42 protein-coding genes are annotated in these 53,441 nt (G+C 74.7%); 4 read left to right on the top strand and 38 right to left on the bottom strand.

Annotated features, from left to right (window positions below; genetic code table 11):
• The coding region (locus ACIQTP_RS32515) for a hypothetical protein (RefSeq protein WP_403406716.1) at positions 1-301 on the top strand (301 nt) is incomplete at its 5' end.
• A gap of 968 nt (positions 302-1,269) precedes the next feature.
• Here ACIQTP_RS32515 and ACIQTP_RS32510 read toward each other — a convergent pair.
• The 20 genes from ACIQTP_RS32510 to fabD form a co-directional block, all read right to left on the bottom strand.
• A complete protein-coding gene (locus tag ACIQTP_RS32510; protein ID WP_402050212.1) occupies positions 1,270-1,884 on the bottom strand; it encodes a dTDP-4-dehydrorhamnose 3,5-epimerase family protein in 615 nt (204 codons plus the stop codon).
• 96 nt (positions 1,885-1,980) lie between these two features.
• Complete coding sequence (locus tag ACIQTP_RS32505; RefSeq protein ID WP_402050215.1) at positions 1,981-3,444, bottom strand: DHA2 family efflux MFS transporter permease subunit; 1,464 nt, start codon at positions 3,442-3,444, stop codon at positions 1,981-1,983.
• A 277-nt stretch (positions 3,445-3,721) separates the two neighbouring features.
• Positions 3,722-4,192 carry a nuclear transport factor 2 family protein gene (locus ACIQTP_RS32500; RefSeq protein WP_075032262.1) on the bottom strand — a complete coding sequence of 157 codons (471 nt, stop codon included), beginning with the start codon at positions 4,190-4,192 and terminating at the stop codon, positions 3,722-3,724.
• A 107-nt stretch (positions 4,193-4,299) separates the two neighbouring features.
• Positions 4,300-4,869, bottom strand: coding sequence for a cupin domain-containing protein (locus tag ACIQTP_RS32495; protein ID WP_403406712.1), 570 nt, complete (start codon positions 4,867-4,869; stop codon positions 4,300-4,302).
• Positions 4,870-4,907: 38 nt separating this feature from the next.
• Positions 4,908-6,392, bottom strand: a complete 1,485-nt coding sequence (locus ACIQTP_RS32490; protein ID WP_403406709.1) for an MFS transporter — start codon at positions 6,390-6,392, stop codon at positions 4,908-4,910.
• A 95-nt stretch (positions 6,393-6,487) separates the two neighbouring features.
• Positions 6,488-7,396 (bottom strand): TauD/TfdA family dioxygenase, encoded by a 909-nt coding sequence (locus ACIQTP_RS32485; RefSeq protein WP_403406706.1) that lies wholly within the window; start codon positions 7,394-7,396, stop codon positions 6,488-6,490.
• 328 nt (positions 7,397-7,724) lie between these two features.
• A complete protein-coding gene (locus tag ACIQTP_RS32480) occupies positions 7,725-9,350 on the bottom strand; it encodes an AMP-binding protein (RefSeq protein WP_403406703.1) in 1,626 nt (541 codons plus the stop codon).
• On the bottom strand, positions 9,340-9,993 hold the full coding sequence (locus ACIQTP_RS32475; RefSeq protein ID WP_075032267.1) for a thermostable hemolysin: 654 nt from the start codon (positions 9,991-9,993) through the stop codon (positions 9,340-9,342). Before ACIQTP_RS32475 ends, ACIQTP_RS32480 begins: the two co-directional genes overlap by 11 nt.
• A 43-nt stretch (positions 9,994-10,036) precedes the next feature.
• Complete coding sequence (locus tag ACIQTP_RS32470) at positions 10,037-11,272, bottom strand: FAD-dependent oxidoreductase (protein ID WP_403407012.1); 1,236 nt, start codon at positions 11,270-11,272, stop codon at positions 10,037-10,039.
• Positions 11,269-12,261: an aldo/keto reductase gene (locus tag ACIQTP_RS32465; RefSeq protein ID WP_403406700.1), complete on the bottom strand. Its 993-nt coding sequence runs from the start codon at positions 12,259-12,261 to the stop codon at positions 11,269-11,271. The genes ACIQTP_RS32470 and ACIQTP_RS32465 overlap by 4 nt, the downstream gene beginning before the upstream one ends.
• Positions 12,262-12,388: 127 nt before the next feature.
• Positions 12,389-13,255: an ester cyclase gene (locus ACIQTP_RS32460; protein WP_403406697.1), complete on the bottom strand. Its 867-nt coding sequence runs from the start codon at positions 13,253-13,255 to the stop codon at positions 12,389-12,391.
• A gap of 96 nt (positions 13,256-13,351) precedes the next feature.
• The gene (locus ACIQTP_RS32455; RefSeq protein ID WP_403406694.1) at positions 13,352-14,485 is read right to left on the bottom strand and encodes a 3-oxoacyl-ACP synthase III family protein; all 1,134 of its coding nucleotides are present in this window, start codon (positions 14,483-14,485) and stop codon (positions 13,352-13,354) included.
• Positions 14,486-14,487: 2 nt separating this feature from the next.
• Positions 14,488-16,857, bottom strand: coding sequence for a beta-ketoacyl synthase N-terminal-like domain-containing protein (locus tag ACIQTP_RS32450; RefSeq protein ID WP_403406691.1), 2,370 nt, complete (start codon positions 16,855-16,857; stop codon positions 14,488-14,490).
• 44 nt (positions 16,858-16,901) lie between these two features.
• The gene (locus ACIQTP_RS32445) at positions 16,902-18,191 is read right to left on the bottom strand and encodes a beta-ketoacyl-[acyl-carrier-protein] synthase family protein (RefSeq protein ID WP_403406688.1); all 1,290 of its coding nucleotides are present in this window, start codon (positions 18,189-18,191) and stop codon (positions 16,902-16,904) included.
• Positions 18,188-18,739: a 3-hydroxyacyl-ACP dehydratase FabZ family protein gene (locus tag ACIQTP_RS32440; RefSeq protein WP_403406685.1), complete on the bottom strand. Its 552-nt coding sequence runs from the start codon at positions 18,737-18,739 to the stop codon at positions 18,188-18,190. Before ACIQTP_RS32440 ends, ACIQTP_RS32445 begins: the two co-directional genes overlap by 4 nt.
• Positions 18,736-20,013, bottom strand: coding sequence for a beta-ketoacyl-[acyl-carrier-protein] synthase family protein (locus ACIQTP_RS32435; RefSeq protein WP_403406682.1), 1,278 nt, complete (start codon positions 20,011-20,013; stop codon positions 18,736-18,738). Before ACIQTP_RS32435 ends, ACIQTP_RS32440 begins: the two co-directional genes overlap by 4 nt.
• Positions 20,010-20,462 (bottom strand): 3-hydroxylacyl-ACP dehydratase, encoded by a 453-nt coding sequence (locus ACIQTP_RS32430; RefSeq protein WP_075032274.1) that lies wholly within the window; start codon positions 20,460-20,462, stop codon positions 20,010-20,012. Before ACIQTP_RS32430 ends, ACIQTP_RS32435 begins: the two co-directional genes overlap by 4 nt.
• Before the next feature lie 33 nt (positions 20,463-20,495).
• A complete protein-coding gene (locus tag ACIQTP_RS32425; RefSeq protein WP_328508429.1) occupies positions 20,496-21,263 on the bottom strand; it encodes an SDR family oxidoreductase in 768 nt (255 codons plus the stop codon).
• 126 nt (positions 21,264-21,389) lie between these two features.
• Positions 21,390-21,812, bottom strand: coding sequence for an acyl carrier protein (locus tag ACIQTP_RS32420; protein ID WP_225900738.1), 423 nt, complete (start codon positions 21,810-21,812; stop codon positions 21,390-21,392).
• A gap of 289 nt (positions 21,813-22,101) precedes the next feature.
• Complete coding sequence (gene fabD / locus ACIQTP_RS32415; RefSeq protein ID WP_403406677.1) at positions 22,102-23,070, bottom strand: ACP S-malonyltransferase; 969 nt, start codon at positions 23,068-23,070, stop codon at positions 22,102-22,104.
• 260 nt (positions 23,071-23,330) lie between these two features.
• Between fabD and ACIQTP_RS32410 the strand changes: the two genes are divergently transcribed.
• Positions 23,331-23,927: a TetR/AcrR family transcriptional regulator gene (locus ACIQTP_RS32410; RefSeq protein WP_403406674.1), complete on the top strand. Its 597-nt coding sequence runs from the start codon at positions 23,331-23,333 to the stop codon at positions 23,925-23,927.
• Positions 23,928-24,363: 436 nt separating this feature from the next.
• Here ACIQTP_RS32410 and ACIQTP_RS32405 read toward each other — a convergent pair whose 3' ends face one another.
• Positions 24,364-25,575 (bottom strand): FAD-dependent monooxygenase, encoded by a 1,212-nt coding sequence (locus tag ACIQTP_RS32405; protein WP_403406671.1) that lies wholly within the window; start codon positions 25,573-25,575, stop codon positions 24,364-24,366.
• A 232-nt stretch (positions 25,576-25,807) separates the two neighbouring features.
• Here ACIQTP_RS32405 and ACIQTP_RS32400 point away from each other — a divergent pair, with 232 nt between their 5' ends.
• Positions 25,808-26,281 carry a DUF1772 domain-containing protein gene (locus ACIQTP_RS32400; protein ID WP_402050259.1) on the top strand — a complete coding sequence of 158 codons (474 nt, stop codon included), beginning with the start codon at positions 25,808-25,810 and terminating at the stop codon, positions 26,279-26,281.
• A 96-nt stretch (positions 26,282-26,377) separates the two neighbouring features.
• Here ACIQTP_RS32400 and ACIQTP_RS32395 read toward each other — a convergent pair whose 3' ends face one another.
• From ACIQTP_RS32395 to ACIQTP_RS32345, 11 genes are all read right to left on the bottom strand, one after another.
• A complete protein-coding gene (locus tag ACIQTP_RS32395; RefSeq protein ID WP_403406668.1) occupies positions 26,378-26,554 on the bottom strand; it encodes a hypothetical protein in 177 nt (58 codons plus the stop codon).
• Positions 26,555-27,500: 946 nt separating this feature from the next.
• The gene (locus ACIQTP_RS32390; RefSeq protein WP_403406665.1) at positions 27,501-28,718 is read right to left on the bottom strand and encodes a helix-turn-helix domain-containing protein; all 1,218 of its coding nucleotides are present in this window, start codon (positions 28,716-28,718) and stop codon (positions 27,501-27,503) included.
• A 652-nt stretch (positions 28,719-29,370) separates the two neighbouring features.
• Positions 29,371-30,147 (bottom strand): response regulator transcription factor, encoded by a 777-nt coding sequence (locus ACIQTP_RS32385; protein ID WP_403406662.1) that lies wholly within the window; start codon positions 30,145-30,147, stop codon positions 29,371-29,373.
• A 248-nt stretch (positions 30,148-30,395) separates the two neighbouring features.
• Positions 30,396-32,042: a class I adenylate-forming enzyme family protein gene (locus tag ACIQTP_RS32380; protein WP_403406659.1), complete on the bottom strand. Its 1,647-nt coding sequence runs from the start codon at positions 32,040-32,042 to the stop codon at positions 30,396-30,398.
• A gap of 316 nt (positions 32,043-32,358) precedes the next feature.
• Positions 32,359-32,481 carry a hypothetical protein gene (locus ACIQTP_RS32375; RefSeq protein ID WP_403407010.1) on the bottom strand — a complete coding sequence of 41 codons (123 nt, stop codon included), beginning with the start codon at positions 32,479-32,481 and terminating at the stop codon, positions 32,359-32,361.
• 454 nt (positions 32,482-32,935) lie between these two features.
• Positions 32,936-33,829 carry a 4'-phosphopantetheinyl transferase family protein gene (locus tag ACIQTP_RS32370; protein WP_403406656.1) on the bottom strand — a complete coding sequence of 298 codons (894 nt, stop codon included), beginning with the start codon at positions 33,827-33,829 and terminating at the stop codon, positions 32,936-32,938.
• Positions 33,826-35,877 carry a polyketide synthase gene (locus ACIQTP_RS32365; protein WP_403406651.1) on the bottom strand — a complete coding sequence of 684 codons (2,052 nt, stop codon included), beginning with the start codon at positions 35,875-35,877 and terminating at the stop codon, positions 33,826-33,828. Before ACIQTP_RS32365 ends, ACIQTP_RS32370 begins: the two co-directional genes overlap by 4 nt.
• A 31-nt stretch (positions 35,878-35,908) precedes the next feature.
• Positions 35,909-36,712, bottom strand: a complete 804-nt coding sequence (locus tag ACIQTP_RS32360; RefSeq protein WP_403406648.1) for a phosphopantetheine-binding protein — start codon at positions 36,710-36,712, stop codon at positions 35,909-35,911.
• Between the two features lie 379 nt (positions 36,713-37,091).
• A complete protein-coding gene (locus tag ACIQTP_RS32355; RefSeq protein ID WP_403406646.1) occupies positions 37,092-37,916 on the bottom strand; it encodes a BTAD domain-containing putative transcriptional regulator in 825 nt (274 codons plus the stop codon).
• A 292-nt stretch (positions 37,917-38,208) separates the two neighbouring features.
• Complete coding sequence (locus ACIQTP_RS32350; RefSeq protein ID WP_403406643.1) at positions 38,209-39,858, bottom strand: acyl-CoA carboxylase subunit beta; 1,650 nt, start codon at positions 39,856-39,858, stop codon at positions 38,209-38,211.
• A 146-nt stretch (positions 39,859-40,004) separates the two neighbouring features.
• Positions 40,005-40,199, bottom strand: a complete 195-nt coding sequence (locus ACIQTP_RS32345) for an acyl-CoA carboxylase subunit epsilon (RefSeq protein ID WP_101403443.1) — start codon at positions 40,197-40,199, stop codon at positions 40,005-40,007.
• Positions 40,200-40,759: 560 nt separating this feature from the next.
• Here ACIQTP_RS32345 and ACIQTP_RS32340 point away from each other — a divergent pair.
• Positions 40,760-41,581 carry an AfsR/SARP family transcriptional regulator gene (locus ACIQTP_RS32340; protein WP_054231258.1) on the top strand — a complete coding sequence of 274 codons (822 nt, stop codon included), beginning with the start codon at positions 40,760-40,762 and terminating at the stop codon, positions 41,579-41,581.
• 1,000 nt (positions 41,582-42,581) lie between these two features.
• On the opposite strand, the gene ACIQTP_RS32335 is transcribed toward ACIQTP_RS32340, so the two are convergent.
• The 6 genes from ACIQTP_RS32335 to ACIQTP_RS32310 form a co-directional block, all read right to left on the bottom strand.
• On the bottom strand, positions 42,582-44,819 hold the full coding sequence (locus tag ACIQTP_RS32335) for a condensation domain-containing protein (RefSeq protein WP_403406639.1): 2,238 nt from the start codon (positions 44,817-44,819) through the stop codon (positions 42,582-42,584).
• Positions 44,820-45,350: 531 nt separating this feature from the next.
• Positions 45,351-46,133 (bottom strand): 4'-phosphopantetheinyl transferase family protein, encoded by a 783-nt coding sequence (locus tag ACIQTP_RS32330; RefSeq protein ID WP_403406636.1) that lies wholly within the window; start codon positions 46,131-46,133, stop codon positions 45,351-45,353.
• A gap of 506 nt (positions 46,134-46,639) precedes the next feature.
• A complete protein-coding gene (locus tag ACIQTP_RS32325) occupies positions 46,640-48,337 on the bottom strand; it encodes a hypothetical protein (RefSeq protein ID WP_403406633.1) in 1,698 nt (565 codons plus the stop codon).
• 267 nt (positions 48,338-48,604) lie between these two features.
• Entirely contained in the window at positions 48,605-49,627 is a 1,023-nt protein-coding gene (locus ACIQTP_RS32320; protein WP_403406630.1) for an SRPBCC family protein, read from the bottom strand.
• 808 nt (positions 49,628-50,435) lie between these two features.
• A complete protein-coding gene (locus ACIQTP_RS32315) occupies positions 50,436-51,296 on the bottom strand; it encodes a BTAD domain-containing putative transcriptional regulator (RefSeq protein ID WP_403406628.1) in 861 nt (286 codons plus the stop codon).
• Positions 51,297-52,093: 797 nt separating this feature from the next.
• Positions 52,094-52,744 carry a ScbR family autoregulator-binding transcription factor gene (locus tag ACIQTP_RS32310; RefSeq protein WP_403406625.1) on the bottom strand — a complete coding sequence of 217 codons (651 nt, stop codon included), beginning with the start codon at positions 52,742-52,744 and terminating at the stop codon, positions 52,094-52,096.
• Positions 52,745-53,441 lie beyond the last annotated feature (697 nt).

The following is a 53,441-nucleotide window of genomic DNA, read 5'->3' as shown; positions in this document are numbered from 1 at the left end:
GATCTTCGACGGAGTCGGCTTCGGCGAGTACTTCCTGCTCTTCGACGGAGTCGGCTTCGGCGAGTACTTCCTGCTCTTCGACGGAGTCGGCTTCGGCTTCGGCGAGTACTTCCTGCTCTTCGACGGAGTCGGCTTCGGCGAATGCTTGGTGGTCTTCGACGGCGCCGACTTGGTGGTGGTCGTCGGCGACGGCTTGGTGGTGGTGGTGGTCATCGTCGGCGACGGCGCGGTGGTCGTCGTCTTCGACGTCTCCGACGCCGATGTCGAAGGTGTCGCTGCGGGTGCGGCCGGGTGCTGCTGAGATCCGGTGGCTGCTACCGCGATACCGCCCGCTGTTCCCCCGGACAGCAGGGCCGCTGTCAGGGTTCCCACGGCGAAGGTGCGCCCCCAGTGGCTGCGGAATGTGGCATTCACGATGTTCTCCCATCTTGAACAACTGCCCCATTGGTCACTGTCGGCCTCAACCGAGGTTAGGTCGGCGCCCCCCGTTCGGCGACCGGAGCACATCGGTTCGCACTTTCAACAGAAGTGGCAGATGCCCGTGCGCAGGAACAGATCACCGCGAGGTGCCGCCGGGTGAGGTGCCGGCCGGTTCCGCTCCTGCCTGCTTTGGCCCCCGGGCGGGCCGGAGTTGACGCCCCTTCCCGTCTCCCGCCTGCGGAACTGTGGCCTCCGCCACGGCGTGCGGGGTCCGCGCCTGATCGACAGCCTGGGGCGGCATCGGCCTCGCCTTTCTCGCCGTCGCGGCTCTGCGGATCCATCTCCTGCGCCGCGAGTGGAGATCCCGCCAGGCCGTGGGAGAAGCCGTGTGAAGCCCTGCGCCGGGCCGGCTCCAGCCTGCGGGCGTCGAGCGCCCGGACGGGCAGCGGGACTTCCTCGAGCCGGTGTTCTGCGCGGTCCGGGCCGGTGAACTCCGGGCCGGTGCGGTCCGCCTCGGATCATGACCGGATGCGGGCCAGGTAGAAATACTGGCGCTGGTGTGCGTCGGCCGGCACCTGCAGCGGGCCCGTGAGCTGCGGCTCGGCGCCGGTCTCTTCGCGTATCGCGGGACCTGGGCCGCGCGCGGGCGGGGCTCGTCCGGTTCGACGTGCCCGCCGGAAAAAACCCGGCAGGGCGCTGTGCCCGGCCAGGTGCGCCGGATCAGCAGCAGCCGGCCGGCGGCGTGCGCAGGACCGCCCGGACACGCTCGACCACCGCGCCTCCGGCTGCCGGCGCCACCCGTCAGGTCGTCGGATGAGCATGCGCGGGCCCGCGCGGCCGGTGGTCCGGTTACGGGTGACGGCCGGCGCCGGCGGCGGGGTGGTAGGAGGCGAGGGCCTGTTCGTAGGTGGGCAGCAGGCCGCGGGCGGCGGCCTGCTGGAGGCTGGGGGCGTGGGTGTCCTTGTCGGAGCGGATCAGTTGTCCGGTGGTGTTCCAGGGGATGCCGATGTCGGGGTCGAGGGCCTGGATGTCGACCATGGTGCCGGGCACGTACTCCTCGGAGCACAGGTAGTTCATGCAGGTGTCGTCGCTCAGGGCGAGGAAGGCGTGGCCGAGGCCGTCGGCGAGGTAGACGCCGATGCCGGAGCCGGCTTCCTGCAGGGTGGTGTCGAACATGCCGAATGTCGGGGAGCCGACGCGCAGGTCGACGACCACGTCCAGGGCGGCGCCGCGCACGCAGGTCACCAGTTTCGCCTGGCCCGGCGGCAGGGTGGTGCCGTGGATGCCGCGCAGCGTATTGCGCCGGGAGACGGAGAAGTTGACCTGGCGGACGGTGAACGGCTGGCCGCTGCTTCCGGTCAGCTCGCCCAGGCGCCAGGCCTCGAAGAACAGGCCCCGGTTGTCCGGCAGTTGCGACGGTGTGATCCGGAAGGCGTCGCGGACCTTCATCTCCTCAATGGCCATGCGTCCTCGGTTCGTCGGGGCGTCGGGGCGCCGGTTCGTGGGACGGCGCCGGGGCCGGCGCCACCCCGGGGGGGTGGTGCCGGCCCCGGCGCCAGGTCAGTGCAGGGGGGCCGGTGCGGTCTCCTGCGCGGGGGCGGCCTGCGCGACGGGGGCGCTCGCGGCGGCGCGCCGGCGGGAGGGGGCCAGCAGCATGGCGAGGGTGGCAAGGGCCACCGCGGTGGCGCCCACCCACATGGCGGGCACCAGGCCGTCGACGAAGTTGCGCGGTGAGGCGTAGCCGCCGTTGGCGCTGAAGATGGAGGCGAGCAGGGCCACGCCGAGGGCGGCGCCGACCTCGCGGGTGGCGGCGGTGACGCCGGAGGCGATGCCCTGTTCGTGTTCGGCGACCGAGCCCATGGTGAGGTTCATCAGCGGGGCGTAGAACAGGGCCATGCCGGCGCCGCAGATCATCAGGGAGGGCAGCTGGGCGGCGTAGGAGACGTCCGGCTTGAGGACGAAGGCCCAATAGACCATGCCGGCGGTCATCATGGCGAGGCCGAGGGTGACCACGGGTTTGCCGCCGATGCGGTCGGAGACCATGCCGCCGATGGGGGCGACCACCATCGGCATGGCGGTCCAGGCCAGCAGCCGTACGCCGGCCTGCATGGCGGTGTAGCCCTGGATGTTCTGCAGGAACTGGGTCATCAGGAAGATCGCGCCGAACATGCCGACCGACATGAGGGCGCCGGCCAGGTTGATCGCGGTGAACGCGCGGTTGCGGAACATGCGCATCGGCACCATCGGGTGTTCGGTGCGGTTCTCCCACACCACGAACAGGGCCATCACGGCGGTGCCGCCGATCAGTGCGCCCAGGACCTGCGGGGATGTCCAGCCGTCTCCGTGGCCCTTGATGAGGCCCAGCACGATGCCGAACAGGCCGAGGCTGGCCAGGGCGGTGCCGACGGCGTCCAGGCGGGAGTGGGCGATACGGCTCTCGGCGAGTTTGCGGAAGGACAGCGGGGCAAGGGCCAGGCCGATCGGCACGTTCAGCCAGAAGATCCACTGCCAGGACAGGTGCTCGACGATGGCGCCGCCCACCAGCGGGCCGGCGGCGATGGACAGTCCGTTGACGGCGCCCCAGATGCCCAGGGCCGCGCCGCGTTTCTCGGCGGGCACGGCGGCGGTCAGCAGGGTCACCGACAGCGGCATGATGATGGCCGCGCCGACGCCCTGGACGGCGCGGGCGGCGACGAGTTCGTTGATGCCGGGCGCGAGGGCGGCGGCCGCGGAGGCGCCGGTGAACAGCAGCAGGCCCAGGCTGAAGACCTTGCGGCGGCCGAAGCGGTCGCCGAGGGCGGCGCCGAACATCATCAGGACCGCGAAGGACAGGGTGTAGGCGTTGACCGTCCATTCCAGGTCGGTGAGGCTGCCGCCGAGTTTCTCCCGGATGGTGGGCAGCGCCGTGATGATGACGAGGTTGTCCAGTCCCGCCATGAACGAGGCGAGGCTGGTGGTGAGAATGGCCCAGAAGACCACCCTGCTGGTTCCACCGCCCGGGGATGGGGGGTTGACGGTGCTCATCCGAGCATCCTTTCTGGAGGCGGGTCGTGCGAGATGCTCATCGCCGTGACCGGTCCGGCCCGCGGCTGGCTGTGCCCGCGCCCGCGCGCGGGCCGGTACGGCGCCGTCGACGCTACGGACGCCTGCTCAAGTTCTCCTCGAGCCCCGCTCGGCACACGGGCGGGCGCGGGGGGGGGGGGGGGGGGGGGGGGGGGGGGGGGGGGCGGGGGGGGGGGGGCGCGCCCCCCGCCCCCCCCCCCCCCCCCCCCCCCCACGCCCGCGGAACAAGGGGGGAGGGTCAGGCGAGCTGGCGCTGGAAGGTGGCGATGTCGAAGTAGAGGGTCTCGTCGATCAGGACGTCGCCGTCGAAGTGGAAGAAGACGGCGACGGGGGCGTCGATGGACTTGCCGCGGTTGGGGATGCCGCGCCAGTCGGCCTCCTGCTTGCCGCGGGCCTGTGCCTCGAGGATCACGGCGGTGGGTGTGTGGTGCACGTGGTGCAGTTCGTGCTCGAGGTCGGGGAAGGCGGCCTTGAGGTCGGCGAAGTAGCCCTTCTTGATGGCTTCTTCGCCGATCAGCGGGCCCTCTTCGAAGGCCTGGATGCGGTAGACGCCGCCGCGCGGGAAGGTGGCCAGCACGCCGTCGATGTCCCAGGCGATCTCGGCGACCGTGTGCTGCAGGACGACCGCCTCGCGCTTCTTGCGCAGTTCGGCGTCGGGCTGCGGGAGATCCGCGCCGGGCAGGGTGAATTCGTGTGCTTCGGTGGCCATGACCATTCCTCCACGCATCGGCCGTATGTCGGTTGGGGCCGACGCTAGGGCGCGCGGCTCGCTGCGCCCTGGTGTCCGGCTCGAACTCCGGTCCCCTGGCGGTGTGTTCAGGCGGTGGGCTGGAGGGTGGCGGTGTTCTGGGGCGGGCGGTAGGTGGGGCGGTAGCCGCAGGCCAGGGAGAGCGGGGAGAGCAGCAGGCACAGGGCCGTGTCGAGGGGGTAGGGGCGGCCGGTGACGACGCGGTACTCGTCGCGGAAGGCGAGGGCGAGCAGCGGCATCTGCAGGCGGGGGGTGCCGTCGGGGCGCAGCCGGCCTTCGTTGGTCAGGCCCCAGAGGGTCTCGAAGACGGTTTCGGTCTGGTAGGCGGGGGTGGTGCGCCAGATGACCCGGGTGGGTTCGGGGCCGGGGTTCCACATGGAGTGGACGGCGCCCGGCGGGATGTAGAAGTCGGCGCCTTGTTCGTACTCGTGCAGGACGCCGTCGAGCTGGAGGCTGAGGCGGCCGCTCTCCAGGCGCATGTGTTCGGTCTGGCGGGGGTGGTAGTGCTGGGGCGGTTTGATGACGGCGGGGGCGTACTCGACTTCGACTTCGACGAAGGCGCCGTCGGTTTCGGCGGCGGTGGTCAGGAAGGTGAGCTTGTCGTTGCCGAGGTGGAGGGTGTCTCCGGGGCGTGCCATGGGCCTCTCCGTGTCCGTTGGGGGGTTGGGGGGGGTGGTCAGGCGGTGCGGGTGGCCGGGGCGGGGGCCCGGTGGTGGCGGGGCAGTCCGAAGTAGGCGGTGAGCAGGTTGAGGACGCCGATGCCGGTGGCGATCCAGAAGCCGAGGTGGAGGCCGTCCAGCCAGGCCAGGGCGGGGGCGGTGTGGTGGGTGAGTTCGTGGGTGGTGCGGGTCAGGGCGCTGGTGGCGACGGTGGCCACGCCGAGGGAGGCGCCGACCTGGAAGGCGGCGACCAGGACGCCGGAGGCGATGCCCTGCTGGCGGGCGGGGATGTCGGAGACGCCGTGCACGTTGACGGGGATGCCGCAGCACTGCATGGACGCGCCGAGGATGAGCAGGGCGGGCAGCAGGTGCAGCAGGTAGGTGCCGTGCTGCGGGGCCTGGGTGAGCAGGATCAGGCCGAGCACGGAGCCGGCGGCGCCGGCGAGGTAGACGGGGCGGGGGCCGGCCTTGTGCATGATGCGGGTGGCGGGGGCGGTGACGAGGATGGCGACGACGCCCAGCGGCAGGAACGCGAACCCGGACCTGAGGGTGGAGTAGCCCAGGGTGCGCTGCAGGTAGTAGCTGCACAGGAAGAGCACGGACGCCTGCACGCCGCTGGTCAGGACGCGGCCCAGGCCCGCGGTGGCCAGGGAGCGGGTGGCGAACAGGTGCAGCGGCATCAGCGGGTCGGGGGTGCGGCGTTCGATCAGGACGAACGCGGCCAGCAGGGCGAGGGCGGCGGCGGCCGGGGCCAGGACGTAGGGCGTGGAGGCGGCGCCGTGGTCCTGGATGTTGACGATGGCGTAGACGAGGGCGGCCAGGCCCGCGGTGACGGTGACGGCGCCGGCGATGTCGGGGCGTGAGCCGCGGATACGGGTTTCGGGGCGGCCCCGGGACAGCAGCAGGACGCCGGCGACGGCGACGATCCCGAAGGGCAGGTTGATGTAGAAGATCCAGCGCCAGCTGAGGCTGTCGGTGATCAGGCCGCCGGCGATGACGCCGAGGGTGCCGCCGAGGCCGGCCAGCGCGGCCCATACGGCGAGCGCGGTGGTGCGTTCGCGGCCCTTGGGGAAGGTGGTGGTGACCAGGGACATCGCGGCCGGTGAGAGGAAGGCGGCGCCGCAGCCCTGCAGGGCGCGGGCGGCGATCAGCAGGCCGGCGCCCTGGGCGAGCCCGCACAGCAGGGAGGCGGCGGTGAACAGCAGGGCGCCGAGCAGGAAGGTGCGCCGCCTGCCCCAGCGGTCGGCGGTGCGGCCGCCGAGCAGCATGAGGCCGCCGAAGCACAGGATGTAGGCGGTCAGCACCCATTCGACGGCGGTGGCGCCGGCCTTCAGGTCGGCCTGGATGGCGGGCAGGGCGAGGTTCACCACGGTGGTGTCGAGGAGGACCATGAACTGGGCGAGGGCGACGAAGACGAGCAGGCGCCAGCGGCGGGGATCCGCTGCGGCGCCGGCGGGTGCGGTGTCCGTCGGGCGGGGGGCGGCGGTGTGGTCGGTGGTCATGGCTCCCTCTCGGATGGATCTGCCTCCCGCCCCTGGGCCCCCTCCCCCTCCTTCTTCTTCCGCTGAGGGGGGCGGGGGTGGGAGGGGCGGCCCGGTCAGGCGGCGGGTGCCTCGATGTAGCTGAGGGCGTTGTAGATGGTGCGGTCGGGGTCGGTGATGGCGCGCCGGCCGTGCATGACGCGGGTGTTGTCGATGACGGCGGCGTCGCCGTCCTGCCAGTCGAGGTTCTCGGTGAGGCGGGCGGTCACCTCTTCGACCTCGGCCAGCAGCTGCGGGGACAGGGCGGTGCCGTCGGCGAAGGTGATGGTGGGCTTCTCGTAGTTGAAGGAGGGGCCCAGGATGCTGTTGGCGAAGGAGGGGCGCGGCCCGAACACGGTGGTGCCGGCCGCGGGAGTGGTGAAGGCGTAGCGCACCCCGCCGTCGGTCTGCGGCACGATCTCGGTGCCGGGCAACTGGCCGGCCAGCGCGAGGAGTTCTTCGACGCCGATCTCGTCGGCGGGTTTGGTGCGGCCCAGCAGGTGGTGGGCCATCGCCCGCCACTGCGGCTCGGCGACGTAGCGGCTGTAGACGATGTCCTGGGCCGCGAACGCGGTGCGGGCCTTAGGGCTGAGGGCGTCCCAGACGCGGTAGCCGTCGCAGACGGTGGTCTGGGAGCCGGAGGAGGCGGCCTTCTCGCAGAAGAACCAGGCGAGGTGGGAGCGGAAGGGGCTGTTGCCGTTCTCGGTGTGCAGGCCCACCTCGTCGAAGCCGGCGTCGACCTTCTGGGCGACCTCGGAGTAGAAGTCGCGGGCGGGGTCGAGGGTGGTGGAGGTGGAGGTGTGCTGCACCAGGGCGGTGAAGGCGTCCATGTCCGCGCCGAAGCCGCGCAGCAGCAGGAAGCCGGCCTGGGAGAGCAGGTCGCGCAGTTCCTTGGGGTCGATGCCGTCGAGGCCGCCGGGGCCTGCGGGTTCGACCAGCAGGCCGCTGCCGGTGCCGTAGGGGGTGATCTTCATAGCCGTGCTCATCTGGATTCCTCCGTGGATACCCCAGCCTTCGGGCTGGGGAGGAAACGGACTCCTGCGGAGCAGGGCAAGGGAAGACGATTCGCCGCCAGGGCGGATCGTCGTTCACCAGCAACTGCCCGCGGATGTAGCAGCGTTGCCACGCTCGGCCGGTGATATCCAAGCTGGCCGGGTCTACCGCCGGGCTGGCGGGATTTCAGGTCTGTGGAGCTGGCGTGTGACTGCTGGGCGTAGCGATGTCCCCCGCCGTTGATTCGGGGCAGCTGCTGTCTGAGAAGCAGAAAGCTCAACCCGCGAGGGAAGAATCCCCCTGCTTCAGCTGGGGGAGATGTCAAGCCTTCTCCTTGGTCTCGCCGCCGCGGGGGGCCGGGGTGCGGGGCTGTTCGAGGACGTACGCGCGCACGACGTCGCGGCGGGGGCGTCCGGTGACGGTGAAGCAGGTGGCGTAGGCGGGGTCGTTCTCGGACATGAGGTGGACGACGGCGGCGCGTTCGATGCCGGAGAGTTTCCGGCTGCCGAAGTCGGTGATCTCGCGGCGGGCGGTGGCGGGGTCGAGGCCGGCGTCGATGACGAACAGGCCGTGGACCTGGTCGAGGCCGTCGGCGACGACGGCGGCCTCGCGGACGAAGCCGAGTTCGCGGTAGCGGGCCTCGACCCATTCGGGGGCCACGTTGCGGCCGCCCGCGGTGATGACGAGGTTCTTCTTGCGTCCGGTGATCCGCAGATAGCCGTCGGCGTCGATCTCGGCGAGGTCGCCGGTGTGCAGGCGGCCCTGGTCGTCGACGACGACGCTGGAGGGGTCCTCGCGGGTGTAGCCGGCGAACAGGGAGGTGCTGCGGATGAGGAGTTCGCCGTCCTCGGCGAGTTCGGCGTGCACGTGGTCCAGGGGGCGGCCGACGGTGCCGAAGCGGACGGCGCCGGGGAAGTTCCAGGACACCACGGAGGAGTTCTCGCTCAGTCCGTAGCCCTCGTGGACGGTCAGCCCGTAGGCGTCGAGGCGCTGGAGGATCTCCGGGGGGACGGGGGCGCCGCCGCAGGCGACGAAGACCGGCCCGTCGTGTCCGAAGATCCGCCGGTGGCGCTCGTGCACGTGCTCGCCGGGCTGCTGGTCGCACAGGGCGAGGAAGAGGCCGGCGACGGTGGGCGGCACGACCAGGGCGGTGGGGCGGGCCGCTCGCAGCAGGGTGAGCATGCGGGGGGCGGCGTCGGCGGCGGTGCCGACCAGGGCGGTGCCCGGCGGCAGGAAGGACACCGAACCGCCCGCCAGGAAGGGCATGTAGAGGCCGGCGACCTGCTCGATGAGGAGGCTGAGCGGGACGATGGACAGATAGCGCTCGAAGATCTCCGGGCGGGTGCGGGCGCGCAGCGAGGTGAGGAGTTCGTCCAGGCCGTGCCGGCGGATCTGTACGCCTTTGGGGGCGGAGGTGGTGCCGGAGGTGTGGATGACCTTGACGATCTGGTCGTGTGCGGGGATCTGCGGGGGCGCGGCGGGGCGGGGGGCGCGGGTGAGGGCGGGCAGGTCGAGGGCGAGGGCGGGGCAGCCGTCGGGGAGGACGGGCTGGGGGGTGCCGGCGCGCCAGCGGGCCAGGGCGGCTTCGCCCGCGCTGTCGGTGAGGCACAGGTCGGCGCTCTGCAGGAGGGAGGCGGCCTGCTGTGCGGTGAAGGCGGTCGGGACGGGGATCTCGACGGCGCCGGCGAACAGGGCGGCCAGGTCGGCTACGACCCATTCGGGCGAGTTCTCCGCGAGCAGTCCCATCCGGGCCGGCCGGCCCAGCAGCCGGGCCTGTTCCTGGAGCCTGGCGGCCAGTGCGAGGGCGGCGCCGATCAGGTCGCGGTAGCTGAAGGTGGCGGGCCGGCTGCCGTCGGCGGCCAGCACGCGGACCATGACGGCGTCGCTGGCGGCCCGTTCCAGGAGTCCCTGGGCGAGGGACAGGCGGGTGGGGGTGTCAGGCGGCACGGGTGAGCACCCCCTGCTGCGGGCGGTTGCTCAGCAGCCGCATGTCGACCGAGGTGAAGCAGTAGCGGCCGATGGCGGCCAGCAGGAGGGTGGACTGTTCGGCGGCCTCGGCGTAGCCGACGACGGGCCGGGTGTCGTAGTAGGAGCCCCAGGCGGCCCGTTCGCCTTCGGGCAGGCGTTCCGCGCTGGCGTCGGCGAGGGGGTGGAAGACGCAGCCCAGGCGTTGCATGAGGGCGGCGAGCCGGCCGGTCATGGTCATCACCGCGTACGGGCGGCCCAGGCAGGCCATGATCAGCGGGATCGCCTTGATGATCTCGGCGCCGGCGGCGGCCCGTACCGAGGCGATGGAGCCGATCTGCAGGACCTGGGAGCGTTTGACGGGGGCGCCCACGGCCCGGGTGATGACGTCTTCGACGGGGGCGTCGAGGTAGCGCTCGAGCAGGATGCTCTCTTCCTCGGGGAAGGACAGGCCCGCGCAGGCGAGGACTTCCTCCTGGCCGTCGGCGGCGGTCTCGAAGAAGGCGAGGAAGCCGTCCGGGTCGGGCGAGATGCTCGCCTGGTACTGCTTGGCGAACACCAGCCGGGCGAGGTCCGCGGCGGTCTGCCAGTCCGGGGTGCCGCGCTCGGACAGGGTGATTCTCATGTGCTGCGCTCCCTAACAGGGTGGGGTGTCACGCGAGGGGGGCTCATCGCCCGAGCGCCGCGGAACGGTGTGCCACCGGCCGGGCGTTCACGGCGAGTTGGGCGGCCCGCAGGGCGCTGTTGATGGAGGTCTCGGCGAGGATGCCGGGGGCGGCGACGCTGTCGCCGGCCAGGTACACGCCGTCCCCGCGGTCGACGGCGGGCCTGTCCCGCCAGCTGAGGCCGGGCAGGTCCAGGGCGCCGGTGCGGCCGCGGGAGACGCCTTCGCGGCGCCACAGGATGCGGGTGCGCCAGCCGGGGGTGGTCAGGTCGAAGAGTTTCTCCAGCCGGGCCAGGGCGTCGGCCTTCGACTCGCCGGGCCGCAGTGGCATCTGTCCCTGGAAGAGGGCCTGGCCCTTCGGGGCGAGGGAGGGGTCGTGGTCGGAGTACTGGGAGGTGAAGCCGCCCTCGTCCATGTCGAAGGAGACGTTGCCGTCCTTCTTGGAGTGGGTGACGGCCATGTCCAGCAGGGCGGCGGTGCCGCTGGGCCATTCAAGGCCGGGGTCGCCGAGCAGGCTGCGTGCGGAGGCCAGCGAGGTCGCCACGATCACCGGTCCGCCGGCGGGCAGTTCGCTCAGCCGTGAGCCGGTCTCGATGACCACGCCGCGGGCGCGGGCGACGCGTTCCATGCGGGCGATCAGCGCGCCCCAGCCGCCGATGAAGTAGCGGCTGGGCAGCGGGAAGCGGGGGGTGCCCACGCGCAGCAGCCGCTCCCACACGAAGGCCGCCGACAGCCGTCCGGGGTCGCCGTCGAAGAGGATCGGGCCGAGGAAGCCGAGGGCCTCGTTGACGGTCTGCTGGGCGAAGCGTTCGCTGGCCCAGTCCTGGAAGGAGCGGTCGACGGGTACCTCGATGCCGCGGTGGCGCCAGGTCATCTTCATGTAGCCGGACGGCAGGGTCATCCGCAGCCGGCCCTGGTGGCGAAAGCGCATCCGGGTCCACTCGTGGAAGGACAGCCGCACGTAGCGGCCGGCCAGGCCGCGCTGCAGCAGCCAGTGCCAGGCGTCGCCGTTGTCGAAGAAGGTGTGCGGCCCGTCGTTGGTGACGTAGGGGCCGGCGGCCGAGCGGGCGCGGCCGCCGGTGTGGGAGTGGGCCTCGTGGACGGTGACGCGGGCGCCCTGTTCGGCGGCGGAGATCGCCGCGGTCAGGCCGGCCAGTCCGCCGCCGATGATCGTGATGTTCGCCATGGTTATCGCACTCACTTCGCCTTCGAAGGCCCGCGGGCCGGGGTCGGGGGTCAGCCGTCGAGGGTGGCCATGGCACCGACGGGGTAGCGGTCGCCCGCCGTGGAGCCGTGGGGGGCGATCTGGTCGAGGGCCGCGAGGTCCTCCGCGCTCAGTTCGACGGCGCAGGCGGCGAGGTTCTCTTCCAGGTAGGTGACGCGTTTGGTGCCGGGGATGGCGACGATGTCGTCGCCCTGGGCGAGCACCCAGGCCAGCGCGAGCTGTCCGGCGGTGATGCCCTTGGCGGCGGCCAGCGCCTGCAGCTGTTCCACGATGTGCAGGTTCGTCTCGAGGTTGCCCTGCTGGAAGCGGGGTGCGATGCGGCGGAAGTCGTGTTCGGCGAGGGCGTCGAGGCTGCGGATGGCTCCGGTGAGCAGGCCGCGGCCCAGCGGGCTGTAGCCGACGAAGCCGATGCCCAGGTCGCGGACGGCCGCCAGGACGCCGTTGGCCTCGACGTCGCGGGTGGACAGGGAGTACTCGGTCTGTACGGCGGTGAGCGGGTGCACGGCGTGGGCGCGGCGGATGGTGGCGGCGGACGCCTCGCAGATGCCGAGGTGGCGCACCTTGCCGGCGGTGACGAGGTCGGCGAGTGCGCCGGTGGATTCCTCGACGGGGACGGCGGGGTCGACGCGGTGCAGGTAGTACAGGTCGAGGTGGTCGGTGCCCAGCCGGCGCAGGGTGGCGTCGATGGAGGTGCGGATGTAGTCGGGGCGGCCGTTGAGGCGGCCGGTGATGGTGCCGTCGGCGGTGACTTCGTTGCCGACCTTGGAGGAGACGGTGATGCTGTCGCGGCGGCCGGCGATGACGCGGGCGACGAACTCCTCGTTGCTGTGCGGGCCGTAGAAGTCCGCGGTGTCCAGGAGGTTCACGCCCAGTTCCAGGGCGCGGTGCGCGGTGCGCAGGGCCTCCTGGTCGTCGGCGGGCCCGTAGGCGAAGGTCATGCCCATGCAGCCGAGTCCCTGCTCGGAGACCTCCAGCCCCTGGCTGCCGAGTTTTCGTTGCCGCATCGTCGGTTCCTTCCTGAGCCGTGCACGGGGCGGTTGTCGTCCGGCAGTGACTGTCTAGCAGTGACAGTGTGGGTGGCATTGCTAGAGAAGTGGTGGGGTGCCGGTCCCCCGGTCCTCGAAGGGCCCGTCAGCCGGCGGTGGTCAGTTCGCTGGTGACGGACATCCAGGTGTGGCCCGCCGGGGCGGCGTTGGCGGCCAGGTGGGTCCACGGGTCGGTGCCCAGCACCGCGGCCGTTTCCTGGCGCAGCCAGGAGTCGAAGGGGTCGGCGGAGGCCGCAAGGCGGCGGGCGGCGCCCTGCGGGTCGCGGGCCTCGATCCGGTGGACCAGCACGTCCTGGCCGCCCAGGGGCTGGAGGGCGAAGGACTCCTGGAGGATGCCCGCGCGGCGCCGGGAGGCTTCGTAGGCGCGCAGTTGCTTTCCGGCGAGCTCGGCCTGAAGGGCGTGCCAGGCGCCGGCGGCGCCGGGGGGCAGCGGCAGCAGGGCGCCGGCGCTGGTGACGGTGCGGCGGGCCGCGGTGCGGGCGCCGTTGCGGGCGGCGGGGGCGAGGCGGCGCAGGCCGAGGACGGCCAGCATGTTGGATTCCACGCCGATGCCCCAGCGTTCGGCGATCAGGCCGTCGGCCAGCAGCCGCCACACCACGACGCCGGTGAACTCGATGGCCTGTCCGGTGGGCGGTGCGCCGAGGAAGTCGCCGAGGTGGGTGCCGCGCCAGGTGTTGTGGATGACGACGTGGTCGCCGTGGGCGCTCATGTCCTCGATGGTCACGTGCAGGTCGGGGAAGCCCTCGCGCAGGCCGGCGATGGTGTAGCGGACGCCTTCGAGGCCTTCGGGGGCGCCGGGCAGCGGCTGGTGGTCGACCATGTGGGGGCTGTAGATCTCGTCGACGACGGAGAAGTCGCCCTGGTTGACGAAGGCGTCGAAGACCCGGCGGATGGTCTTCTTGTTGCGTTCCTCCACGCTGCGGGCGGTGCGCTCCGTCTCGTGTATCGACACGTTCTCTCGTCCTTCGCTCTCGGCGCCCCGCGGGTTGCGGGGGGCGCAGGTCACAGGGGCGGCGGGCGGGTGCCCGGGGCGGGTGTCCGGGGCGGGTCAGCGGCCGGGGAAGGGGGCGTCCCAGGTGAGGGTGAGGCCCGCGTACAGGTAGCGGCTGGCCTCGATGGCCAGCAGCAGGACGGTGTCGCCGGGGCGGATGCGGCCCTCGCGCCAGCCGGCGTCGAGGGCGAGGGGGACGGCGGCGGAGCCGGTGGCGCCGACGTCGGTGAGGTTTTCCACGATGGTCTTGTTCAGGGTGGCCTGGTCGGCGGCCGACAGTCCGGCGGCGGCGTACTCGCTGGCGAAGTACTCGGCGTTGCCCTCGGGCAGCACGCATGCGTCGAGGTCGCTCAGGGCCAGGCGGGAGCGGGTGAGCAGGTCGTGGATGCCCTCGACGAACACGCGGGGGCCGAACTGGGCGGTGCCGGGGATGTCGAGGCGGATGTCCATCAGGCGGGGGCGGCGCTGCTGTTCGGCGAGGGGGGCGTCGGTGCCGCCGCCGACGATGAGCATGCCGGGTTTGCGGGCGCCGCCCAGGGAGCGGGTGGCGAAGACGGGGTGCGGGCGGCCGTGCGCGGAGCCCTCCTCGCCGGCGCGCAGCACCAGGGCGCCGGCGCCGTCGCCGAAGGTGTAGACGGTCAGCCGGTCGCGCATCCGGACGCGTTCGGGGTCGCGGCCCAAAAAGACGGGGGCCAGCAGTGGGGAGACGGCTTCGGCGCCGATGACCAGGGCGGTGGTGTAGGTGCCGTCGGCGAGCAGGCGGCGGGCGATGTCGTGGGCCTGGACGGCGCCCACGCAGCCGGCGCGGACCTCGATGACGGCGCAGTTCTCCAGGCCGAGCTGCTGCTGGACGTAGGTGGCGGCGACGGGCAGGAGGTAGTCGGGGCTGGCGGTGGACAGGACGATCAGGTCGATCTCGCCGGCCTGGACGCCGGCTCGCTCGAGGGCCTGGCGGGCGGCGGCGGTGGCCATCTGTGAGGTGCTGGTGGTGTGGGCGCCGGTGGCCGGGTCGACCATCCAGTGCCGGCGCTTGACCTGGATGCCGTCCAGGACGTCGGCGGGCAGCGGGCCGCAGAAGCGGGCCAGGGTGTCGTTGTCGAGGGCCTCGCCCGGCAGGTGGGCGCCGGTGGCCAGGACCGAGACATGGCGTGCGCGGGGTTCGGCGGGCGGGGCGGCCGGGGTGTGGGGCATGGTCAGTTCTCCGTTGCGGGACGCAGGACGAGGCTGATGTGGGTGCCGCCGAGTGAGGAGCTGTTGATGAGCACCGGTCCCGCCGCGGTGCCGCCGGCCGGGGTGGTCCAGGCGGTGAGGGCGAGGAGGGCGGCCAGCTGGGCGCCCGCGCCGACCGGTTCGCCCAGGGTCTGTTTGGGGGTGTGCACCGGGCAGCCGGCCTCGGCGGCCAGCCGGCCGGTGGCGAGGGCCTCGGGGGCGTCCGCGCGGGTGAGGCCGGCGGCGTTGGCCCAGATGCCGGTCAGCTCGCCGGGGGTGAGGCCGGCGTGGGTGAGGGCGGCGCGCATGGCGCGCTCGACGCCCTCGCCCTCACTGTTCCAGCGGCCGATGCCGGCCGCGTCGCCGGCGGTGGCGTGGCCGGCGAACTCGGCCAGGATGCGGGCGCCGCGGGCGCGGGCGCTGGATTCGCGTTCCAGGACGAGGGCGATGCCGGCCTCGGCCAGGGTGTAGCCGGTGTCGTCGAACAGCGGCAGCTGGCGGTAGGCGGCCAGCACGCCCGGGGAGAGGTCCTCGACCGCCGGGCACAGCACCGCCTCGGCGCGGTGCTGCAGCAGCAGGTCGTGGGCGACGGTCAGGGCGGAGGCGCCGGCGGCGTGGCCGGTGGTGACGGTGGAGGTGGGGCCCTTGGCGCCGACGTGCATGGCGACCTGGCCGGCGGCGGCGTTGAAGACGGTGTTGGGGAAGACGGCGGGGCTGCCGTGGGCGGGGCAGCCGCCCAGCACCGGCAGCAGGAAGTCCTCGATGCTGCGCATCGGGCCCAGTCCGGTGCCCAGGACGACGCCGGTGTGCTCGTCGGCCTGAAGGCCGGCGTGGGCGAGGGCGGCGCGGCAGGAGGCGACGGCGAGCTGGGAGAGGCGGTCCATGCGGCGCCGGTCGCGGGCGCCGATGTGGGCGGCGGGGTCGAAGACGGCGCGGGCGACGCGCAGGCCGTCCTCGTCGGTGCCCAGCCGCCGTCCCTGCCGCCAGGCCTCCCACAGCGCCTCGAGGCCTTCGCCGGCGGGGGTGAGGGCGGCGCCGCCGGTGATGACGACCTTCTCGGCGGCGGGCGGGGCGGGGACGGTGAAGCGCCGTCCGGAGGGCCAGCCGAAGGCGACGCAGGCATTCGCGCCGGCGAAGGCGAAGTTGTTGGACAGGGCGGCGTTCATGGCCAGTTCGCGGCCGGTGTCGGGGACCGCGTCCAGGCCGCACTTGGGGTCGGTGCCGGTGAAGTTGGCGGTCGGCGGGGCGGTCTGTTCGACCAGGGCCTTGACGGTGACGATGGCCTCGACCGCGCCGGCCGCACCCAGCAGGTGGCCGATCATCGACTTGGAGCTGCTCAGGGCGGTTTTCTGGGCGGCCTCGCCGAACGCGGCGCGCACCGCGTTGGACTCGGCGGAGTCGTTCTTGGGGGTGCCGGTGCCGTGGCCGTTGATGTAGCCGACGTCCCCCGGGGTGATGCCGGCGGCTTTCAGGGCGCCGCGGATGGCGCGGGCGGCGCCTTCGCCCTCGGGGTGCGGGGCGGTGGCGTGGTAGCCGTCGGCGGACAGGCCGTAGCCGAGGACCTCGGCCAGGACGGGGGCGCCCGCGGCGCGGGCCACCGACTCCTCGGCCAGCACCAGCATGCCCGCGCCTTCGCCCAGGGACAGGCCGTCGCGGTCCTTGGAGTAGGGGGCGGCGGGTTTGGTGGACAGCGACTGGAGGCTGGTGAAGCCGGCGAACGCGGTCTCGGTGAAGGCGTCGCTGCCGCCGGCGAGCATCGCGTCCGCGCGGCCCGCGGCGATCGCCTCGGCGGCGTGCGCGATGGCGTGCGCGCCCGAGGCGCAGGCGGTGTTGACGGACAGGGCCGGTCCCTTGAGAGCGAAGGCGGCGCTGAGTGCCTCGGCGATGGCCTGCGGGGGGACCAGCAGGTAGTGCAGGGCGTCGTCGGGCAGGGTGGTGCCCTCGCGGCTGCGGCGGGCGAGTTTCTCGGCGCTGCGCAGGCCGCCGTTGCAGGAGCCGAACGCCACCCCCCAGCGTTCGGCGGGCAGGCCCGCAAGGCCCGCCTCCTGGAGGGCTTCGGCGGCGGCGGTCAGCGCGAAGTCGACGGCCGGTTCCCGTTCGCTGCCGCCGAAGGCGGCCAGGTAGTCGTAGGCGGGCCGGGACAAGGGGGGCACTTCGCCGCCGATGGCCGTGCCGTAGCCGTCCATCGGCAGGCCGGTGACCGGGCCGATGGCCGAATGCCCGGCCCGGATGCCCTCCCACAGCGCGGCGGCGCCCTCGCCCTGGGCGGTCACGGCGCCGACACCGCAGACCACCACGGTCCGGGGCCGGGCCGCGGTGTCCGGCCGTATGGCGTGGTCGTGGACGTCGGTCATGGCCGCACTCCTTTCGGATATGGCGGGTGTTGCGGGTGTGTCTGTCATGAGGTCCGTCCCAGGGCGACGGCGACGGCCTGGCCCTCCAGGCCGCGGGCCAGGGCCAGGGCGCTGTCGGGCCGGGTGTGGCGGGGGGTGAGGGGGACGTAGTCGAGGTCGCACTCGGCGGCGGGGTGGTGGAGGTTGAGGGTGGCGGGCACGGTGCCGCTGTCCAGGGCGAGGGCGGCGACGGCCGCGTTCAGCGCGCCGGCGCCGCCGACGAGGTGTCCGGTCTGCGGTTTGACGCTGCTGATCTGGGCGGACTTGGCGGCCGTGCCGAGGGCGTCGTGCAGGGCGACGGTCTCGCTGGCGTCGCCCTGCAGGGTGGCGCAGCCGTGCGCGGCGATGTAGCTGCCGTCGGGGAAGGGCCGTGCGGCGTCGGTGAGGGCGCGGCCGATGGCGCGGGCCAGGCCGCGGGCGCGGGGCTGGGGGCTGGGCGGGCGGACGCAGTCGTTGCCGGCGCCGAAGCCGGTGATCTCCGCGTAGCAGCGGGCGCCGCGGGCCAGGGCGTGTTCGCGTTCCTCCAGGACCAGGAGGGCGGCGCCCTCGCCGAAGACGGAGCCGGAGCGGTCGCGGTCGAAGGGCCGGAAGGCCTCCTGGCCGAGGTCGGTGCGGGTGCTCAGGACGCCCAGGCCGTCCATCTTGGACATCGCCCACCAGCCGGTGGCGTCGTCGTAGCCGCCCGCGAGCACGATGTCGGCCTCGCCGCGGCGTACGGTGCGCATGCCCCGGCCGATCGCCATCGCGCCGGAGTCGGCGGTGCCGGCGAAGTAGGCGTTGGCGCCGCGGATGCCGTACTTCTCGGAGATGTGGAAGGCGGCGGCGGGCTGCAGTCCCTCGACGAAGAACAGCGGGGCGATCACCGAGGAGGCGCTCTGCCCGAGCTGGTGCAGGTCGGGGGTGCCGTCGTCGGCGCGGACGGCCTGCAGCTGGGCGATGAGCTCGTCCATGCGGGGCATTTCCTTGTTGCTGCCCAGGAACAGTCCCGTGCGCTGTCCCAGGTCGCTCCCGTCGTCCAGGCCCGCGTCGCGCAGGGCGAGGGTGGCGCCGGCCAGGGCGAGCTGGTCGCCGCGGCACAGCATGCGCAGGGTGCGGCGGGAGGCCCACTGGGCGGGGGTGAAGGAGGGGATCTCGGCGCCGATGCCGGTGCGCAGCGGGGCGGGGTCGTAGGCGCGCAGCGCCCCGATGCCGCAGCGGCCCTCCAGCAGGCTGTGCCAGGTCTCGGCGGCGCTCTGGCCGATCGCGGTCATCAGGCCGATGCCGGTGACCATCACGCGGCGGCGCTGCTCGCTCATGCTGTGCCCTCCCGGGTCGTCTCGTCGCTGACCAGGGCCAGCACGCGGGCGGTGGCGACCACCCGGCCGCCGGCCCGGGCGGTGGCCCGGCACTCGGTGCGGTGCGGGCCGTGAGCGGTCACCTCGACGGTGAGGTGGACCTGGTCGCCGGGGCCGACGAAGTGCTTGAAGCGCACGCCGCGCACGGCGGCCAGGCGCCAGGTGCCGGGGCCCGCGGCGGTGCGGGCGAGCGCGGCCATGCTCTCCAGCAGCAGCACGCCGGGCAGGACGGGGTGGCGCGGGAAGTGGTCGGTGAAGCAGGTCAGGGTGGCGGGCACGTTGCGCACGGCCGCCGCCCGCTCGCCGACGACGGCCTCCAGCAGCCGGTCGAACCCGCCCAGCCCGCCGCCGGGTACGGCGGCGGCCGTGAATCCCGCGCCGGAGACGGGGCCGGGGCCGGTCGTGACGGTCGTGGATCCCGCGCCGTCGCCGGGGCCGGGGGTGGGTCCGGGGACGGGTACGGGGGTGGGGGTGGTTGTGGGTCCCGCGGCGGGGACGGTGGTGGTCATGTGTCCTCCCGCGGGGCGCCGACGACGAGGCTGGTGTTGCTGCCGCCGAACGCGAACGCGTTGATCAGGGCCGCCGTCACCGGCATCGGGCGGGCGGTGTGCGGCACGTAGTCGAGGTCCAGGCCGCGGTCGGGCCGGTCGAGGTTGACGGTGGGCGGGACCAGGGAGTGGCGGATCGCGCCGAGCGCGGCCAGCACGCCCAGGCCCAGGCTGGCGGAGGTGAGGTGGCCGGCCATCGACTTGGGGGCGCTGACCACCAGACGGCGGGCGTCGTCGGCGAAGACCTTCTTGATGGCGACCGTCTCGGACTGGTCGTTGCCGTGGGTGCTGGTGCCGTGCGCGACGACGTAGTCGATGCCGGCGGTGCCCAGCCCGGATTCGCCGATCGCCGCCTCCATGGCCTGGACGGCGCCGGAGCCGTCCGGCGGGGAGTCGGTGATGCGCCAGGCGTTGAGGGTGGAGCCGTAGCCGAGGACCTCGCCCAGAATGGGCGCGCCGCGCTCGCGGGCGGCGTCGAGGTCTTCGAGGACGACGGCGACGGCGCCCTCGCCGATCACGAAGCCGGAGCGGTCGGCGTCGAAGGGCCGCGAGGCGTGCTCGGGATCGTCGTTGTGACGGTCGGTCAGCGCGCCCAGCAGGCTGAAGCCGAGCAGGTCGAGCCAGGTGGTCAGGGAGTCGTAGCCGCCGGCGACCATCAGCCGGGCGTCGCCCTCCTGGATGGCGCGGTAGGCCTCCCCGATGGCGTGCCCGGAGCCGGAGCAGGCGGTGGAGATCCCGATCATCGGCCCGGTCGCGGACATCATCCGGGCCATCGCGCTGAGCGGCACGTTCTGGTCGTCGGTGAGGGTGACGGCCGGGGGGTGGCACAAGAACGCGTCCGCGCGGCCGGTGGTGGCGCGCAGGTGGCCGACGTCCAGGAGGGCCTGCAGCTCGGGGCGGCCGACGCTCGCGCCCATCGCCACCCCGCGCTCGCCGAAGTCGTACACCTCCTCCCCCAGGTCCTCGGCCCGCGCGGAGCGCAGCGCCTCCCAGGCGGCCGCGACACCGAACAGGCCCACCCGGGAGAGGTGTTTGCGCCCGATGCGGGCCGGGATCGCCGCGGCCGGGTCGAAGTCCTTGACCTGGGCGGCGATACGGACCGGGAAGCCGGCCGCGTCGAAGGTGGTCAGCGGTCCGACGCCGCTGCGGCCGGCGGCCAGGCCCTGCCAGGTGGTGCCGGCGTCGTTGCCCAGCGGGGTGACGGCGCCGACGCCGGTGATGGCTACACGGGTCATCCCACCGGCCCCCCGCCCTGCAGCTGGTGCGCCATGCGCCGGGTGGCGGCCGGGTCGTCGAGGCGTTCGGCGTCGATGAGCGCGCACAGGATGCCGCTCGCCTCGAGGACGTTCTCGCCGTCCACAGTGACGGTGCCGTCCAGCAGGGCGGCCTCCTCGGTCATCGACTCGACGGTGGCGTGCATGCGCAGCACCTCGCCGGGGCGCACCGGGCGGTGCGCGGTGGCCTCGCCGACCGCCAGCAGCGCGGCGCGCAGCCGGTGGTCGGTGGAGAGCATGATCAGCCAGGTGGCGGACTGGCACAGGGCCTCCAGGGCCAGCCCGAAGGGCAGCGCGGGCCCGTCGCCGGTGTCCTGCCAGTAGGTCTCCTCGGCGGAGGTGACCTTGCGCGCGGTGATGTGCTCGCGGGGCGCGCAGGTCTCGATCCGGTCGATCAGATGGAATCGCATCGTCGTCTCTTCTTCCGTTCCCTCACGCGTCCGTTACGGGCGGCCGATGCCCAGCTGGGCGGAGAACCCGCCGTCCACGCAGAGCAGTTCGCCGGTGGTGTAGCCGGAGTCGGGGCCGGCCAGGAACACCGCGGCCGCGGCGACCTGGCCGGTGGTGGCGAACCGGCGCAGCGGGATCTGGCGCTTGATGCTCTTGCCGCCGTCGCGCTGCAGCACGCCGTCCACGAGTTCGGTCGGGGTGAACCCGGCCAGGACCGCGTTGACCCGTATGCCGAAGCGGGCGAGTTCGACGGCGGCGCAGCGGGTGAAGGAGTTCAGCGCGCCCTTGGAGGCCGAGTAGTTGGCCTGGCCGATCCAGCCGCGTTCGCCCATCGCGGAGGAGATGTTGACGATGGTGGCGTCGCCGCGGGCCATGAACTGCTCCAGGACGGCGTGGGTGCAGTGCCAGGCGCCGCCGAAGTTGGTCTTCATGACGTTGAGCCAGGCGTCCGGCGGCGCGTCGTAGATGAGGCCGTCGTCGCTGGTGCCCGCGTTGTTGACGAGGATGTCGAGGGGGCCCAGGAGGCGGGTGGCCTCCTGCACCAGGCGGGCGGCCTGCTGCGGGTCGGCGACGTCGGCGCCGACGGCCGCGGCCCGGCCGCCCGCCGTCTCGATCTCCTTGACGACCGCGGCGGCGTCCTCCTGGCGGGAGCGGTAGTTGACGGCGACGGCCGCCCCCTGCTCGGCCAGGGCCAGGGCGATGGCCCGGCCGATGCCGCGTGAGGCACCGGTGACCAGGGCGGTGCGGTCCTTCAGCTTCATCTGTCTCTTCCCGTTTCTGCTACGAGGGGGCGGTGGCCGGCCGGGGCCCGCGCGGGCGGGAGGGGCGGCGGGGGTGCGGGACGCCGTTGGCCCGCACCGCCACCAACCCCGGGGAGGGGTCCGGGTTCAGGCGGCGTGCTGGGCCGCGGCCCGCTCGGTCAGCAGGTCGGTGAGGTTCTGCACGGTGAACAGGCCCAGCACGCCCTCGGCGGTCAGCGGCTCGCTGAGCTGGCTGCGGTCGAACTGCGGCAGGACCTTCTCCAGGTGGGTGAGGCCGGTGTCGTTGACGACCTCGTTCTCGTCGCCGAACTCCTCGTCGGGGATGCCGCCCTGCAGCAGGGCGGCGATGTCGGCCACGGTGATCTTCACCTTGGTGGCGCGCTCGATACGGAAGAGGATGTCGAGCAGGTCGATCGACTCGGCACCCAGCTGCCCGAGCAGGGTCGCCTCGGGCACGGCCTCGGCCTCGTCGATGCCCAGGGCGTCGGCGATGGCGGCCTGGACCGCGGAGAAGTAGTCGGTCGAGGTGGGGGTCAGGGTTTCGGACACCGTTGGCTGCCTTTCGGATGGGTCGTTCCGCCGGTACCGGCCCGGGGGCCCGCACCGGACGGACGGGAGAGGAAAAAGAAGAGAAGAAGAGGAGGAGGGAGAGATGGGAGAGAAGGGAAGAGAGGCGGCGGGAGGGACGGGACTGGAGGGGGCGGGAAGGGGCGGGGCGGCACGAGGGACGCTGAGGGGCACTGAGGGGGCTGGGACCGGGGCCGGCCGGAGCCGGCGGGAGTGGGTGGTGGGCGGGAGTGGGTGGTGGGGGCGGGCGGGGGCCGGTCCGTGCGCCGGGTCAGGCGGCGGCGCCAGGGGCGGGCTGCTGTCCGAGCTCGCGCAGCAGTGCGGAGATCCGGCGTGCGTCGTGGGTGCTGCGCACCACGGAGTGGACGCCGGTGCGGTTGGCGAAGCCGCTGAGCACCCGGCCGGGACCGACCTCCAGGCAGCCGCCCACGGTGTGCGCGGCCGCGGCGCCCAGCACGTCCGCCCACCGCACCGGCCCGGCCAGCTGACGGCGCAGCAGATCGCGGGCGTGGCCGCCGTCGCGCACCAGGGTGCCGGTCACCGAGCTGATCACGGGCAGCCGGGGCGCGCTGAAGCGCACGCGCTCCAGTTCGGCGGCGAACTCGTCCTCGATCGCCCGCATCAGCGAGCAGTGGAAGGGCGCCGAGACCTTCAGCGCCACCGCCCGCTCGGCGCCCGCGGCCAGCGCCCGGCGGGCGGCCTCCTCGACCGCGGGGCGCTGCCCGGAGATCACGCTCTGGCCCGGCTCGTTGTAGTTGGCGATCTCCACCACGCCCAGCGGGGCGCAGTCCGCGCAGATCTCCTCGATCCGGGCGGCGGCAAGGCCCAGCACGGCCGTCATCGCCCCGCCGACCCGGCGGGAGACCCCCGCCATCAGCTCGCCCCGGCGGCGCACCAGTCGCAGCGCCGCCTCGGCCTCCAGCACCCCGGCGGCCACCAGCGCGGGGTACTCCCCCAGGCTGTGCCCGGCCACCACGGCGGGCACGAAACCCGCCTCCTCGCGCAGTACCTGAAGGACCGCGAGGCTGGTGGCGACGATGGCGGGCTGGGCGATCTCGGTCGGGGCCAGCTCCTCCTCCGGCGCGGTGCTGCACAGCGCGGTCAGCGGCAGGCCGGTCGCGTCCTCGGCGCGGGCCAGGACGCGTCCGGCGGTGCGGGGGTGTTCGCGCAGCAGATGCCCGGCCATGCCCGCGCGCTGCGAGCCCTGCCCGGGAAACATCGTGAAGAGATTGTCGATCATCCCCGTTCCTGCCTCACTGAGTTGTCGGAAGAACCGTCGGAAGAACTGCCGGAAGAACTGCCGGAAGAGCTGTCCGAAGACCTGGAAGAACGGTCCGGGAGAGCGGTCCGGGAGAGCTTTTTGCGGAGCCGGAGAAAGGTCACCGGGCCGTCGGCGAGCGGTGCTTGATTCTGTGAATCTGCCACGGGGTTCTGGCGCATTCCTTGAATGCGTCTGGACCGGCACTACGGCGCCCGGCAATCAGCCACTAACTTGCTGGCATGGTGAGGATGAGTGCAGACGAGCGGCGCCGGAGCGTCATCCGCGCGGCCGTGAGCGAATTCGCCCGGGGCGGGTACGACGGCACGTCCACCGAGGCCATCGCCCGGCGTGCGGGGGTGTCGCAGCCGTACCTCTTCCGGCTCTTCGCGGGCAAGCGGGCGCTCTTCCTCGCGGCGGCGCGGTGCTGCCTGGCCGACACCGCCCGGCTGTTCACCGAGGCCACCGAGGGCCTGGCGGGCGAGGAGGCGCTGCGCGCCATGGCCAACGCGTACACCCGCGTCATCGTCAAGGAGCCGGAACGGCTGCTGATGCAGATGCAGGTCTACGTCGCGGTGGCGGCGGGCGAGGCGGACGGTGACGCGGCGTTCGGCGAGGCGGTCCGGGCCGAGTGGCGGCGGCTGTGGGACACCGTCCACCGGCCGCTCGGCGCGGACACGGGCCAGACCACCACGTTCATGGCGTACGGGATGCTGGTCAACGTCCTGGTCTGCCTGGGGTTTCCGCCCGGGGACCCGCTCTGGGACGGGCTGTATCCGGCGGCGCGGGCCGGGGCGCGGCAGCCGGGCGCCCTGCAGCGGCGGCCGGCTGCCGGCTGACGCCCGCCGGGCGGGCGGGCCGGTGGCCGTACGGCCACCGGGCTGGGCCGGGCCGGGAACCAGGGCCGATTCGGGCCATGGCTGACCCGTGACCCGTGGCCCGTGGCCTGTGGCCTGTGGCCTGTGGCCCGTGGCGGCGGGTACGGCGGCGGGATCGGGGTCCGGTCCGCTGAACCCGGAACCCGGCCCCGGGCCGCCCGCGGCCCGTGAGCCAGGGGCCACGGGGAGGGCAGCCGGGGCTGGATCTCCGGTCCCGGTCCCGGACCATGTCCCGGTCCCAGCCCAGCCCGGTGGCCTGTGGCCCGTGGCTCAGGGGCTGTGGGCCGGGTCCCGTCCGCGGGGTCGCGGCCCGCGGGCGCGACAGCCGGTCCCAGGCCCGCAACCGGGCCTGGGACCGGGGGTTTTGGGGCGGGGGTCCGGGACGTGGGGGCGGGAGCTAGTCCACGGTGGCGGTCGGGGCGGGGGCGGGGCGGGAGGCCGAGGCCCAGCGGGTGCCGTAGGCGACCTGGCCCTTCTCCGCGGCGGCGAAGGCCTTCGTGTTCCAGTTCTTGCGCATGAACGCCTCGCGCGCCCGGATCAGCAGCGGGTTGTCCACCGCGCCCATCCGCCCGATCCGCCAGGCGATGCGCTGCAGCGGCGCGGTACGGGCGCGGCGTTCGCGCTCGTAGCGGCGCAGCGCGGCGATGGGGTCGTCGGCGTGCTCCAGGTGCTCGGCGAGGACCAGGGCGTCCTCCAGGGCCTGGCAGGCGCCCTGGCCGATGTTGAAGGTGATGGGGTGCGCGGCGTCGCCGAGCAGGGTGACGCGGCCCTGGCCCCACCGGCGTTCGGGGCTGCGGCCCTCGACGTCGCCGCGGATGATGCCCTCCTCGGGGGTGGCGGCGAGGATGTCGGCCACCGGGCCGCCCCAGCCGCGGTGGCGGCGCAGCAGCATCTCCCGCACGCCGGGCGCGTCCCGTCCGCCCGCGGGCCCGTTGGCCACGCTCATCCAGTGGACCAGGCCGGGTGCGACGTCGTAGTAGGTGAAGCGGGTGCCGGGCCCGAACATCGCGTTGAAGGTGCCCGGCGGGATGTCCGGGTGCCGCAGGGGGGAGCGGCCGCGCCAGGCGATGTAGCCGCTGTAGCGGTTGCGGGCGGGGCCGAAGAGGGCGTCGCGGACCGTGCCGTGGATGCCGTCGGCGCCGATCAGCAGGTCGCCCCGTTCGCTGCCGCCGCCGGCGAACCGTACGGTGACTCCGTCCTCGTCCTGTTCGAAGGCGGTCACGTGGGCCCCGGTGCGCACCGGGGAGCCGTGCAGGGCCTCGCGCAGCACGCCGTGCAGGACGGAGCGCTCGACGGCGATCGTGGGCGCGCCGTAGCGCTCGACGAAGTCGCCGACCGGCCAGGCGCCCAGCACCTCGCCGCGGTGGGTGCTGAAGTGCGCGACCTGCTGGGCCGGGGCTGTGCGCAGGACCTGTCCGGCCACGCCCAGGCAGTCCAGTGCGAGCACGCCGTTGGTCCAGATGTGCAGGCCCGCGCCTCCGTCGCGCAGTTCGCCGGCCCGTTCGAAGACGACGGGCTCGAGGCCGGCGCGCTGGAGCGCGAGGGCCGCGGCCAGGCCGCCGATCCCTCCGCCGGCGATGAGTACGCGACGGGCACGTCCAAGGGCCATGGGTCTGTCTCCTCGTGGCTGTCCGGGCGGATGTCCCCGCGGGGAGGGGACGGCGCTCCGCTGCGGCCCGGGGTGCTCCCTCGTCCTTGCGGAATCCCCTGCGGACCACTGGAGTTGTCAACGCTAGCATTCGAAGCACTGAACTTGATAGTGTCGGCAGTACATCTAGCGTTGATAAATCCACGTGGCGGCAGGCCATGTGGCAACCGGCAGACGGACAAGGGTGGTTGTGATGGAAACCCTCGTACAGACCCTGGCCGTGGTGGCCACGATGGCCAACGCGGTGGTCTACGGCACCGACGTCTTCTCCGCGATCGTCCAGCGGCCGGCCCTCGCGCACGTCGACGACGCGGTGCTGACCAGCACCATGGGGCAGATCCACCGTTTCGGGGACCGCCGGATGCCCGTCCCGGGCGTCTTCGGCCTGCTCGCCACGGTGGCCACGGCCGTCGCGGCCGGGTTCGGCGGCCATGTCACGGCGGCCGTCGCGGCCGCCGTCGCGGCCGCCGCCCTGGTGGTGTGGCTGGCCGTCTACAACAAGGTGAGCGCGCCGGTGAACAAGGAGCTGACCGACGCCGCCCTCGACTGCCGCACCGCGCCGAATGCGCGGGGCCTGCAGCGCACCTGGGACAGCGTCATCAATGCCCGGGTCGTGCTGCAGGCGGTGGCGCTGGGCGCGATGTGCGTGGCGCTCGCGGCGTCCTGACACCGCAGAATGCGGGCGCCGCACAGGACGGGAAGGGGGTGGGGAAGAAAACCCGCGGGTCTCCTCCCCCACCCCCTTCCCGTCCGCAGCAACCCCCTACTGCAGGGCGATGCTGCCCAGGACGGACGCCTCGGTGTCCTCGTCCAGGCCGTCGGTGATCTCACTGCCGAATGCGGGGCTGAGCTCCGGCTCGTTTCCTGCGGGATTCTTCTTCTTGCTGACCACGGTGGTGTCCCTTCGGGCGCGGGCGGCCAATACCGTACTGAGATTCACGAACCATCACGCCGCGCGTCAAGGCGCGTTTTGCCGCGTCCGCCGGAATTCGAGGCACCCTCGAGAAAAAGGGGCACGAAATACGGCGGAGCAGCGGGGAATACCGTGTCCCCTGCCGGCCGGACTCCGGGCCCGCCCGGGCAGCGGCCGGCCAGGGCCGCGAACCCAGCCGTAGCCGGCGCCCGGTGCACGGAGCCGCCCGCCGCGGAGACAGCCCGGGCACCGTCCCCCGGCACGGCGCACCGGTGGTTACGCTCCCCCGCACCCGTAGAGCTCGTCACAGGATCCTGTTGTGCCCTGGCCGGGCGTGACCGGTGTGCTGATCCGGCCGCTTACGGGGGATGAGTGCTCGGCCGCGGATTGCGGTGCCGGACGGGCTGTGTCTGCAGGGCATCCTGTACGTCCTCTGCAACTGCATCGTCTGGAATTCGTGCCGCCGGAGCTGGTTCAGGTCTGGCCGGATCTGCCGGCGGCGCCTGGATCGCGGGCAACAGGCCGGCGTCTTCGACCAGTTGCACCGCATCCTGCTTGCCGGACTGCACGCTGCGGGCACACTCGACTGGTCGAGGGCGTGCGCGGACGGCTCCCGCATGGGCGCGGAAAAGAGGAGGCCAGGACCGGCCCGTCGCCGGGCCGACCGGCGGCACCATCCGATCCGCGACGGGCGCGGCACCCCGCGGCTCGGCGGCAAGGGCTACGACTCCAACCCCGGCCGCCGCGAGTTGCGTCGGCGCCGCATCCTGCCGGTGTCCCGCAAGGGTGCCCCCGGCGTCAAAGGGCCCGGGTCGGGTCTCCGCCCGGCGGAGACCCGACCCGGGCGGTGCCCGGTGCCTGGTGCCTGGTGCCCGGTGCCCGGTGCCTGGTGCCTGGTGCCTGGTGCCTGGGGCCTGGGCCTGGTGCGGGTGGTGTTCCGTCCGGGCGGGTGGGGGCTGTCCCCGTGTCCGGGTTACGCCGGGGCGGGCCGGGACTGGGCGAGGGCGTCCGCGAGGGTCCGCCAGATCTCCGCCGCGAGGTCGATGTTGGCGTCCGCCTGGGCCTGCTGCGCCAGGGTGCGCAGCCCCTCCACGCCGGAGGCGTCGCCGCCCAGGATCAGCAGCTGCTGGCGCAGGATCTCCAGCCGCACCCGGTCGCGGTAGGTCATCCTCGGCTCGTCCCCGGCCAGGTCGCCCAGCAGGGCGCGGGCATCGTCGTAGCGGCCGGTGGCGAACGCCAGATCGGCCTTCAGCGCGGTCAAATCCTGGCGCAGGGCGGGCGTGCCGACGAAGGCGAGGGCGGCCTCGGCCTGAGCGGCGCAGTCCTCGGCCCGCGCGGGGTCGGGGGGCAGGGTCTGCAGGTGCAGCCGGCCCGCGGCCAGCCGCAGCCTGAGCCACAGCACCAGGTCCTCCTGGCTGCTGAAGCGCTCCAGGGCCGCGTCCAGGCAGGCCTGCGCCCCGGTGTGGTCGCCCTGGCGCACCCGGACGGCGGCGGCTGTCCACATGGCCTCGGCCCACAGCGCGTCGGTGCGGCCGGCGACCAGCGCGGCCAGTTCGTCGGCGTGCACCCGCGCCTCCGGCACCTGCCCGGCCTCCGCCTGCACCGACACCAGCGCCAGCAGCGCGGCGGCCCGGTCCTCCACGCCCAGGTCCTCGCCCTGGGCGAGGGCGTGGGCGGCGACGGCCGCGTCCAGGGCGGGGGTGATCTCACCGAGCGAGCGCAGGCAGCGGGCCAGCCGGGTCAGGCCGCGCACTCGCAGCTCGGCCGATCCCACCTCGTCGCCGAGCGCTACCAGCCGGCCGAGGTCGGCGCGCTCGGCGGCGTGGTCGCCCTGCAGCCGGGCGGCCCGGGCCAGCAGCCACAGCGCCTGCCAGCGCAGCACCGCGCTCTCGTGGCCCTCGGCGGCCAGTGCCGCGCGCAGCGCCCCGATGGCGTCCGCGGAACCGGTGGAGGACGCCAGCGTCAGCGCGTGTGCCAGGGAACCGGTGACCGGCTCCTCGAAGTCGGCGACGTCCAGGCCCAGCCGGCCCGCCAGATAGGCCACGGCCCGGTCGGTGGGCTGACGCGCCCCCGATTCCAGGCGGGAGAGATAGCCGGTGGACATGCCCTCGCCGGCCAGCGCCGTCTGCGACAGCCCCTGGGCCGTCCGGAGCTTTTTCAGGCGGTGTCCGAACGCGGGCTGTCGCAGCATGACCGAATCCCCTGGGGTGAGCGGGCAAGAAAGTTTCGCCGGGAGCCGCCCCGAGCGTAGGGCGCCGGGCAACACGCGGGCAAACCTTTGCCAGGCCCCCGCCGGGAATCTCGTGCCGCTCTCACGCGCCTCTCACGCGCCTCTCGTGGACTCCTCCAGCGTTCCTCCAGCGCGGCGGGGCACGCTCGGCAGGACCCGGCCGGCGCACCCGGCCGGGTGCGGAGCCCCTCCGCAGGTCAACGCCCGGGAGTCGACGATGAGGCCATCGGTGTGCGCACCACCCCGGGCGGCGTGGACGGCCGCCGCGGGACACGGCAGCGGCCCCTCCCCGGCGGCGGACACCGGCCGTCCCGCCCCGCCGGCGCCGGACACGCCGTCCGACGAGGACATCGGCTGGCCCAAACGATGCGCCCCGCCCGCCCCGTGACTCCCGTAGACCCCCGTAACCTCCGCTGTCCCGTACCCCTGTGCACCCCTGTGCACCCCTGTGCCCCCGTGCGCGTGCCGACGCCGCCGGGCCGGGCGCGGTCCTCACCCCGCCCCCCTTAGGGCCCGATGGCAGGTGCGGGTGCGACGGACCAGGACGGCGCACGGCATGGCGCCGGAGGCAGGCGGGTGCGGAAGGCTGGCGCTGCTGCGGTGGGCCGGGCGGTCAGCCGGAGGGGGTGTCGGCCGCGACGGCGGCCGGGCGCGGAGGGGCCGCCGGGGGACGACGCAGGCCGGATTCGAAGGCGTAGATCGCGGCGTGGACCCGGTTGCGTAGCCGCAGCTTGTGCAGCAGGTTCTGCACATGGGTCTTCACGGTGTGCTCGGAGAGGGTCAGCGCCCGGGCTATCTCGCCGTTGGACAGGCCGCGGGCCAGCAGGTCCAGGACCTGGCACTCGCGGTCGGTGAGCCGGTCGGGGCTGACCGGCGAGATCGGCGCCAGGGGCCCGGCGGCCGGCCGGCGCCCGGGCGGGGGCGGGGTGGGGCCGTGCACCAGGCTGTAGCCGGCGGCGGCCAGGACGACCGCGGAGGCCAGCTGCCCGGCGGTGGCGGTGGCCGGCAGATGGCCGCCGGCCGGCCGGCCGGCGGCGTCGGTGCGGCCCGGCCCGCCGAGGGTCAGCAGCGGCAAATCCCCGCCGCCGAAGGCCGGCGCGGCGGGCTGTCCGCCGCCGGGCGCGCCGTGGGCGATGAGGACGTGCGGGGGCCGGGCGGCCAGCGCGCGCAGCAGCGGCGGTCCCGGTTCGCTCTCGCCGGTGACGCGGATGTCGGGGTGGCCCTCGAGGAGGGCGGTGATGCCGCGGCGGGCGAGCGGGTCCTCGCCGATCACGTGCACGCGCACGGCGGCCGGCGCGTCCGGGCGGGGGGCCGGGCCGGCCGCCTCGCCGGGGCCGGGGCCGGGGGCCGGTGCGGGGAGCACGCGGAGTGTGGCGTGCCGCTCGTCCATGGCGGTCTCCTCCCTGTCTCCCGGGATGTCCTGCCGGTCCTTGGATGTCCGTCCCGCCGGTCCTTGGACGTCTGTCCCGCCGGTCCTTGGACGTCTGTCCCGCCGGTCCTTGGATGTCTGTCCTGCCGGGTCCTTGGATGTCCCGCCCGGTTCACCGTAGGCGGCGGGCGCGGCCGTGTCCGGTGCGCTCCAGCGGGCCCCGACCCGTCCGCTATCCCCCCTCACCCCGCGCCGCAGGGCGGTGAGGGTCAGGCGGCGGCCTCCACGGCGGCCAGGGCGTGCAGCCGGCGGCGCAGTTCACGGCGGGCGGGGCGGCCGCCCGGCCGGCGGGGGACGGCGTCGAGGGCCTCCAGGCGGCGGATCTGCTCGCCGGGGCCGAGCCGGGCGTTGGCCTGTTCGGCGACCGAGCCGAGGACGTCGAGCAGGCCGGAGTCGTCGCCGGGGGGCCGCTCGCGCAGCACCACGCCGGCCCAGACCAGGGCGCCGCGTGCCGGGTCGGGCCAGTCCGCGACGATGCAGTCGGCCACCCGCGGGTCCTGGCCGATGACCCGTTCCACCACGGCCGGGGCGACCAGCGCGTCGTCGCAGGTGAACACGGACCCGGGCGCATCCACCAGGTGCAGTCCGCCGTCCGCGTCGAGGTAGCCCGTATCGCCGGTGGACAGCCAGCCGTCCGTGTCCGCCGGTGCCCCGGCTAGGCCGGCCGGCGGGCCGGGGCTCAGCTGCGGTCCGCGGATCTGCACCTGGCCGGTCGACCACACCGGCGCGGGCCGCGCGCTGCCCGGCAGGACGACCCGGCACTCGGTGCCCGGCAGCGGCACCCCGACCGCGCCGAGACCGGGCCGCGAGCCGGGCGGCTGGTGGTGGGAGAGGGCACACACCTCGGTGAGGCCGTAGCCCTGCAGGACCGGCACGCGCAGCGCGTCGCGCAGCCGGCGGGCGCGGTCGGGCTCCAGCGCGCCGCCGCTGACGTGGAGGGCGCTCAGCCGGCGGGCGCCCGTCCTGGCGGCGGCCCCGCCCAGCCGGGTGTCGCCGGCGAGGCGGTGCAGCCGGGCGGGCGGGGCGTAGAAGTGGGTGGCCCCCGCCCGCACGGCCGCGTCCAGTGCCCCGAAGGGATCCGGGTCTGGGCACAGCACCTGCCGGGCCCCGGCGTGGACGGCCGAGTTGAGGTGCACGGCGTGGTAGTGCGGCAGGTGGTTGAGGACGACGGAGGAGGGGCCCAGACGGTGGGCGAGGGCAATCTGGGCGGCGCCCGCGAGGAGGTTGCGGTGCGTCAGCCGCACCCCGTTCAGCCGTCCCGCACCGTCCGGGGCGAACTGCAGGCACGCCACCGTGTCCACGCCCGGCGTCGGTGTCCGCACGGGCCGGCCGGCGGGCACCGACGCCAGCGCCCGCGCCAGCGGCACACCCCCGCCCGCACCCGCCGGCGTGTCTGTTGCCGCGTCCGCCGGGGCGTCCGTGAGGACGACGGTGTGCAGCAGGGGCAGCCGGTCACCGAGCCCGGCGAGCAGCCCGGCCAGCGCGGCGGGTACGAAGGCGATCTCGGCCCCGGCCGCCGAGCACACCTCGTACAGGGCGGCCGGCCCCATCAACGGGTCGAGCAGGGCGAGCGGGTGGCCGCTGCGGACGGTGCCGTAGTACACGGCGGGGAAGACCGCGTCGAGGGTGGTGGCCGCGGCGACGACCGCGCCGGCCCGGCCCGCCGTGCGCCGCACGTAGTGGGCGACACGGTCCGCCTCCCGGTCCAGGGCCTCGAACGACACCCCGGCCCCAGCCCCGGCCCCGGCCCCGGCGCCTGCCCCGGCCACGGTGACGGCCGGGGCGTCCGCGTCACGGGCCGCGGCCCGCCGCAGCAGGTCGTCCAGCGGGCTCTCCAGATACCTGAGGATGGGCACGGCACGACCTCCCGGCGGCAGACAGCAAAAGCAGCGGATGTCCGGATGCCCCACGGTCGGCGGCCGGGCTCGAGACCCCTTCGAAACCCGCTGGAGATCGGCCCGCCCGGCCCCCCCTCGCACCGGATACAGCCCGCCCCGCCCGTACCGGCGGGGCGGCCTGTACCGGCGGTGCGGGCGGGGCGGCCTGTACCGGCGGGGCGGGCGGGGCGGGTGGTGCGGGCCGCAGGCCCGGTCGCCGCGCGGTGTCAGGGGGCGGCAACGGCCGGGTTCACCACACAGCGCTCCTCGACCGTCTTGTCCGGGAAGACTTCCGTCAGGAGGCCGCGCTCCGCGGCCAGGAACGCCCGTGTGGCGTCCCGGGGCGCAGCACCCGGACGGCTTCCGGGACGGACCTGCGCGGGCCGGTCCAGTGCCAGGCCTGGGCGCAGGTGCGGATGTCGGCGGATCCGGAGGCCAGCGGCAGGTGGCCGCCGTCCCGAGCACGAGAGGGACGTCAGGCAGCCGCAGGCACACCCGCGAGGCCATCGCGGGGCCGGGCTCGACCGCGATGACGTGCGCGCCGCGGGCGCGCGGGAGAGCGGTCGCCAGCCCGGTGCCGGCACCGGCGTCCGCGACCCGGGCGCCTTTTGAGGGAGGGCCGGCGAGTTCCCCGACCGCAGGGAGCAGGGCGGGCGGACAGGAAGGGCGGTTCGCGGCACAGCGGGCAGCGGCCTGGCCGAAGGAACGGGCCTGCGAAGTGATCGTCGTACGGCCATCCCCGGCGGGCCCAAGGCGCCCGGCACAGAAGGTTTCGCTGCCGTTTTCGGTGCTGCCGCCGGCGCGTGCGGCGGACCGCCACCGGTGGACGCGGGCCGCTTCCCCACGCCTGCCGCACGCCTGCCGCACACGTCTTACGCGGGGAGTGCTGGGGGGTGTCCGCCCACCGGGCGGGGCAGCGGGAAGCTGCGCAGTGCCGCGCGGCTCCAGGGGAAGCCGTAGCCGAGGTGCACGACCGGGTCCTGCGCCTCGTCGGCGGGCACGGCGACGGCGACCAGCACGCCCGGCACCGGCTCCAGTTCGACGAACCGCCACGGACGGGCCGTGTCGTCGGCCGGCGGGGTGAAGGCCCGTACGCCGCGTTCGTCGTCCAGCGTGAAGACGAACGCGTCGAAGGGCAGCCCGAGACCGAGGCCGCGGGCCTTGGAGTAGGCCTCCTTGAGGGTCCACACGCGCAGCGCGCGCCGGTCCCGGGCCGGCCCGGCGCCGGCCTGTGCGACCCATTCCCGTTCCGGGGCGGCGAAGGTGCGCACGATGGTGGTGATGGCCCGCTCGTCCCGGTCCTCCAGCCGTTCCACGTCCACACCGATGCGGTGCCGGCGCACGATGCCCAGCAGGCTGTAGCCGCCCGCGTGGGAGAGGTTGAAGTCCAGCTGGGACCCGCCGCGCGGCCCTCCCGCGGCGGCGGGCCGCAAGAAGGGCCGTCCCCGCGCGGAGCGCCAGATGACCAGCTCCGCCTCGGCCAGGCCCGCCTCCAGCGCCAGCGCGCGCCGCACCAGTGTGTGGGCCAGGAGGTACTGGCGCCGGTCGCGTTCGAACAGGAAGCGGCTCGCGGTCTTCTGCTCCTGCGCATCCAGCCAGTGCGTGGCGAGCAGGCCGGCGACCTCGGGCGGCAGGCCGTCGTTGGGACACAGCCACAGCTTGACCGGCTCCCGGCCCCCCGCACCAGGAGCGGCTTCGGGGGCGGGCTCGGGAGCGGGGATGGGGGTGGGGGTGGGGGTGGTCGGGGGTGCGGGGCGGGTGGTCACTGCGGTGCTCCGTCCGTGCCGGGGCCGGGCTCCAGCGGGCGGGGCCGCAGCACGGTGGCGGGCAGCTCGACGGCGGCCGGGCCGGGATGCGCGGGCAGTACGGCGCAGACGTCGACCCCGGCCAGCCACAGCCGTGTCAGCTGCTCCAGGCGGCCGCCCTGCCACAGGGCGGCCACGTAGGCGCGGGTCTCCTCCAGTCCCTCGATCAGCGGCGGGCCTGCGGCGGTGCGCAGGTCGGCGCTGCGTACGCCCGCCGGGTCTGTGCCCGGGCCGGGGTGCGCGGCGAAGCCGGCCAGCGCGTCGGCCAGTTCGGCGACCGTGCGGACGGTCACCGCCAGACGGCAGCGCAACACCGCCCGCCCCAGGCGCAGTTCGTGCGCGACCGCGGCGAGATCCGGGCCGGCCGGGCCGCCGTCCCGGCCGGTGCCGGACAGGCGGGCCGCGAGCCGGCCGGCGGTGGCCGCCAGGTGCGCGGGCGTCGCGGCGGACAGCAGCACCAGTTCCGCGGGACGCGTGCCCGGCGGCGGGCCCGTGCGGGCCGGGGCGCGGGGAACGGCAGGCGCCTCCTCCACGACCAGCACCGCACCCACACCCTCCACGCCCTCCACGCCCTCCGTGCCCTCCGTGCCGTCCGTGCCGTCCGTACCGTCCGTGCCCTCCGTGCCGTCCACGCCGTCCGCTGCGTCTGCGGGACCCACGGCATCTGCGGCATCTACAGGGTCCGCGGGGTCCGCGGGGCCGGGCACGCTGACCAGCGCCCTGCGGGGCAGCACCGTGCCGTCGTCGCGGCGGGCCGGCTCCCAGGCGGCGGGCGCGGGGCGGTCCGGCCCGGCCAGCAGCACGGCGTGGCGCAGCTGCCCCACGGCGCGGACCAGGGCCGCCGCTCCGGTCACCGCCCCGGCATCACCCACCAGCGCCGCCACCGTCCGGGAACTCTCCTCCAGACCGACCCCCAGAGCCTCCAGGCCGGCGTCCGGCGCCTCCAGCTGCGGGCCGCAGTCCGGGACCTGCGGGCCGGCGTCCGGATGCCGCGGGCCCTCGCCCGGGGGCCGCAGGCCGGCCGCGGCCAGCGCGCGGCCGACCAGCCGGCCGTGCTGCGGGCCGGGGGCGGCGCGGCCCGGGTGGCCGACCGCGCTGGAGCGGATCACGGCGTGCACACGGTCGCCGTCGGCACGGGCCGCGGCCAGCGGCTTGAGCAGCACGGCCGCCACCCCCTCACCGCCGCCGGGCCGCTGGCACGCCGGATGCAGGCGCAGCTCGACCGCGCCGACCAGCGCCGCGGCGCACTCGCCCGCGCGCAGCGCGCCGAGCGCGAGGTGCAGCGCGGTCAGGAAGGAGGAGTCACCGGTGTCCACGCTCAGACTGGGCCCGCGCAGATCGAGCAGCCGCGACAGCCGCGCGGCCGGTCCGGGCCGGGAAGCCGCGGAGACGGTGTGCCGGCGCCCGGTGCCCGCCGGCGCGCCGCCGGCCGGGCCGAGAGCGGCATACACCCCCACGCTGCGCGCCGTGCCGTCGGGAGCGGTGAGCCGCTCCAGACGCGCTCCGGCGTATCCGGCGCTCTCCAGCGTCTGCCACGCGCTCTGCGCCAGCAGCCGCTCGGGCAGGTCCAGCCCCGCCGCCTCCCGGGCATCGAGCCCGAACAGGTCCGGGTCGAACTCCTCCACACCGTCCAGGAAATGCCCCCGCCAGCCCGCACACGCCGACCGCCGACCGCCCGGGAGCGCGGCCGCGGCGATGCGCCCCCGCAGCCCGTTGCGCCAGAACGCGTCCAGATCCCCTGCCTGCGGGAAACGGCCCTGGATCCCCACGACCGCACACGGCATCACCGCCCCCGCCCCCGCCCCGGCACTGTTCCCGGCGCCGGCACCGGGAACAGTGCCGGGGACGGGAACAGTGCCGGGAGGGGGCAGCGGCTCACGCTCCGCCGCCACCGGCAGGGCCACCACCGGCGGGGCCGCCACCGGCGAAGTGCCGGCCAGCAGGGCCACGGCGTGCTCACGCCGCAGGGTGCCGCCCTTGAACCGCGTCAGGATCTCCCGGGTGTCCATCAACCGTGCGCCCTTCGTCTCGGACGGTCCGTCAGGCGGAGCGGGCCGCCAGCAGGGCAGCCGCCTCGTCGATGCTGAGCACCTCGTCACGTACCGCGTCGAGCAGCGCGTCCAGATCGACCCCCGCCGCCGGCGAACCCTGGACGCCGCCCGACGCCGGGGACGGCCCTGCCCGCCCGGCCAGGACGGCAGGAGCCGCGCCGGAACGGCCGGAGGCGGGCGTGCGGTGCGCGCTCTGCGCCGCCCGCGCGCCGACGTACGCCGCCATGGCCCCGAGGTCGGGCTGGTCGTAGAGCAGGTCGGCCTGCTCGCTGAGGCCGTAGGTGCGGTTGATGCCGGCCAGGAACTCCGCGGCCAGGATCGAGTCCAGCCCCAGCGCCGCGAACGGCGCGCTCACATCGATGTCCCCCGGCCCGCAGTGCAGGATCCCGGCGAGCTGCCCCCGCAGCGTGTCCGTGACCGCCTCCACATCCACATCCACGACCGCGGCCGCGGCCACATCCGTCTCCGCCTCTGCCTCTGCCTCTGCCTCTGCGGCTGTGGCTGTGGCGGGGCGGGGGGTGCCGAGTTCGGCCGCGACGTGCCGGGCCAGTGCCTCCGGCGTCGGGTGCTCATACAGTGCGGTGGCCGCGATCCGGGTGCCGTAGCGGGCGTTGAGCGCCGCGACGAACTCGACCGACAGCATCGAGTCCAGGCCCAGCAGCCGGAAGGGCTCCTGCGCGTCGAGCGTCTGCGGCTCGACGCTCATCATGCCCGCCAGCACCGCGGTGAGCTCGGCGAGCACGTCGGCCGCGGGCGTCGGCGAGACCGCGGGCGGCTGAGGGACGGATGTCATGGTGGGCGTCTCCAAGGGTCGTATCCCGGGTGGCCGTTGTGGCATTGTGGGCGCCGCCGGCACCCCGCCACATCCCCGGCCGTGGTGATCCCCGCCGGTGGTGACTGGCTCCCGGGAACCAGCCGCCGCTGTGGCCCTCCGCCCAAAGAATGAGCCGCCCGCCGGCACCGTCACCGCATCCCCCACGCCGCGCTCCACGCGCCACTGCGCGCATCCCTTCGCGCATCCCTTCGCGCGTCACTGCGCGCGTCACTTCGCGCGTCACTTCGCGCGTCACTTCGCGCACTGCCCCCGCGAAAGCCGCCCTGCCGCACGGCCCTGCCCGGCCGGCCTGCCGTGCCGCGGCCTGCCGTGCCGGCCCGCGCGGGTCCGCGCCGTGTCAGCGCACCCGCGCGGGTGCGGGCGCCCCTGCGCCGTCGGCCGGGGCGGGCGCCGGTGCCGCCTCCGGCGCCGCGGTCTGGATCGAGTGCTGCAGCCGCCGCAGCCGCGGCGAGGGCTCCAGGCCCAGGTCCGTGTCGAGGGTGGCGCGCAGCTGGTGGTAGACGCTGAGCGACTCGCTGCGCCGCCCCGAGCGGTGCAGGGCCAGCATGAACTGCGCGTGCAGGTTCTCGTGGGTGCGGTAACGGCTGGTCAGCACGGTCAGTTCGGGCAGCAGTTCGCGGTGGCGGCCCAGCCGCAGATCGGCCTCGATGCGCTGGTCCAGCGCGCACAGCCGGCTCTCCTCCAGCCGCCGGGCCTCCATCGCCAGCTGCGCCCCGGCCTGGACGTCGGCGAACGCGGTCCCGGTCCACAGCGCCAGCGCCCGGCCCAGGGTGCGGGCCGCCTCGGCGAAGGCGCCCTGGTCCATGGCCCGGTAGCCCTCCCCCGCGAGCCGCTCGAAGGCGCGCACGTCACTGCTGCCGCCGCCGGAGGCGAGCAGATAGCCGCCCGGCAGGGTCATCAGAACGTCCTTGGCGGCGGCCCGGTCGTCCCCCAGCGCCTGCCCGATGAGCTCGCGCAGCTGCAGCACGTACGTCTGCAGCGTGGTGCGGGCGCTGCGCGGCGGGGCCGTGCCCCACAGCTCCTCGATGAGGGCCGCGACCGGCACCACCTGGTCGGCGTGGAGCGCCAGCAGAGCCAGGACCTGCCGCGGTTTCGGCGCGGTCGGGGTGATGGACACCCCGTTCTCCCGCACCGCCAGTGCGCCCAGTACGTCGATGTCCACGCCGTCTCCCCTGGTCGGTGTGCCGTGCCGCACCCACGATTACAAAACAGCACGTCCGGTCTGTCAATACTAGACCGTTCATGCTGTTTCTGTCGGGTGACGGGCCGGCAGCAGACCCGCGGCAGACGGGTAACAGGCCGCCCGGGGGCCGGAATTCCCCGGTCCGCACCCTCCGGGGAGGGGCCGGGCCCCGGCTCCGCCCGCCCCGGCCGGCGGCCCGCAAAGCAGACCGCCCGGTCTGCTCCCGGGACGGGACAGGGCGGGGGCGGGACGGGAGAGGGCGGGGCGGGGGTTACTGCGGGGGGTTGCCGTGTTTGCGGGAGGGCAGGTCGGCGTGTTTGGCGTGCAGCATGGCCAGGGAGCGGATGAGGACCTCGCGGGTGGCGGCGGGGTCGATGACGTCGTCGACCAGGCCGCGTTCGGCGGCGTAGTAGGGGTGCATGAGTTCGGACTTGTACTCCTTGACCATGCGGGCGCGCATGGCCTCGGGGTCGGCGGCCTCGGCGATCTGCCGGCGGAAGATGACATTGGCGGCGCCCTCGGCGCCCATCACGGCGATCTCGTTGGTGGGCCAGGCGTAGGTGAGGTCGGCGCCGATGGACTGGGAGTCCATGACGATGTAGGCACCTCCGTACGCCTTGCGCAGGATGAGCGAGATCCGCGGCACCGTCGCGTTGCAGTACGCGTACAGCAGCTTGGCGCCGTGGCGGATGATCCCGCCGTGCTCCTGGTCCACCCCGGGCAGGAATCCGGGCACGTCCAGCAGGGTGACGATCGGGATGTTGAAGGCGTCGCACATCTGCACGAAGCGCGCGCCCTTTTCGGAGGCCTCGATGTCCAGCACACCGGCCAGGGTCTGCGGCTGGTTGGCGACGATGCCCACCACCTGGCCGTCCAGACGGGCCAGCGCGCAGATGATGTTGCGGGCCCAGCGCTCGTGGACCTCCAGGCAGTCGCCGTCGTCGACGATCTCCTCGATGACCTTCGCCATGTCGTAGGGGCGGTTGCCGTCCGCGGGGACCAGGTCCAGGAGACTCTCGCCGCGCCGTCCGGCCGGGTCGTGGGGGGTGGTGTGCGGGGGGTTCTCGCGGTTGTTCTGCGGGAGCATCGACAGGAGGTAGCGCACCTCGGCGAGGCAGGTCTCCTCGTCGTCGTACGCGAAGTGACAGACACCGGAGGTCTCCGCGTGGACGTCGGCGCCGCCGAGCCCGTTCTGGGTGATCTCCTCGCCGGTGACCGCCTTGACGACGTCCGGGCCGGTGATGAACATCTGCGAGGTCTCACGGACCATGAACACGAAGTCCGTCAGCGCGGGACTGTAGGCGGCGCCGCCCGCGCACGGGCCGAGCATCACCGAGATCTGCGGGATGACACCGGACGCCTTGGTGTTGCGCTGGAAGATGCCGCCGTACCCGGCGAGCGCGGAGACGCCCTCCTGGATGCGGGCGCCCGCACCGTCGTTGAGGGAGACCAGCGGCGCGCCGGCCGCGATGGCCATGTCCATGATCTTGTGGATCTTCGTGGCGTGGGCCTCGCCCAGCGCGCCGCCGAAGATACGGAAGTCGTGCGCGTAGACGAAGACCGTACGGCCCTCCACCGTGCCCCAGCCGGTGACGACACCGTCGGTGTACGGCTTCTTCGCCTCCAGGCCGAACCCGGTCGCCCGGTGCCGGCGCAGCTGCTCGACCTCCTGGAAGCTGCCTTCGTCCAGCAGCAGGGCGATGCGTTCGCGGGCGGTCAGCTTGCCCTTGGCGTGCTGCGCGGCGGTCGCCTTCTCCCCCGGGCCCAGCCGGGCCGCCTCGCGGATCGCGTGCAGTTCGGCCACGCGTCCGCGGACGCCGGCCGGCCCCGCGGCGGGGGCCGGCCCCTGGGCGGGGGCCGGGCCCTGGGCGAGAACAGGGGCGGGGGCGGGAACAGGGGCGGGGGCGGTGGTCATTGCCATGTCAGGTCCCTTTCTGGGGCGGGGAGTTCCGCATCACTGCCGGCCGCGCCGGGCCCGCTGGGTGCGGGCCGGTGTCACTGCCGGCCGGGCCCGGTGGGTGCGGGCCGGTGTCACTGCCGGCCGGGCCCGGTGGGTGCGGGCCGGTGTCACTGCCAGCTGCGCGGGGCCCGGTGGGTGCGGGGCCGCCACCAGCGGGAGCCGTTGACCGGCCTGCCCCGGCGGGGGAACGCGCCGCCCGCGCGCAGCGCGAGCAGCACCACGGTGAGTGCGGCCAGTTCCTCGTCGCTGGCCTGCCCGCGCTCCACGCGCAGGACGGGCTCGTGGTGCTCCGGCGTGCCCATACCCCTCCTTCGGTCGTGGGGACACCGTCGGCCACCCGGCTCAAGAACCGCTCTCACTGCGCTCGAAGGACGCCGCACCCGGGGACGGCGCGGGGACGGCGCGGGGTGTGCCGCGGGGCGGGGGGAAACGCTTCGGCCAGCCGCCGTCCGTGCGGGCGGGCGGCCGGGGAGGCGGCGGGGGCCGGGTGGCGGCGCGGGCGGCGCGCGGTGCGGCGCGTACGCGGCGGGGCCGGGGAAATGGTGTCTTGACTGCGCCCGTCCCGGTGATAACGGATCGGGCCGGCGGCCGCGCCGGCGTGGGAAAAGGGACGACGGTAGCCGTCTGGAGTGCGGCGACAGCGGAATCAGGAGTTCTCCTCGAGCGGCCGTACACACGTTCTCCAGCGCGTCGAACGGCGTACGCAGCACCGGACTTGGAAGTCCGCTCGAGAACGGATCCAGGAAAACGCTGGACGGGGACGGCCGCGGCTAGCGTGAGCGGCGGCGCGGATTTCCGGCCACCGGAGTGGAACGGGACAAGGAGCTCGACGACATACGGAATGCGGAATACGGAGGAGACCGTGAGGATTCAGGTTCTGGGTCCGTTGAGTGCCGAGGTCAACGGGGGATCCATCGTTCCGAGCGCGGGCAAGCCGCGGCAGATCCTGTCGCTGCTGGCGTTGTATCCCGGGCGGGTGATGCCCGTCCCGACCCTCATGGAGGAGATCTGGGCGACACAGCCGCCGCAGAGTGCGCTGACCACGCTGCAGACCTACATCCTGCAGCTGCGCCGGCGGCTGGGCACCGCGATGGGGCCCGGTGCGCCGGGCGGCGCCAAGGAGGTGCTGGCCACCCGGCACGGCGGCTATCTGCTGCAGATCCCGCCCGACTGCGTCGACGTGCACCAGTACGACCGGCTGACGAGGGAGGGACAGGCCGCTTTCGAGAGCGGCGACGACGAGGTCTCCGCCGCCCGTTTCAAGGCGGCCCTGGGCCTGTGGCAGGGCCCCGCCCTGGTCGACGTGCGGCTGGGACCGGTCCTGGAGATCGAGGTGGTACGGCTGGAGGAGAGCCGGCTGGTCACCGTGGAACGGCGCATCGACGCCGACCTGCGGCTGGGCCGGCATGCCGAACTCATCGCCGAACTCATCGAACTGACCGCCCGTCACCCCCAGCACGAGGGACTGCACTCCCAGGCCATGGTGGCGCTCTACCGCTCGGGCCGGCAGGCCTCCGCGCTGGAGGTCTACCGCCGACTGCGGGTGCGGCTGATCGAGGACCTGGGCGTGGAACCCTCCCCCCAGCTGCAGCGCCTCCACCAGGCCGTCCTGACCGTCGATCCCCAGCTGGACGTCCTCGCCGGACCACGCCACAGCTCCACCTACGACCTGTTCACGGCCTGACGGCCGGCCCCCCGGCCCCCCGGCCCGCTGCCCGCCGCCCGCCGCGACCGCGGCGGCAACGGGCAGCGGGCCAGGACGGGAGGAACACTGCGGGCCGGCTGCGTACGGGGCCGGGGCGGGCGGGCAGTGCGGGGCCGGCGGCCGGCGGGCACAACCCGCAGGCACAGCAAGGGACGTACGGCAGGGACGTACGGCAGGGGCGTACGGCGGGTACGGCGGGAGGGACGGCGGGCACCGGGGACGCGCGCAGGCGGGCGGGGTCCGCCCGGGCTGCCCGGCGGTGTCTGCCGTCCCACCCGCTGAACGGCAGCATCCGCAGGCTCGGTCATCAGGCATGACACCCGCCGCGCCCATCTCGACGAAGAGGTCGATCTCGTCGTCCTCGTCGATCGCTGAACACATCGCAGCCGCGAGATCATGCCGGGCGGGACACACGCACCCGCCCCTCCCGGCCCGTCGGCCGCGCCGGTATCGCCGCATGCCGGCCGCCGGCGCCAGGACACCCGGACATCCCTGCTCGGCCCGCGTGTTGAGCGCCGCCCAGGGCGTGCAGCGCGGGATCGATGCCGTCCGGCCGATGACGGCGGACCGGCGCAAGGCACGGACGGCCGGCAGAGGGCCGGCCGATCGTCTGCTGCCACCCGCTCACCGGACGTCCCGACACAGACCTGCCAGAAGGAGGCCGTGGACCGGCTGCGGCTCCCCACGTTCGAAGCCGGCGGGGTGCTCCTCCACAGCATCACCCTCGCCATCCGTGACGAGGGTGACCGAGCACGCCCTCTGACCGAGCACGCCCTCTGACCGAGCACGCCCTCTGACCGAGCACGCCCTCTGACCGAGCACGCCGTCTGACCGAGCACGCCGTCTAGGTGGGTACGTCTTCTCGGTGGGTACGTCAAGAAGCCCCGGCACGTACTCACCCTCGACGTGACGGCTGCGCGCGGCGGCCGGACGGACGTCCGGCTCCGGCGGGACCAGCCTCGGCACGGGGCGGGCGGGTTCAGGGAGGCGGGGCCAGGACGGAGCGCACCCCCCGGGCGAGGGCGGCCGCGCCGGCGGCGGCGTCGCCGATGCCGGTCATGACCACGGCCGCCACGGCGCCGGGAGCACCCGGCGTGCGCTGGGCGAGTTCGTAGGCCGCCCTCCCCCCGGGCCCGCACCCGCACAGCACCAGGCGCCGGCCCGGCCCGAAGGCCTGGTGCAGCACGCCCGGCCCGCCCGGCACGCCGTCGGGGTGCACGGCCACGATCTGTTCCGGGCCGCGGTGGCCGCGGACGAACAGGTCGTAGCTGCCCGCCGGCACGCCGGGGGCGGTGACCAGGCAGATCACGTCCGCGTGCGGATGCCCGGGCCGCAGCACGCTCAGGGCGGGGTGCGGCGGGGGCGGCACGGGCCGGGCCACGCGCGGTATCGCGGCCTGGGCCAGCAGGTCCAGCAGCTGGCCGGCACTGGCCTCGGCCTGCCGGTACTCGGGCAGCGCGCGCAGCAGGCGTACGCACTGGGAGTGCAGAGCGGCGGCGTCCTCGTCCGCCAGATGCGCCCGGTCGTGGAACAGGCCCAGGACCAGGCCGCCCGCGGTGTCGTGCCGGGCGGCGAGGGTGACGGGCCCGCCGGTGGCGCCGGCCGCGCTGCGGGGGGTGTCCGCGTGGACGCCCTGGGCGGCGAGTTCGCCGCGCAGGGCCTTCGGCAGCGGAAGCGGGCCGTCGAAACGCACCAGAGTGCCGCCGGCACCGCAGACCGGACCGAACCCGTCAACGGGACCGGCAACGCGCCCGGCAGCGGGACCGGCAGCGGGACCGACAGCGGGACCGGCAGCGGGACCGGGGGCGGGGGCGGCGGGCGGGCGGGGGGTCCACGCGCGGATCGTCTCGGTGCTGGCCCACGGGTAGGCGGCCAGGTCCAGCAGCGTGTCACGGACCTGGTGGAGCAGGTCCGCCAGCGGGGCGGCCGGATCGACGGTCACGGTCATCGGCATCGGGCTGTCCAGCAGGCCGGGAATGCCCGCGGCACCCGGCAGGGCGATGTCCCGGCCCGACAGCTGCACCCCGAAACTCACCGGCAGCGGCCCCCGCGCGCCCGCCGCCCGGTACAGCAGCAGCGCCCACACCAGGTGCAACGCGCTGGACTCGGCGGCGCCGCGCAGCGCGGCCCAGGAACGCAGCCGGAAGGTCTCCGGCGCCCGCAGCCGGGTGTGCAGCAGACCGGGCCCGCTCTGCCCGGTGGCGCCGCCCGGCCGTCCCGGGCGGGTGGCGGCCCGCGGCGGCGGCACGGCGCGGGCCCAGAACTGCCGCGCGGCCGTGGTGTCCTGGCCGGCCAGCCAGCGGGCATGGTCACGCAGGTCGGGACGGCGCTCCCCGCCGGGCAGGACACCGCCGCCGGCGTAGGCGCGGTAGAACTCCCGCAGCAGCAGGTGCACACCCCGCTCGTCGAGGAGGGCCGGGTGATAGCTCAGCAGCACCCGCGGCGGCGCCGCACCCGCACCACCCCCGCACTCCGCCTCCAGCACGCTCAGACGCAACAGCCCCGGCCGGTGCAGCGCGAACCCCCGCGCCCGGTCCCGCCGCAGAAGCTGGGGCCAGGTGACGGCAGCCGCGGAATACACGGCGATATCCGCCTCGGCCCGGGCGTGCAGCACCAGACGCGGCGCGGCAACCCAGTCGAAACAGGCCCGCAGAACACACTCCCGGTCGACGACGGACTGCCACGCCGCGGCGAACCGCGCCACGTCGAGAGGCCCGGACCAGTCCCAGTACAACTGCTCGACCAGACCACCCCCACCACCCCCACCACCCTCGCCACCCTCACCACCCTCACCACCCTCACCGCCGTCGGTGTTGTCGGTGTTGCCGGTGTTGTCGGCGCCGACGGAGGCGGAGGTGGGGGTGGGGGTGGGGGTGAGGGCGGCGCGCAGCAGGGTCTGCTGGTGTCCGGTGACCGGGAGGATCTCCCCGCCCGGCGGGGGCGGGGCCAGCAGGTCGGCCAGCAGGTCCGCGGGCAGCGCAGCAAACCCGCCCGCGGCGGGCGGGGTCAGACGCAGCGTGTGGTGGCCGGGCCGGTGACTGTCCAGCGCGACATCGAAGGCACGGTGGCGCTGCGCGAGCCGGGCGGCGACCGTCTCGGCGTCCGCCGGGCCCAGCGGGCCGCGCAGTTCCAGGACCAGCGGACCGCCCGGCGACAGCGGGACCGGCTCGTGGACCACAACAAGGACAGCGCCCTGCGGCACGTACTGGCTGCTCATCCGCCCTCCCCGACCCCAGCACCCGCCCCCGCGGCACGGCAAACCGGCCCCCTGCCCCCCTTACCGGACCGGCAAGACCGGCAAGACCGGCAAGGACGGCAAGGGGTGCAGGGGGTGCAGGGGGTGCAGGGGCGGGGGAAGGACACGTACGGCCGGCCCGGCGGGCGGGCGGAGCCGGCCGTACGCGGGCACGGCAGGCACGGCGGGCACGACCACTGCCACTGCGGACGCGGCAGCCGCGGGCGCGAGTGCGGGTGCGGGTGCGGGTGCGGGCGGGACGGCATCGGGCCGGGTGACGGCGGACGGGCCGGCCGCACGGCGGGCGCGGGCCGCGGCGCCCGGCCCGCGGCGGGCCGGGCGGCGGCGAAAGCTGCCGCCGGGACGTCCTGCGGCGGCGGCGCCCCGCACCGGGACAGGCCGCACGGGGACAGGCCGGGCGGGGACAGGCCGGGCGGGGACAGGCCGGGGCGGGGCGGGCCGGGCCGGGTGCGGTGGGGTGGCTGCACGGTGGTTCACGACGCCCGCCTCTCGTCATGTCGGCTGTGCGCCGGAGCTGCCCGGCAGCTGCCAGCCTAACGTCGCCGCAGGTGGGAGGCCTGTTCCCTCGAGCGGGTGTGGAGCGGTCCGCGAAGCGCTCTCGATTTCCTGCGACGGGCGGCGGGCGCTGCTGACCAGATACCGGCCGTGGACGAGATGGGTGGCCAAAATCCACCGCGCTGCGCCGTCCGGCTCGCCGGCCAGGACCGTACGGCCCTGCTCGTCACGGCAGAACCCGACCGCCGAGAAACGGCGCCGCATGCCGTGCCCGAGCGCCTTGGTGTAGGCCTCCTTGAGGGTCCACAGGTGCAGCAGCCGCAGCGCCCGCTCGTCCTCGCCCAGCGCGGCGAGCGCCGCGGCCTCGTCCGGGGTGCACACGTAGGGGTGCAGCAGCTCGAAGGAGGGCCGGCGGGTGACGGGCTCGGCGTCCACCCCGATCGGCCCGCTGCGGCTGATGCCGACCACGATCAGCTCGTCGGTGTGGGCCAGGCTCACCTCGGCCTCGGCCAGGCCGCGCAGATGCGGACGGCCGCCCGGCCGGTAGGCGAGGTCGAGGGCGTCCGCGGGAACCTGGAGCACGGCGGCCGCGGTGTGCTTGAGGACCATCCGGGAGACGGCGAACCGCAGCCGGCCCGCCGGGGCGGCCGTCTGCCGGTAACGCGGCCAGTCACGGCCGAGCAGGCCCCGCAGCCCGGGATCCAGCAGCGCCGCCGTCAGCCACTGCCCCCAGGTGGTGTGCACCAGGACATGGCCCTGCCCGGCGAGCTGGTCATGCACCTGCTCCCACGGCCCGTCCGGCCCCGCCACGTGCAACGGCCACCCCGACGACACCCCGGACAGCCCCCCTGCCCCCCACCCGGACACCAGCCCGGCCGGCACACCCGGCGGCAGCCCGGCCGGCAGACCCGGCGGCACACCGGACGGCGCAACAGGCGGCGCACCGGACGGCGCAACAGGCACAGGCGAGGCCTCTGGCGGCAGGCCGGAGGGCAGCCCGGGCAGCAGCGGGCCGGACACCCGCTCTCCCCCGCCGTCCCCCGCCCCGTTCCGCCCCGGCCCGCCGGAACCGTGTCCGCCGGAACCCGCCCCGGCGGACACAATCCCGGGAGGCGCAGCCCCGGGGGACATGGCCCCAGGGGGTGCGAGCCCGGGGGGTGCGAGCCCGGGGGGTGCGAGCCCGGGGGGTGCGAGCCCGGGGGGTGCGAGCCCGGGGGGTGTGGTCCCGGGGGGTGTGGTCCCGGGGGGTGTGGTGCTGCCCGGGCCGTCGGCCGGGCTGTGCCCGCTCACCACAGCAGCCGGGTGGCATACACGTCGCAGTCCACGCCGTGGCGGACGCGGCCGGCCAGTTCCGCCCAGACGGCGGCGCGCGGGTCGGGAACCGGTCCGGGCAGCGGCACGCCCAGCCGCCCGGCGATGCCCGACAGCGCGAGCAGCGCCCAGTGCGTACCGCCCAGAAACAGGCCACGGCCGTCGTCGGCGGCCTCCCTGACGCCGAGCACGGCGGCGGCCAGCCACAGCAGGGCCTGCCGGTCCGCCAGCGCCCGCGCCACCGGAGCGCCGGGGTCCACACCGGCCGTGCGGCACGGCCGGCGCAGCGCACGCTGCTCGGTCAGCAGCCGCCGGGCCAGCGCCCCCAGCGCGGCACGGTCCGCATCCACACCCTCCGGACGGGCGCCACCGGCACGCAGCAGACCCGACAGCACCACGCTGTCCCCACCCGGGCCGTCCCCGCCCGGCTCGTGCCCGTGCGGGGTGAAGCGGCCGGACCCGTGCCCGTCCGGGGTGTACCCGTCCCCCTGCTCCCCGACAGCGCCCACACCGGCAGCGGAGACGGAGACAGGGACGGAGACAGGGACAGGGACGGGGACAGGGGCGGGCGGGTCGGCGAGCCGGAAGAGGGCGGGAGCCGGGCCGCGGTACGGGACGCCGCGGTACGGGACACGGGACTCTTCGGCCGCCAGGGCCGGCAGGGCCCTGGCCAGACGGGCCTGCCAGTGCGCGGCGCCCGCCGCGTCCACCCCGGCCAGGGGAAGGTCGCGGATCAGCTTCGCGAGCATCCGGCCCCCGGTACTGGCGGGCCCGTGACCGCATTCGGCAAGGACCAGCCCCAGCTGCGCCAGTACGTCGGCCAGCACGGTCGGCACCACATAACCGGCCACCGCACCCAGCAGTCCCGCCCCCACCCCCCGGCCGAAACCGAAACCGGAACCAGAACCGGAACCGGAACCGGGACCGGGACCGGAACCGGGGCTGGGGCCGGAACCAGGACCAGGACCAGGGCCGGGACCGGGGCCGGGGGCGGGGGCGGGGGCGGGGGCGGCCGGGTGGCGCAGCGCCACGCAGGTCAGACTCTCGCAGGCCAGCAGGTCGGCAAAGGCGGCGGCGAGCACGGGCTGCCACTGCCGCAGGGCCGGTTCACCGCCGCGGCCGGCCACGGTGAGCGCGGCCTGGCGCAGCACGCTGCCGGCGGCCGCCACCAGGGCCGCCGGGCCGAGCAGCGCGGCGGGCACCGGACAGGACTCCGCGACCTGCCCCCGGGCACGCCCGGCAGGCGGCGTACCAGACGCACCGGACGTGCCGGACGTGCCCGCGGCATGCCCCAGGGCCAAATCCCGGCGCAGGAGCGGACGCAGGGCACGCACCCGCTGGTCGGCAGCGCGCACCTGTCCCAGACCGGCCGCCGCGAGAAGCGGGGCCGCCCGCCCGGCCCGGCCCTCCCCCGCCCCAGCAGACCCAGCAGACCCGGCAGGGGCGGCAGGGGCGGCAGACCCGGCAGGGGCGGCGGCGAGGGCGGGCAGGCTGTAGGGGTTGGCCGCATCGCGGGGATCGCCCAGCAGCGCCTCCAGCCGCAGCGCGGCGAGCCCCACCTCGAGCGGCGGCGGCAGCGCCGCATACCGGTGCGCCAGCCCTCCCGGCGCCGCCGGCCCGGCCGGGCCGGCGGCGCCCCCGCGCCTCCCGCTCCCCGTCTCCCCCCGCACCACCGGCCCAGACAGCGCGGGCGGCCCAGACGGCGCGGACCGCGGGGCCGGGGCCGCCGGCCGGGCCGGCGAGGCAGCAAGAGCAGGAACCGGACCAGGAGCAGGGCCAGGGGCAGGGGCAGGGGCAGGGGCAGGGGCAGGAGCCGGGGCAGGAGCCGGGGCAGGGGCAGGGGCAGGAGCCGGGGCAGAAGCAGGGGCGGGGGCGGGGGTGCTGGGCGCGGCGGGCTGGGTGACGGCCATGACCGGCCTCCTGTTCATCTGGTCACCAGTTCATCGCAGACGGCGGACGGTGCTCTCGGCATGCCACTTGGCCAGGCCCAGCACTTGGGTACTGGCACGCGACAGCCACGCACGGACATGGTCGCGGGCCTCGAGCAGGCCGGTACCCGCCCCGAGCACCGGGGCGACGGCCTCCTGCCGGAGCATCACCTGGTGGGCCGCGACGACCGTGACCCCGCACGCGTCCGGCAGCAGCGACCACTCACCGCTGTGCGCGGCGATCAGCTCGGGCATGCGTGTCTCCTTGTAGACGATCCGCCCGGCATGCGGGAAACACAGCCGCACCGCCTGCGTGCTCACCGTCCGCCCGCCCGGCGCGGCACAGGTGTCCAGGGACGCCACCTGGATCCCCGCCACGTCCTCGCGCACACTGGCCCACTCCACGTGCGGGAGGCACTCGGGCCAGTCGTCGATCCGGTAGAGGAAGTCATAGACCAGCTCCGCGGGGCCCTCGATCCGCACCCGCTCCTCGAACGACAGCAGCAGTTCATCCAGCTGCTCCCACCACTCGGCCGCCCGCCGCATCTCAGCGAGCCGGCGGTGCACCTCCGCCTCCGCCTCCCGGCGGGCACCAGCCCCGTCCGCAGCCGGCGCCACCGGCAGCCCGCGCTCCTGACGCAGGACCAGCACACACTCCCTCTCACCCGCCGGCCGCACACTCCACACCCCCGAGGTCACACTGCCCGGCCAGGCAGCGTCCTCCTGCTCGAACACGACCGCCCGGGCATCAGGGTGCAGCACCCGCCGGACATGCCAGGACCCAACCCGGCCACCCAGCACACCGCCCACACCGCCCGCACCGGCCGGATCGGCCGCACCACCGGCACCGGCCGCATCGGCCAGCTCCCACATCCGCAGCCGCTCCTGGACCCCGTCGAAATCGAAACGCTCGACATGCACGACCGAGGGCAAGAACACCGGCCAGCGGACAGCGTCGGCCAGCATCCCGTACACGACACCGGCCGGAGCAGCCACCCCCACCATGTACTCACAGGCGTGCACGCGCGACGACATGCCGGCCCCTCCTCCTCCAGGCACACCCCACCCTGCCCCCCGCCACTCGAGCCCGCCTCGCGCCCGCCCAGACCCCCACCCGACACCCCACACCGCCGACCGGACAACAGCACCACCACCGCCGCACGCCACCCACCACAGCCGCCACGCCCCACACAGCCGACACCCACAACACCCACGGCACGGGCGGCACGCACGGCACGGGCGGCACGGGCGGCACGGGCGGTTACGGCAGCGCGGCGGCACGGGCGAACGGGGCGCGGGGCCGGACGAGCGGGCGGCGTGGGGGGGCGGACGAGCGGGCGGCGTGGGGGGGCGGACGAGCGGGCGGCGTGGGGGGGCGGACGGGATGCGGGGGCGACCGGACGGCACGGGCGGGGTGAGGGCCGGACGGGCGGCTCGGACGAGGTGCAGGGCCAGACGGGCGGCTTGGGCGGGGTGGACGGACGGGATGCGGGGCCAACCGGACGGCACGGGCGGGATGAGGGCCGGACGCGCGGCACGGACGGGATGAGGGCCGGACGGGCGGCACGGGCGGGATGAGGGCCAGACGGGCGGCACGGGCGGGGTGGACGGACGGGATGCGGGGCCAACCGGACGGCACGGGCGGGATGAGGGCCGGACGCGCGGCACGGGCGGGGTGGACGGACGGGATGCGGGGCCAACCGGGCGGCACGGGCGGGGTGGGCGGCTCGGCCGCAAGCCCCCGGTACGGGGAGGACGGGGGGCGGGGGGCCGGGTGCGGGGCATGCGTCAGGTCCCGGCGGGAGGGGCCGGGACCTGGGCGGGAGCGGGGCGAGAGGAGGAGTCAGCCGACCGGGGCGAGGCGCCCGGTCCCCGTGGGACCGGTCCCCGTGGAACCCGGCCCCGCGGGACCGGGCGCGGTGGCCGGTGAGCCGTCCGGCCGGGCCATCAGGATGGAACGCTGCAACTTGCTCAGCGCCGCCGACGGTTCCAGGCCCAGACTGCGCACCAAAGTGGCGCGCAGCCGCTGGTAGGCGTCCAGGGCCTCACCCCGGCGCCCGGAACGGTAGAGGGCCAGCATGTACTGCCCGCACAGACTCTCGTGCGTGGGATAGCGGCTGACCAGCACGGTCAGCTCGGCCAGCAGCTCACGGTGGCGGCCCAGCCGCAGATCGGCCTCGATACGCTGGTCCAGCGCGCACAGCCGGCTCTCCTCCAGCCGCTTGACCTCAGTGGCCAGGTGCATCCCGGCATGCACATCGGCCAGCGGCGGCCCGGACCACAACGCGAGCGCGGCCCGCAGATGCCGGGCAGCCCCGGGGAAATCAGCAGCGTCCATCGCCCGGTAACCCAGCCCGGCCAGCCGCTCGAACTCCCGCACGTCACTGCCGCCCTCACCACTCTTGAGGAGATAACCGCCCGGCACGGTCAGCAGCACATCCTTGGCCGTACGGGCATCAGCCGCATCCCGCCTAAGCGCCACAGTGATCAGCTCACGCAACTGCAGAATGTACGTCTGCAGAGTGGGCCGCGCACTACGCGGCGGCCTGCCGCCCCACAACTCCTCACTCAACATGCCCACCGGCACCATCTGATCGGCCTGCAAAACCAGCAGCGCCAGCACCTGCCGCGGCTTGGGAGCGGTCGGAGTGATCGAAACACCCCTCTCCCGCACCGCAAGTGTGCCCAGTATGTCGGTGTCCACGCCGTCTCCCCTGTCCGTCCACTGCGCTCTACCGGCCCCCGGGACCCCGTCCACACCCAGACCCCCGAAAACCCCGAACCCTCCCGAACCCCAAACCCCGGGACCCTCCCGAACCCCGGACCCCGGACCCTCCCGGACCCCGGCCCCGGAACTCCCGCAACCCGCACCACCCGCCCGGCCCACCAGACCCGCACCACCCCAGCCCCGCACCACCAGACCACCGGCACCGCCAAGCCCCGCCTCCCCAGGCCCCGACCCTGCCCGACCCCGGACTCCCCAGACCACCGGACCCCGACCCTGCCGGGCCCCGGACCTGCCGGACCCCGGACTCCCCGGGCCCCGACCCTGCCGGGCCCCGGACTGCCGGACCCGGGACTCCCCGGGCCCCGACCCTGCCGGGCCCTGGACTGCCGGGCCCCGACCCTGCCGGGACTCCGTCTGCCAGTACCCGATCCTGCCGGGCCCCGATCCAGCCGGGCTCCGATCCTGCCGGGCCCCGATGCCGCCGGGCCTCCGTCTGCCGGTACCCGGTCTCTCCGGGCCCCGATGCTGCCGGCGGGCCGGCCCGGGGGGGCGCGCCCGTCGTCCGGGATCCACCCGACACCACCGAGTAAAAAACAGCACGGACGGTATGTCAATCTCAAACCAGCGGTCTTGTTTTCTCTCCGCCGACGCTCGAGATCCCCTCGAGAGAACCCGACTTCCGACACATAAGCGTCCTGACCGGGCGGGATTCCGGCTGCCGCGGCCACTCTGCCGGCGGTTTGACTTTCCCATTGCCGGACCATGCGGTCTGTTTACCTGGGGGTGCGGTCGGCTCCAGCGGCCCGGGGACCGGGCAGGACCGGCAGCCGGCGCGAGGGAGCCGCGAGGCCCGGCAGCAGCAGGGCCCAGAACTGCTCCACCAGATGCGAAGAGGAACGCACACGGTGACGGGAGGCAAGCCGGCCGAACCCGGCAACGGAAGCAACCACAGCCACCGCGGCCGCCTCCGGAGACACCCCCCGCGCCAGCTCCCCCGCACCCTGCGCCTCACGCAGCAGCGCATGCACCCACTCACTCCACCACCGCCCCGGCCCCTCCGCACTCTTACGCGAAGGATCACCACCCAGCTCGAACCCGGCCCGCAGCACCGGATCCACCGCCAGCGCCGCCACCAGATCCCCACTGACATCCACCAACAACTGCAACCCACCCCCACCCCCGGCCCCGGCCCCGGCGCCCTCCCGCACCACCAGCCGCTGCACCGACACCGTCGCCACCGCCTCCACCTCACGAGCCAGAAGATCCTTACTCGGGAAATGGAAATGCAGCGCCCCGGTACTCACCCCCGCCCGCCTGCTGATCACCGGCAACGACGCCAGCGCATACCCGTCCTCCGCAAACACCTCAGCCGCCGCCCACACCAAAGCCCGACGCGTCCGCACCGCCCGCACCTGCCTCACCACCCCACCCCACCTCCCCACACCAACCACCACCAGCCACACCCCAACCTACCAAACCGCACGCCCGGTATGTTTCCCACTCCGCACCCCACCCCAACCCCGGCACCACACACAAACCCAACCCACCCCCACAGCCACACCACCAAGCCCCGCACCACCAACAAGCCCCCACCACCAGCCCGCACCACCGGCCCGCACCACCAGGCCGGGCACCACCGGAAGAACACCCCCGCCCACCCGGCCCGACCCCTCACCCAGCCCGCCCGGCCGCCCCGCACCCTCCACCACCGGGACCCGCACACAACCAACGACACAGACCAGCCCGGACACAGCAGCCAAAGACACACGAACGCACGAACGCAAAGACCCACGGACGCACGGACGCACGGACGCACGGACGCACGGACGCACGGCACCAGAAGAGGGGCCACCCCCACACGCCCGCCCCACGGTCAACGGCAGCACTCGACACCCACTCGCACCCGACCAGAGCCCCCACCCCACCACCACACACCCAGGGCCGGAACCAGCCACACAAGAACCAGACCCCCAGGCCCAGAACCGGGACCAGCCACACAAGAACCAGACCCAGAGCCGGGACCAGGCACACAGGAACGAGACCCCCCGGCGGACCAGGACCGGGACCAGCCACACAGGAACGAGACCCCCGGGGGCCCAGGGCCGGGACCGGCCACACAGG

Origin of the sequence: Streptomyces sp. NPDC090798 (assembly GCF_044768965.1) — a bacterium.
Taxonomy (GTDB): Bacteria; Actinomycetota; Actinomycetes; order Streptomycetales; family Streptomycetaceae; genus Streptomyces.
Note: the sequence above shows the minus strand (reverse complement) of the source record. Positions and strands in the feature narration are given on the sequence as shown.

Coding starts and splice junctions, on each gene's coding strand:
- fabD (WP_403406677.1), bottom strand. CDS start 23,070: ATGATCGACAATCTCTTCACGATGTTTCCCGGGCAGGGCTCGCAGCGC.
- ACIQTP_RS32495 (WP_403406712.1), bottom strand. CDS start 4,869: ATGGCACGCCCCGGAGACACCCTCCACCTCGGCAACGACAAGCTCACC.
- ACIQTP_RS32485 (WP_403406706.1), bottom strand. CDS start 7,396: ATGAGCACGGCTATGAAGATCACCCCCTACGGCACCGGCAGCGGCCTG.
- ACIQTP_RS32440 (WP_403406685.1), bottom strand. CDS start 18,739: ATGACCACCACCGTCCCCGCCGCGGGACCCACAACCACCCCCACCCCC.
- ACIQTP_RS32450 (WP_403406691.1), bottom strand. CDS start 16,857: ATGACCGACGTCCACGACCACGCCATACGGCCGGACACCGCGGCCCGG.
- ACIQTP_RS32510 (WP_402050212.1), bottom strand. CDS start 1,884: ATGGCCATTGAGGAGATGAAGGTCCGCGACGCCTTCCGGATCACACCG.
- ACIQTP_RS32385 (WP_403406662.1), bottom strand. CDS start 30,147: ATGGACGAGCGGCACGCCACACTCCGCGTGCTCCCCGCACCGGCCCCC.
- ACIQTP_RS32410 (WP_403406674.1), top strand. CDS start 23,331: ATGGTGAGGATGAGTGCAGACGAGCGGCGCCGGAGCGTCATCCGCGCG.
- ACIQTP_RS32350 (WP_403406643.1), bottom strand. CDS start 39,858: ATGGCAATGACCACCGCCCCCGCCCCTGTTCCCGCCCCCGCCCCTGTT.
- ACIQTP_RS32335 (WP_403406639.1), bottom strand. CDS start 44,819: ATGAGCAGCCAGTACGTGCCGCAGGGCGCTGTCCTTGTTGTGGTCCAC.
- ACIQTP_RS32465 (WP_403406700.1), bottom strand. CDS start 12,261: ATGCGGCAACGAAAACTCGGCAGCCAGGGGCTGGAGGTCTCCGAGCAG.
- ACIQTP_RS32405 (WP_403406671.1), bottom strand. CDS start 25,575: ATGGCCCTTGGACGTGCCCGTCGCGTACTCATCGCCGGCGGAGGGATC.
- ACIQTP_RS32430 (WP_075032274.1), bottom strand. CDS start 20,462: ATGCGATTCCATCTGATCGACCGGATCGAGACCTGCGCGCCCCGCGAG.
- ACIQTP_RS32345 (WP_101403443.1), bottom strand. CDS start 40,199: ATGGGCACGCCGGAGCACCACGAGCCCGTCCTGCGCGTGGAGCGCGGG.
- ACIQTP_RS32500 (WP_075032262.1), bottom strand. CDS start 4,192: ATGGCCACCGAAGCACACGAATTCACCCTGCCCGGCGCGGATCTCCCG.
- ACIQTP_RS32320 (WP_403406630.1), bottom strand. CDS start 49,627: ATGTCGTCGCGCGTGCACGCCTGTGAGTACATGGTGGGGGTGGCTGCT.
- ACIQTP_RS32400 (WP_402050259.1), top strand. CDS start 25,808: ATGGAAACCCTCGTACAGACCCTGGCCGTGGTGGCCACGATGGCCAAC.
- ACIQTP_RS32455 (WP_403406694.1), bottom strand. CDS start 14,485: ATGCCCCACACCCCGGCCGCCCCGCCCGCCGAACCCCGCGCACGCCAT.
- ACIQTP_RS32365 (WP_403406651.1), bottom strand. CDS start 35,877: ATGGACACCCGGGAGATCCTGACGCGGTTCAAGGGCGGCACCCTGCGG.
- ACIQTP_RS32425 (WP_328508429.1), bottom strand. CDS start 21,263: ATGAAGCTGAAGGACCGCACCGCCCTGGTCACCGGTGCCTCACGCGGC.
- ACIQTP_RS32475 (WP_075032267.1), bottom strand. CDS start 9,993: ATGAGAATCACCCTGTCCGAGCGCGGCACCCCGGACTGGCAGACCGCC.
- ACIQTP_RS32505 (WP_402050215.1), bottom strand. CDS start 3,444: ATGAGCACCGTCAACCCCCCATCCCCGGGCGGTGGAACCAGCAGGGTG.
- ACIQTP_RS32360 (WP_403406648.1), bottom strand. CDS start 36,712: ATGACATCCGTCCCTCAGCCGCCCGCGGTCTCGCCGACGCCCGCGGCC.
- ACIQTP_RS32490 (WP_403406709.1), bottom strand. CDS start 6,392: ATGACCACCGACCACACCGCCGCCCCCCGCCCGACGGACACCGCACCC.
- ACIQTP_RS32435 (WP_403406682.1), bottom strand. CDS start 20,013: ATGACCCGTGTAGCCATCACCGGCGTCGGCGCCGTCACCCCGCTGGGC.
- ACIQTP_RS32390 (WP_403406665.1), bottom strand. CDS start 28,718: ATGCTGCGACAGCCCGCGTTCGGACACCGCCTGAAAAAGCTCCGGACG.
- ACIQTP_RS32445 (WP_403406688.1), bottom strand. CDS start 18,191: ATGAGCGAGCAGCGCCGCCGCGTGATGGTCACCGGCATCGGCCTGATG.